Genomic DNA, 49879 nt, shown 5'->3' with positions numbered 1-49879 from the left:
TACGGCATCTCGCGCGAAGACCAGGACAAGTTCGCGGCGCTGTCGCAGAACAAGGCCGAAGCCGCGCAGAAGTCGGGCCGCTTCAACGACGAAATCATCGCGATCGACATCCCGCAAAGGAAGGGCGAGCCGCTCAAGTTCGCCACCGACGAGTTCGTGCGCCATGGCGTGACGGCCGAAGCGCTCGCGGGCCTGAAGCCGGCGTTCTCGAAGGAAGGCACGGTGACGGCCGCGAACGCGTCGGGCCTGAACGACGGCGCGGCGGCGGTGATCGTGATGTCGGCGAAGAAGGCGGAAGCGCTGGGCTTGACGCCGATCGCGCGCATCAAGGCGTACGCGAACGCGGGCGTCGATCCGAAGGTGATGGGCATGGGCCCGGTGCCGGCCTCGAGGCGTTGCCTGGAACGCGCGGGCTGGTCGCCGGCTGACCTGGACCTGATGGAAATCAACGAAGCCTTCGCGGCGCAGGCGCTGGCGGTTCACAAGCAGATGGGCTGGGATACGTCGAAGGTGAACGTCAACGGCGGCGCGATCGCGATCGGTCACCCGATCGGCGCATCCGGCTGCCGGATTCTCGTCACGCTGTTGCACGAAATGCAGAAGCGCGATGCGAAGAAGGGCTTGGCGTCGCTGTGTATCGGCGGTGGCATGGGCGTGGCGCTGGCGGTCGAGCGTCCGTAAGCGGATATCCGCAAACAAAAAGGCTTGTTGAGACAGCGGGAAGCGGCTGGCGGGATCGCCGGCTTCCCGCATAACGAAAATGGAGTGACGAATGACGAAGCGCATAGCGTATGTGACGGGCGGCATGGGTGGCATTGGCACGAGCATCAGCCAACGTCTGCATAAGGACGGCTATACGGTCGTCGTGGGCTGCGGCCCGAATTCTCCGCGCCGCGTCAAGTGGCTCGAAGAGCAGAAGGCCAACGGCTACGAGTTCATCGCGTCGGAAGGCAACGTCGGCGACTGGGAATCGACCAAGAACGCGTTCGACAAGGTCAAGGCCGAAGTCGGTGAGGTTGACATCCTGGTGAACAACGCCGGCATCACGCGCGACGTCGTGTTCCGCAAGATGACGCACGAGGACTGGACGGCCGTCATCGACACCAACCTGACGAGCCTCTTCAACGTGACGAAGCAAGTGGTCGACGGCATGGTCGAGCGCGGCTTCGGGCGGATCATCAACATTTCGTCGGTGAACGGCCAGAAAGGGCAGTTCGGCCAGACCAACTATTCGACGGCGAAGGCCGGCATCCACGGCTTCACGATGTCGCTCGCGCAGGAAGTGGCGACCAAGGGCGTGACGGTCAACACCGTCTCGCCGGGCTATATCGGCACGGACATGGTCAAGGCGATCCGTCCCGAAGTGCTGGAGAAGATCGTCGCGACGATTCCGGTGCGCCGTCTTGGCCGGCCGGATGAAATCGGCTCGATCGTGGCGTGGCTTGCATCGGAGGAGTCGGGCTTTTCGACCGGTGCGGACTTCTCGCTGAACGGCGGTCTGCATATGGGCTGACGGGCGGCGGTGGTGCGTGGCCTGGAACCGCGCGCTGCCGCTTCTTGCCGGAAACGAACCGGCAGCAACGCTCTTTTGCGTCCACGCAAGACACGTTTGCTGCCATCGCAGTAAGGTTTTGCGTTTAAAGGCGTTAAATGACCACTACTACTACAAAGAAACCCGCCGAACGACTCATCAAAAAGTATCCAAACCGTCGGCTGTACGATACGGAAACGAGCACCTACATCACGCTTTCCGACGTGAAGCAGCTCGTGCTGGATCAGGAAGATTTCAAGGTCATGGACGCGAAGTCGAACGATGACCTGACCCGCAGCATTCTCCTGCAGATCATTCTGGAAGAGGAAAGCGGTGGGCTGCCGATGTTCTCGTCGGTGATGCTTTCGCAGATCATCCGCTTCTACGGCCACGCGATGCAGGGCATGATGGGCACGTACCTGGAAAAGAACATCCAGGCGTTCATCGACATCCAGCAGAAGCTCACCGACCAGAGCAAGGGCCTCTACGACGGCAACGCGCTCAATCCGGAAGTGTGGTCGCAGTTCATGAACATGCAGGCGCCGATGATGCAGGGCATGATGACGAGCTACATCGAGCAGTCGAAGAACATGTTCGTGCAGATGCAGGAGCAGATGCAGACCCAGGCGAAATCGATGTTCAACACGTTCCCGTTTCCCACGCCGACGGTGCCGCCGTCGACGGAGAAGAAGTAGGGGCGATGGTGCTTGCCCGCTTGCGGGCAGTGCTGCGGGAGCCGCGGGGAACTGTCGCGCGCCGCAGCCGGTCGCCGGCGCGGTACGATACGGACATGGAAATTCGCCCCCTGCACACTGAGGAAGACTACAACGCAGCGCTCGCGATTGTGTCTGAACTCGTTGATGCCGATCCTGCACCTGACACGCCCGATGGCGACCGCCTTGATATTTTGTCGATACTGGTTGAACGCTACGAAAACGAACATTTTCCGATCGAGCGTCCTGACCCCGTCGAAGCCATCAAGTTTCGGATGGAGCAGGCCGGACTGACAGTCACGGACATGAAGCCGTACATTGGCAACACAAATCGTGTCTACGAGATTTTGGGCGGTCGGCGTCCGTTGAGTCTGGAAATGATTCGCCGCCTGCATAGTGGACTGAAGATCCCGGCCGAAGTGCTTATCGGCTGATCAATCGTCGAACGGAGAAACCTGGCGACAAATACGGTCATAGACCGCCAGACAGCCGCTTAAGCGGCTGTTTTCATTTCCCGGGACAGCGGGCGTCGTCGCATTTGCCATATCGACGAGGCGGGATGCAGCGAATCAACCACCTCCGCGCAGCGGCCCAAATCCAGCCACGCAGTACAATACGGGGTTACGTTACCGCGATCCGCCGGACCATCCCCTATGCCGCAGACTTCCTCCCCCATCACGCCGACGACGACCGCCCCCAAGGTCGGCTTCGTCTCCCTCGGCTGCCCGAAAGCCCTCGTCGATTCCGAGCAGATCATCACCCAACTGCGCGCCGAGGGTTATGAAATCTCCGGCACCTACGACGGCGCCGATCTCGTCGTCGTCAACACCTGCGGGTTCATCGACGAAGCCGTGCAGGAAAGCCTCGACGCCATCGGCGAAGCCCTGAGCGAGAACGGCAAGGTGATCGTGACCGGCTGCCTCGGCGCGAAAAAGAGCGCGAGCGGCTCGGGCCTGATCGAGGAAGTGCATCCGAAGGTGCTGGCCGTCACCGGCCCGCACGCCACGAACGAAGTGATGAACGCGGTGCACACGCATCTGCCGAAGCCGCACGACCCGTTCACCGACCTCGTGCCCGCCGCCGGCATCAAGCTCACGCCGCGCCACTACGCGTACCTGAAGATCTCCGAAGGCTGCAACCACCGCTGCACGTTCTGCATCATCCCGTCGATGCGCGGCGACCTCGTCTCGCGCCCGGTCGCGGACGTAATGCTCGAAGCGGAGAACCTGTTCAAGTCGGGTGTGAAGGAACTGCTCGTGATTTCGCAGGACACGAGCGCGTATGGCGTCGACGTCAAGTACCGCACGGGCTTCTGGAACGGCAAGCCGGTCAAGACCCGCATGACGGACCTCGTCGGCGCCTTGGGCGAACTCGCCGCGCAGTACGGCGCGTGGGTGCGCCTGCATTACGTGTATCCGTACCCGAGCGTCGACGAAATCATCCCGATGATGGCCGAAGGCGCGTTGAAGGGCCGCGTGCTGCCGTATCTCGACGTGCCATTCCAGCACGCGCATCCCGACGTGCTCAAGCGCATGAAGCGCCCGGCCAACGCCGAAAAGGTGCTCGAACGCGTGCAGGCATGGCGCAAGATATGCCCGGACCTGACGATCCGCAGCACGTTCATCGCGGGCTTTCCGGGCGAGACCGAAGAGCAGTTCCAGACGCTGCTCGACTTCATCCGCGTGGCCGACCTGGATCGCGTCGGGTGTTTCGCGTATTCGCCGGTCGAAGGCGCGAGCGCCAACGATCTCGACGGCGCGCTGCCCGACGAGGTGCGCGAGGAACGCCGAGCGCGCTTCATGGAACTGGCGGAAGAACTGTCGGCGGCGCGTATGAAGCGCAAGGTCGGCAAGACGCTGAAGGTGCTCGTCGACGAAGTGAACGCCGATGGCGGCATCGGGCGCACGGCGGCGGATGCGCCGGAAATCGACGGCGTGGTATATATCGCGCCGGCGACCAAAGCGTCGAAGCGCTACAAGGCGGGCGATTTCGTGTCGGTGAAGATTTCCGGCGCCGATGGCCACGATCTCTGGGGCGAAGTCTAAACATGACGGAGACACGCATGACGCAGACGCCGCAAGTCCTCGCGCTCGGCGAGGCGATGATCGAGTTCAACCAGTCGACCAAAGGCGCGCCGAACTATCTGCAAGGTTTCGGCGGCGATGTATCGAACTTCCTGATCGCGGCGTCGCGGCAGGGCGCGTCGACGGGTTTCGTGTCGGCGGTCGGCAACGATCAGTTCGGGCAATTGCTGCTCGACCTGTGGCGTACGGAGCGCGTCGATACCTCGACGGTTCGCGTCGACGACAACGCGCCCACCGGCGTCTATTTCGTCTCGCATGGCGAGAACGGACATCGCTTCGATTACCTGCGCGCCGGTTCGGCTGCGAGCCGCTATGCGCCGTCCGACTTGCCGCTCGAGGTGATCGCGGCCGCGAAGGTCGTGCACCTGTCGGGCATCAGTTTCGCGATCGGCGTGTCAGCCTGCGACGCGGCGTTCGCCGCCATCGATCATGCACGCAGCCACGGCGTGAAAGTGAGCTTCGATACCAACTTGCGCCTGAAGCTGTGGCCGCTCGCGCGAGCGCGCGCAGTGATGCTCGAGGCGATCCGCTCGACCGACATCTGCCTGCCGAGCTGGGACGACGTCACGGACCTGACGGGCCTCACCGACAAGGACGCGATCGTCGACTTCGTGCTCGCGCTCGGGCCGAAGGTGGTCGCGTTGAAGCTTGGCAAGGAGGGCTCGTATATCGCGACGCCGGAAGAACGGCGCGTGGTGCCGGGCCGCGTGGTCCAGGCCGTCGATGCGACCGGTGCGGGCGACTGCTTCGGCGGCGCGTTCATCGCGCGGATCGTCGCGGGCGACGACCCGTTCGCGGCGGCGCGCTACGCGAACGCGGCGGCAGCTCTGTCGACGCAGGGCTTCGGCGCCGTCGCGCCGATTCCCGACCGCGCGACCGTCGAGCAGGCGCTCGCCGGGTGATGACCCGATGATAAGATGATTAGCATGCCGGAATGACAGGGAGCCTGTTTCGCGCGAGTGCTGACAGGCTCCGGTACCCGTACCTTCAACACGCAGGACCATTTTGAATGGAGACGAAAAATGCAACGTGAAGTGGTGGTGGTAAGCGGCGTTCGGACCGCAATCGGAGATTTCGGCGGCGCTTTGAAAGACTTTCCCCCGACCGATCTGGCCGCACGCGTCGTGCGCGAAGCGCTGTCGCGCGCGAAAGTGTCCGGCGAGGACGTCGGTCACGTGGTGTTCGGCAACGTCGTCCATACCGAGCCGAAGGACATGTATCTCGCGCGCGTCGCGGCGATCAACGGTGGCGTGGCGCAGCACACGCCCGCGCTGACCCTGAACCGCCTGTGCGGCTCGGGATTGCAGGCGATCGTGTCGGCGGCCCAGTCGATCCTGCTCGGCGATGCCGACATCGCGGTCGCCGGCGGCGCCGAAAATATGAGCCGCGCGCCGTACATCATGCCGGCCGCGCGTTTCGGCCAGCGCATGGGCGACGCGCGCATCGTCGACATGATGCTCGGCGCGCTGAACGATCCGTTCGACACGATCCACATGGGTGTGACGGCGGAAAACGTCGCGGCCAAGTACGGCATCACGCGCGAGGCGCAGGACGCGCTCGCGCTCGAATCGCACCGCCGCGCGGCGAAGGCCATTGAAGCCGGCTATTTCAAGGAACAGATCCTGCCGATCACGCTGGCATCGAAGAAGGGCGAGACCCTCTTCGTTCGGGACGAGCACGTGCGCATGAACGCGACCCCCGAGGATTTCTCGAAGTTGAAGCCCGTGTTCGCGAAGGAAAACGGCACGGTGACGGCCGGCAACGCGTCGGGCATCAACGACGCCGCCGCGGCCCTCGTGCTGATGGAGCGCAGCGTCGCGGAGAAGCGCGGCTTGGCACCGCTCGGGCGGCTCGTCGCGTACGCGCACGCGGGCGTCGATCCGACGATCATGGGCATCGGCCCCGTGCCGGCGTCGAAGAAGGCGCTGGAACGGGCGGGGCTCACGGTCGCGGACCTCGACGTCATCGAAGCCAACGAGGCTTTCGCCGCGCAAGCGTGCGCCGTCACGAACGAACTGAAGCTCGATCCGTCGAAGGTCAATCCGAACGGCTCGGGCATTTCGCTCGGCCATCCGATCGGCGCGACGGGCGCGCTGATCACCGTGAAGGCGCTCTTCGAACTACAGCGCATCGGCGGGCGGTACGCGCTCGTGACGATGTGCATCGGCGGCGGGCAGGGCATCGCGGCGATCTTCGAGCGCATTTGAACATCGCAGTCGAAAGGGAAGGAAGCAGAGGATGATGCAGACGAATACGGCGGCAATCGGTAAAGCAGGATTCGGCGCGGTTGTGGCGCTCGCGGTGCTCGGGATGGTCTCGGTGCTCGCAGGCTGCAACTCGCCGATGCCGCCGGACCAGTCGAGCGCCGCGACCGCCGCGTCGGCGGCAAGAAGCGACCAGACGATCGGCGCGAACAAGGCGATCGCCGCGCTCGCGCTGCCGCCGGTCAAGCCGCTTGCGCCGAATCCGGAGTACGCGCGTTTTCCGCGCTACGTCGGCACGCTCGGCGGGCGGCAGGTCGACATGCGGCTTGGCGCGAAGACCGACGAGGCGTCGGGCATTCACGGCGAGTACCAGTTCGTTGGCAGTTCATCGGTGATCCTGGTCGCGGGCGATCGCGACGGCGACGCGCTCGAAATCGAGGAATCGAACGACGGCACGCATATCACCGGCAACTGGGTCGGGAAGTTCGCGGCGGACGGCAGCGTGTCGGGCGAACGCATGAACGCCGACGACTCCGATCCGCAGCCGTTCGAATTGCGGCCGGCGGTGGCGGGCGTGACGGTGCCGGCCAATCGCGTGCCGAGCGCCGCGGCGCCTTCGCTGGAACCGGCGCCGCCTGCCGCTCCTGCCGCGCCGCCGCGCAATGCCGTCGGCGGCACGAGCAACGTGATCATCGGCGAGTAGCGGCAACCACCCGGCAATCAGCGGCGCAACGCTGCATCGAAACGAGCCTGATACGCCATCGAACCCCGTTCGATGGCGTTTTTTCTCCGAGTCCAAACACAAGCAAGCACGCCATGACCGATTCCAGCAAGAAGGCCCAAGAACGCGGGATGCAGACCCGCATCGTCCATCCTGAAGACCGCCTGACGCCCGGATTCGAAGCGTTTCCGGTGCCCGTGACGCGCGCGTCAACCATCGTGTTCCCAAATTTGGCCGCGATGCGCGAACTCGTCTGGAGCGACGACTCGCAGTGGCGCTACGGCCTACACGGTACGCCGACGACCATCACGCTTGCCCAGCGCCTCGCCGCGATCGAAGGCGGCGAGCACGCGCTGTTGCAGCCGTCGGGGTTGTCGGCGATTTCAAATGTCTACTTCGGTTTCGTGAAGTCGGGCGATCACGTGCTGATTCCCGACAACGCGTATTCGCCGAATCGCGAGCACGCCGACTGGCTGGCCGCCGACTACGGCGTCGAAGTGACGTACTACGATCCGATGATCGGCGCGGGCATCGAGGGCCTCATCAAGCCGAACACGAAGCTGATCTGGGTGGAAGCGCCCGGCTCGGTGACGATGGAAGTGCAGGACGTGCCGGCGATCGCGTCGGTGGCGCGCGCGCACGGCATCGTGAGCGCGATGGACAACACCTATTCGGCGGGACTCGCGTTCAAGCCGTTCGAGCATGGCGTCGATATCTCGGTGCAGGCATTGTCGAAGTACCAGTCGGGCGGCAGCGACATCCTGATGGGCGCGACGATCACCGTCGATCGCGAGCATCACATGAAGCTGAAGCGGGCGCGGATGCGGCTGGGGATCGGCGTGTCGTCGGATGATTGTTCGCTGGTGCTGCGCAGCCTTCCGTCGATGATGCTTCGTTACGAAGCGCATGACCGCACGGCGTTCGGGTTGGCGCAATGGCTGAAGACGCGGCCGGAAGTCGCGGCGGTGCTGCATCCGGCGCTCGCCGATTGCCCCGGGCACGCGTTCTTCGAGCGCGATTTCAAGGGCGGCGCGGGTGGTCTGTTCTCGATCGTGTTCGAAAAGCGGTATAGCGCGGCGCAGGTCGATGCGTTTGTCGAAGCGCTGGAGCTTTTCGATATCGGCTGGAGTTGGGGCGGTTCGCACAGCCTTGCCATGCCGTACAGGATCGGGACGATGCGCACGGCGGTGAAGTGGCCGCATGAGGGCGTGCTGGTGCGGTTTTTTGTCGGGCTGGAAGATGAGGCGGATTTGCGAGGGGATATCGAGCGGGCTTTGGTGACGGCATTCGGATGAACCAACTCCGGGTGGTGTCCGGCGACGCGCGGGGGTGGGCACAAGAACGGCTGCGGCGATTTGGCGTCGATATCTCACCGGAACCGTGGCATGAAGTTGGACTCACTGGGCGTATTGACCAAGTGGATCAATCTGGACTAATATGGACTTAGTCCACTAGGAGCAGATATGCAAACGGTCAATATTCACGAAGCGAAGACCCAATTTTCGCGCTTGGTCGATGCAGCAGCCAGCGGCGAAGAAATCGTGATCGCCAAGGCGGGCAAACCGGCCGCGCGGCTGGTGCCGATGGAGCGGCTCAAGGTGGCACGCCGGTTTGGTGGGCTGAAGGGCAAGGTTCGCATTGCGGAAGACTTCGATGCACCGCTGCCGGATGACGTGATCGCGGCATTCGAGGGCCGTTGATGCGCCTGCTTCTCGATACGCACATCTACCTCTGGTCGGTCATGGACGACCGCAAGCTGACAAAAGCAGCACGCAAGCTGATACTGGATGCCGACGATGTTTTCGTTAGCAGCGCGAGTATTTGGGAAGCGTCGATCAAGGCCGGGCTTGGCAAGCTCGACGTGGACGTGAACCTCCTTGTGTCTGAAATTGAAGCGAGCGGTTTTTCTGAATTGCCGGTACGAGCCGTTCACGCAGCGATGGTTCGCGATCTGCCTGACATTCATCGCGATCCGTTCGACCGGCTTCTGGTCGCACAAGCACTGTCCGAACCGCTACGTTTGGTCACTTCGGACGGCCATCTGTCGAAGTACACCGATCTGGTCATCACGGTGTAGGAAAAACGCGCAACAACCCATCCAGCCCCACGAAATCAAACGCGACACTCGCCGCTTCCCGCACTACCGGCTTCGCGCGAAATGCCACCGAAACGCCCGCTTCCGCCATCATCTTGAGATCGTTGGAGCCGTCACCCATCGCGATGGCGCGTTGCGGATCGATGCCGATCTTCGCGCAGGTCTCGCGCAGCGTCCGCGCTTTCACATCGGCGTTGACGATCTCGCCGATCACCTTCCCCGTGAGCTTCCCGTCGATGATCTCGAGCGTATTCGCGTTCGTGAAATCCAGCCCGAGCCGCGCCTTCAGCTTCTCGGTGAAGAACGTGAAGCCGCCGGAGACGAGCAGCGTCTTCAACCCGGCCGCGCGCGCACCCGCGAGCATCGTCTCCGCGCCCGGCGACAGTTGCAGCCGCTCCTCGTAGACGCGTTCGAGCGCACCCGCATCCAGCCCCTTCAAAAGCGCGACGCGGCGCGTCAGGCTCTCGTTGAAGTCCTTGATCTCGCCGCGCATCGACGCTTCCGTGATCGCCGCGACGTCGGCCTTCAGTCCGCAAAAGTCCGCGATTTCGTCGATGCATTCGATCGTGATCAGCGTCGAATCCATGTCCATCGCGACGAGCCCGAAATCGGCGAGACGCGCGTCGGGCGCGACGAACGCGTGATCGAGCCGATGCGCCCCGCAATAGGCGTCGATGTCGGGGCGCTGCAACGGATCGGCGCCGATGAAGCGCACGAGTGTGACGTCGGCGCGGATCGTTTGCGACGAGCGGGCGAGGGCGGCGAGCGGCTTGAGATGCGCGTCGGCGATCGGAGAGGGGCTTTGGACGACGAGGTTCATTGAGGGCGGCGCAAAGAGGGAAGGAGCGAAACCAGCCATTGTAATGGCGCGGACCGATGGCGGAGCCGCGCGCCCGGCGGCTATCATGCGCAAAAAGAATCGAACCCGGAGACTCCGATGAATTCCGCCGTACCCGCAGCCTCAGCCGAGGCCGCCGAACTCGCCCGCACATTCGACCTGCGCCACCTCGACGCCTCGTTCTACGCGAACCCGTATCCGATCTACGACGCGCTGCGCACACACGAGCCGATCAAGCGCATGCCCGACGGCTCGCTGTTTCTCACGCGATACCGCGACATCCAGGCGGTCTATCGCGATGCGAAGGTGTTCAGCTCCGACAAGACGGTCGAGTTCGGACCGAAGTACGGCGCCGGCACGCCGCTCCATGCGCATCACACGACGAGCCTCGTCTTCAACGACGCGCCGCGCCACACGCGCGTGCGAAAGCTGATCGCGGGCGCGTTGACGGCGCGCGCGATCGCGGCGATGGAGCCGGGGCTGATCGCGCTCGTCGACGGCCTGCTCGATCGGGCCGAAGCGCGCGGGCAGTTCGATCTGATCGACGATTTCGCGTCGGCGATTCCCGTCGAGGTGATCGGCAACCTGCTCGACGTGCCGCACGACGAGCGCGGTCCGCTGCGCGACTGGTCGCTGGCGATCCTGGGCGCGCTGGAACCGTCACTGAACGCCGACCAGCAAGCCCGCGGCAACCGCGCGGTGACGGAGTTCATCGACTATCTGAAAGGGCTGGTCGCCGCGCGCCGCGCGCGGCCGGGCGATCCGCAACACGACGTGCTCACGCGCCTGATCGATGGCGAGACGGACGGCGAGCGGCTCGACGAGGCCGAACTGCTGCACAACTGCATCTTCATCCTCAACGCGGGCCACGAGACGACCACCAACCTGATCGGCAACGGCCTCGTGCTGCTCGCGGCGTGGCCCGGCGAACGCGAGCGCTTGCAGCGGGAGCCGGCGCTGCTGGAAAGCGCGATCGAGGAGTGCCTGCGCTTCGAGAGCTCGAACCAGCTCGGCAACCGGATCGCCGTCGCCGATGCGCTGATCGGCGAGACGCCCGTTCCGCGTGGCACGCCGGTCACGCTTTGCATCGGCGCGGCCAATCGCGATCCCGCGCAGTTCGAGACGCCGGAGCGTTTCGACATCGGCCGCGAGCCGAACCGGCATCTCGCGTTCGGTTTCGGCGTTCACCAGTGCGCGGGGCTGTCGCTCGCGCGGCTGGAAGCGCGCATCGCGATCGGGCGCTTCGTCGCGCGGTTTCCGGCGTATCGGATGAGCGGCGAGCCGGAGCGCGCGGCGCGGGCGCGCTTTCGCGGCTTTGTCGGGGCGCCGGTTTCCATCGAATGAAGCGGCGTGGCTACCGCATCACCCGCGCCGGTTCGGCATCCCAATACGGCGGCTCGCCGAACTGCGCGGCGAGGAAGTCGACCAAAGCGAGCGTCTTTGGCGGCACGAACACCCGGCTCGGATAGACCGCCCAGATCGCGACCGTCTCGGCGAGCGGATAATCGTCGAGCACGGTCACGAGTTCGCCGCTGTGCAAAAGCGGCGCAACACTCCACGTCGACTTCAGCCCGATGCCGAAACCGGCCGCGAGCGCATCGCGGATCACTTCGCCGTTGTCTGTCACGAGCCGCCCCGATACCCGCACGTCGATCACGCCCGTTGGCGTGACGAAGCCCCAGTCGCGCTGATCCGCGAGGATCACGCATTCGTGCTGCGCGAGATCCGCCGGATGGCGCGGCGTGCCGTGCGCTTCCAGATACGCCGGCGACGCGCACAGCACGCGCCGGTTGCTCGCGAGCTTGCGGGCGACGAGCGTCGAATCCTTCAGCGCGCCGATGCGGATCGCGAGGTCGATGCCGGCATCGACCAGATCGACAACCTGGTCCGTCAGCCGCAAGTCCACCGAAACGCCCGGATACTGCCGCAGGAACGCGGGAATCAGCGGCGAGACGTGCTGGCGTCCGAGCGACGACGGCATGGTCACGCGCAAGCGGCCGAACGGCTCGGCAAGCGCGCGGCCGACCGAGGCGCGGGCGGCCTCGGCGGAATCGAGCAATTGCCGCGCATGTTGCGCAAAGACTTCACCTTCCTGCGTGACGCTGATGCGGCGCGTCGTGCGATGCAGGAGCCGCGCGCCAAGCGTGCGTTCGAGGCCGGCGAGCCGCGCGCTTGCGGCCGCCGCCGACAACCCGAACTCGCGTCCCGCCGACGACACGTTCGCCAGCGCCGCCGCGCGCACGAACAGCGCGACATCGAGCAGATCGAGGCGATCCCGCGACAGGTCGCCGACCGGAAATTCAGAAGCCATTTGCTTGTTTTTCCGAATAATGTTTCAGTCATTATGACGGTTTTCAATGAACCCGGATCGGCATAGCATCGGGTCCATGCGTTGCGGAATCCATCGAACGTTCATTGAAGGAGCCACCATGAAAGCCGTCGCCCTGACCCGCTATCTCCCGATTTCCAACCCCGAATCGCTGATCGACATCGAACTCGACAAGCCCGCGCCGACCGGCCGCGACCTGCTGGTGAAAATCGAGGCGATCTCGGTGAACCCGGTCGACACCAAAGTCCGGGCGCCGAAGGACAAGGTCGAGGAAACACCGCGCGTACTCGGCTGGGACGCGGCGGGCGTCGTCGAGGCGGTCGGTCCGGACGCAACGCTTTTCAAGCCGGGCGATCCGGTGTACTACGCGGGCAGCGTCACGCGGCACGGCGCGAACTGCGAGTTTCATCTCGTCGACGAACGGATCGTCGGCGCGAAGCCGAAGTCGCTCGACTTCACGCACGCGGCCGCGCTCCCGCTCACGACGATCACCGCGTGGGAAGCGCTTTTCGAGCGCCTCGGCGTGTCGCCGCAAGGCGCGGACGAGGGCAAGTCGGTGCTGATCATCGGCGGCGCGGGCGGGGTCGGCTCGATCGGCATCCAGCTCGCCAAGAAGGTCGCGAAGCTGACCGTGATCGCGACCGCGTCGCGGCCTGAATCGGCGAAATGGGCGACCGAGCTCGGCGCCGATCACATCGTCAACCACTTCGACGACATCCCGAAGCAACTCAAGGCGATCGGATTCGAGAACGTCGACTACGTGCTGATCTTCAACGACACCGACAAGCACTTCCCGGCCGCCGCCGAAGTCGTCAAGCCGCAGGGCGGAATCTGCACGATCGTGGAAAACAGCCGGCCGCTCCAAGTCGAATTGCTGAAGTCGAAGAGCGCCGCGTTTCATTGGGAGTTCATGTTCACGCGCTCGATGTTCGGCACGCCCGACATGATCGAACAGCACAAGCTGCTGTCGGAGGTGGCGCGGCTGATCGACGCAGGCACGCTCACCACCACGCTCGGCCGCAACCTCGGCAAGATCGACGCGGCCAACCTGCGCGAGGCGCATCGGCTGCTGGAAGAAGGGCGCTCGATCGGCAAGCTCGTTTTGACGGGGTTCTGAAGCACGCGTCGTCATGCTGGTCCGCCGGACGGGGCACGGGTTTTCCCTAGGGCCGTCCGGCGTGCGCCGCGCTAGACTGAACCGCCTCACGCGACTCCACGCGCGCGCCTCCCGCGTCCGCCTCGGCTCGCGTGACGACCCACTTCGGAGGTGCCGGCATGAATCGTCGTCTGAACGTTTGTCGCTCTCGAGCCGGTTTCGCGGCGCTCGCATTCCTGGTTGCATCGGCGGTCCATGCGACGCCGGGCATCAAGGTTCAGGAAGAGGCCGCCAATGACGGGCCGATCAAGTACACGGTGAAGATGACGTCGAAGACGTTCGGCAACGAGCAGGAAACACGCACGATTCGCTCGGGCCAGACCGACGACTTCACCTGGCAGAGCGCGGCGCCAGGCGGCGCGCAGGCGGTGCCCGACGATTGCCCCAACGCGGCGGGGCTCGCGCGCAACGCGGAAGGGAAGGCGGTCCGGCAGGTGCAGATCCGCTTTGCCGCGGTGGTCGCGGACAACGGTTCGGCGAACGTCCAGCTCAGTTTCCAGGCGCGCGCGCCGAAGGGCACGAACAAGGTGATGGTGAGCGGCAAGGCGCTGCAATGCCCGGTCGAGAATCGCCTGAGCCAGATCGTGCGTTTCACGATGCCGACGACCGGCAGTACCAAGACCGTCACCTTGAACGACGGGACGCAGCTCACAGTCAGCGCCAGCCGGAAATAACCCGCTTGCCTTCGGACCCGCCGAGGCGGATTCGATATGGCTGCATTTGAAGTCGCTAACGCAACTAACTGTCGATTTCATCCCCATCTTTGAGTTTCGCCCGGTCGGCTCCTTCACGCAATCCAGGTCAGGCAGGACACGGGGGAGCGAATGCAACAATGACGGATCGGGTTATCCCCTTTCTGTGGGCAGCCTTGCGGATAACTAGATGGGGCGTAATGCTAGGTGCCTGATTCTTCACGGATCCGGTCGCCCTGCCTTCAGCATGTGGTGGACCGGCCGCAAGCCCTGCTGGCAGTGGTCATATGGTGCGGAGGGTTTTCCGCGCGGCGATTGCGGGACGGTGGCTTCCCGGGTAAACTAAGTCCAGTGAACTAAGTTTATTGGTGCAATCATGCAGGTCTACAACATCCATGATGCCAAGACCAATCTGTCGCGGCTCATTGAGGAAACCGTGAATGGCGGCGAGCCGTTCGTGATCGCCAAGGCTGGCAAGCCGCTGGTCAAGGTCGTGCGCATTGATGTGGAAGTTGGAAAATCACCACGGCGGATTGGCTTTATGAAGGGGCAGATCAAGGTTCCGGCTGACTTTGACACCATGGGCGCAGACGAAATCGCCGGCATGTTCGAGGGCAAGGCGACGTGAAACTGCTGCTCGACACCCATCTGCTGGTCTGGGCGGCTGCCGACGATCCTGCCTTGCCCGGCGAAGCGCGCACGGCCATCGAGGACACCGAAAACACTCTTTACTTCAGCGTCGCGAGCCTGTGGGAAATCGTGATCAAGAGCGCGCTGGGACGTGACGATTTCCAGGTCGACGCGCGCGTTTTTCGCAGAAACCTGCTCGACGCTGGCTACGAAGAACTATCCATTGAAGCGCAACACGCGTTCGAAGTTGCGGCCCTTCCGCCGCTCCACAAAGATCCGTTTGACCGGCTACTCGTCGGTCAGGCGATGTCAGAAGGCATTGTGCTGCTGACCCATGATGAGCAGATCAAGCGATACGACTTTGCTCCGGTCCGGTACGTTTAGCTCCGCTGACGAGTAAACCGGAAACAATCTCTGCAGGGGGAGTGCGCTTATCTATCTGAAATATGCTGGAACGTAGATCGAGCGATCATCGCGTTCCCGCGTATGGGCGGCCTGGTGAGCTACCGGTGTCGGACAGCGTTCACATCGAAGTGGCTCCAGTCCCTGCCCCTTGACGTAAGTGTCGGCGTGCCATTCCCGCCCGGCACTGTCCAGCGCAACACCCATCTTGATGCCCATACACATGCTCCGTCATTGATCTGATGAATAGTGTATCTCAATGACATATTCGCACGTCACACGCGTCGTCGACTTCTGGCAGGACCCAATCAGCCTAGCGGCGTTGATGCGCGCCTGCATCGGCCAAAAATCCCACCGCACGGCAATCGTTACCGGCACCTGGCGGACACGAAACCGCCGCTTTTGCCGCGCCACCGCCACAACCCCTCTGGCACGTTTTCTGCTGCCTTCCGATACGCTCCGGCCGCCGCACAGCGCCGGCCTGCGACTTCCCAAAACCCAACGCGCACCGACTCAGGTTCGAGCGAGGAATCGCGATGCCGCACATGATCTGGAAAGGCGCGATCAGCTTCGGGCTGGTCCACGTGCCCGTGCAACTCTATCCGGCGACGCAGTCGGAGAAGGTCGGCTTCAATCTGCTCGACAAGCGGTCGATGGACCCCATCGGCTACAAGCAGATCAACAAGAACACGGGCAAGGAAGTCACGCGCGACAACATCGTGCGCGGCTTCGAATACCAGAAGGGCAAGTACGTCGTGATGACCGATGCCGAGATCCGCTCGGCCAATCCCGAATCGACGCAGACAGTCGATATCCTCGCCTTCATCGAGGCGCCCGAAATCTCGTTCCTTTCGCTCGACACGCCGTACTATCTCGCGCCCGACCGCAAGGGCGAAAAGGTCTACGCCCTCTTGCGCGACGCACTGAAGGACACCGGCAAGATCGGCATCGCGAGCGTCGTCTTGCACAACAAGCAGCATCTCGCGGCGCTGATTCCGGTGGGTCCGGCGCTCGCGCTCAACACGCTGCGCTGGGCCGACGAAGTCCGCGACTTCGATGAATTCAAGTTCCCCGCCGAAGACACCAAGAAAGCGGGCGTCACGCCCAAGGAACTGGAGATGGCGAAGCGCCTCATCGAAGACATGAGCGACACGTGGGACCCGGCCAAGTATCACGACACGTTCCGCGAAGACATCATGGCGCTCGTCGAGAAGAAGGTGAAGGAGGGCAAGACGGCCGAAGTCGCGGAGGTCGAGGAGTCCGGCGAGGGCAAGTCGTCGGCGGAGATCCTGGACTTGTCGGAACTGCTCAAGCGCAGCCTGAAGAAGGGCAAGCCGGCAGCGAAGCGCGGCGCCGCTGCCGATGAAGCCGAAGACGATGCGGAAGAAGAGGCGCAGGAAGCGGCCCCGGCGCCCGCGCGTCCCGCCCGGAAAACGACGCGTCGCAAGCGGGCATGAAGCGGGCATGACGCGGATATGAACCGGGGTATGAAGCGCGCGAAGCAAAAGGGAATCGCGAAGAACACCACGTGACTCACGGAGCCGATCCCGACGATGGCCGAAAAACTCGAAACCTACCAGCGGATGCGCCGTTTCAACGAGACGCCCGAGCCGTCGGGCAAGGTCGCGGCGAAGAAGACCGCGAGCGCGAAGCGCAAGCCGTCATCGAAGCAGGCGGACCATGCGCTCTCATTCGTGATCCAGGAACATGACGCGCGGCGTCTGCACTACGACTTCCGCCTCGAACTCGACGGCACGCTGAAATCGTGGGCGGTTCCCAAGGGTCCGAGCCTCGACCCGTCGGTCAAGCGCCTGGCCGTGCATGTCGAGGATCATCCGCTCGACTACGGTTCGTTCGAAGGCGAGATTCCCGAGGGCAACTACGGCGCGGGCAGCGTGATCGTGTGGGATCGCGGGACCTGGGAGCCGCAGACGGGCAGCATCGCCGAAGCGTCGGAGGCTTATGCGGCGGGCAAGCTCAAATTCCGGCTCGACGGCGAGAAGCTGCACGGCGGCTGGACGCTCGTGCGCAGTCACATGCGCGGCTCGGGCGACAAGGAACAGTGGCTCCTCATCAAGGAACGCGACGAAGACGCGCGCAACGAAGCCGACTACGACATCCTGCTGAAGCAGCCCGGCAGCGTGCTGACCGATTCGCTCGGTGCGCGCAACCAGAAAGGCCAGTTGATCGAGCGCCCCGAACGCAAGGCAGGCGCGCGGAAAACCGCGAAGGCCCCGGCGAAGCAAGCGGACAAGAGCGCGCGTCCCGACATCGTCGCGAATCGCAATACCGAGTCGCTGCGCGAGCTGGCGCATGAACCGTCGATCGAAGGTGCGCTCAAGGCGAAGCTTCCCGCGACGTTCAAGCCGCAACTCGCCACGCTCGTCGATGCCGCGCCAACGAGCGGCGACTGGGCCTACGAAATCAAGTTCGATGGCTACCGCGTGCTGGCCCGGATCGACCGGGCGTCGTCATCGAACGCGGTGCAGGTCTGGACGCGCAACGGCAACGACTGGACCACGAAGTTCAGCAAGCAGGTGAAGGCGCTCGGGCAACTCGAGATCGACAGCGCATGGCTCGACGGCGAAGCCGTGGTGCTCGACGATCGCGGCTTGCCGGATTTCCAGGCGCTGCAAAACGCGTTCGATGCGGGACGTCCGCAGGATATCGTCGTCTACTGGTTCGACGTGCCGTTCCTGAATGGCTACGACCTGCGCCACGTGCCGCTCGTGCAGCGTCGCGCGATCCTTCAGGCGCTGCTCGAACGCGTCGGCGATCCGACGCTGCGCTTCTCCGAACACTTTGCGTTCAAGGCCGACGATCTGCTGAAAAGCGCTTGCGACATGGCGCTCGAAGGGATCATCGGGAAGCGCGTGGACAGCACGTATGTCTCGGGGCGCAGCAGCGCGTGGATCAAGCTCAAGTGCCGTCGGCGCCAGGAGTTCGTGATCGGCGGCTATTCCGAGCCGGCGGGCAGCCGAGCACATTTCGGCGCATTGCTGCTCGGCGTGTACGACGCCGACGGCAAGCTCCAGTACGCGGGGCGCGTGGGCACCGGCTTCGACCAGTCGACGCTCGCCGGCATCTGGAAGCAACTCGACAAGCGCGAGACAAGCAAGATGCCGTTCGCGCGCGAGCCGATCGAACGCAGCCGCACGCCGGTGCACTGGGTGAAACCGGAACTCGTCGCGGAGTGCAATTTCGCTGAATGGACCAAGGAGCGCATCGTGCGGCAAGCATCGTTCGTGAGCCTGCGTGACGATAAGCCGGCGCGGCAGATCGTCAAGGAAGAGCCGAAGCCGGTGGAGAGCGTCGAGGCGGAGGAAGAAGGGAAGGCTTCGAAGCCGGCGAAGAAGTCGGCAGCCAAAGCGGCGACCAAAACCGCTACCAAAACCGCCGCGAAGAAGGCGAAGGAAACAAGCACGGTCGCCGGCGTGAAGATCAGCCATCCCGAGCGCGTGATCGACAAGTCGACGGGCATCCGCAAGATCGATCTCGTGAACTACTACGAGTCGGTCGCCGACTGGATGCTGCCGCACTTGAAGGATCGGCCGGTGTCGCTCGTGCGCGCGCCCGAGGACATCGGCGGCGAACTGTTCTTCCAGAAGCACAGCGCGAAGCTCGCGATCCCGCACATCAAGCAACATCCCGGCATCGATCCCGGCCATCCGCCGCTCCTGACGATTGAATCGGTCGAAGCGCTCGTCGGCACCGCGCAGATGGGCACGGTCGAGTTGCATACCTGGAACGCGCTCGCATCGGATATCGAGAAGCCCGACCGCATGGTGTTCGATCTCGACCCGGGCGAAGGCGTCGGCTGGAACCGCATGATTGAAGCGGCACGGCTGACGAGGGAACTGCTCAAGGAACTCGGCCTCGAGGCGTTCTGCAAGACGAGCGGCGGCAAGGGCTTTCACGTCGTCGTGCCGATCGCTAAGCAGGCGCCATGGGACGAGGTGAAGGGCTTCTCGCAGGCCGTCGCGCAACACATGGCGAACACGTTGCCCAAGCTCTTCTCCGCGAAGATGGGCATGCAAAATCGCCAGGGCAAAATCTTCATCGACTATCTGCGCAACAACCGCGGCTCCAGCACGGTTGCCGCGTTCTCGCTGCGCGCGCGGCCGGGCATGGGCGCGTCGGTGACGCTCGACTGGGACGAACTCGACGAAGTGAAAAGCGGCGATCAATGGAACATCGGCAATGTGCGCGAACGGCTCGACTCGCTCGGCGCGGACCCGTGGGCCGGTTACGGCAAGAAGCGCCAGCGCCTGACCGTAGCGATGAAAAAGCGTCTGGGGATGTGACCTATTCCCTGGAACAAGACAGCACCAAGTTGCACGTGCCAGAGCAAGCGCAAGTACACCGCCAACTTTGGCCGACCGCAAATTGCATGGGGCCAGAGTAAGCGCATGGGACCACAGTTAGCGCTAAAGCGCTAACTCTGGCCGACAGGAGACTCAAATGAAGCAATCGACAACTGAACCCGCAGGCCCGACCGACCGAGGTCGCGAACTCGAAAGCGGGAACGCTCGCCAGCAAGCTCGCGACGACGCCCCGGACGCACCGCTTCCGCACGAAACGGATCAGCGTCCCGAGTCGCAGCACGAGGAAGGCACGCGCGAAGTGGGCGAGCAGGCGCATCGCGATATCGAACGCGGGCTCGTCGATACCGACCGGCGCGGCGGCGACGAGTACCAGAAGCGCACGCAACGCGACGAACACGCGAACGTGAACAGCGAGGGCGAGGGCAAGCATTGAGCGCGTGGCGAAGCGTTCCAGCGTTGCGTAGAATGATTCGCCACGAAGCGGCATTCCGCATCGCGTAACGAAGAGGCGCGCGAAGCCGACATTTCTACCGCCGCCGCGCGCTACAGGAAGCGCGGAGCCAGTAAGCGATACCGACGGGGAATCTCTCGAAAGTCCCGCGAGTCACATCGATTGGCGCGTCAAGAAAGTCACGCCGCGCACGCGCCGACCCGAAATCGAATCCAAACGGAACCATGCAATACGACCTGTTGACTCGCCTGAAGCACGAAACCGCCCCATGTCACACGCGGCTCGAGAACGCACTCGACCTGATGCGCGACGACTGGTCGCGCGAAGCGTACGTCGCGCTGCTCGAACGGTTCTTCGGCTACGTGGCCGCATGGGAGAGCGCGGCGCGTGCGCATCTGCCCGCGCATCTGCATGCTTTCTTCGATGCACGCCGCAAGGCCGCGCTTCTCGCCGCCGATCTCGATGTGCTGACGGGCGATGCCGGCCACGCCGCGACGGTGCCGCTCGCCGATGCCGACGCCCGACTTCCAGCCCTCGACTCGACCGCACGCGTGTTCGGCTCGATGTACGTGATGGAAGGCTCGACGCTCGGCGGCCGCTTCATCGCGCCGCACGTCGCGCGCCTCTTCGATCTCGCGAACGGACGCGGCAACGCGTATTTCGATGCTTACGGCCCGCGCACGGGCAGCATGTGGAACGCGTTTCGCGAGACGGCCACGGCGACCGTTCCCGCCGACCAGTACGACGACGCGGTCGCCGCTGCCATCGCGACCTTCGATGGCCTGCATGCGTGGCTTGCGGGCGTGCGGGTCGAGTCGGGAGTGACCGCATGAGTGCGGATCCGGCTGCACCAACGAGCGGTGCACGCGCGTACCCGTCTTCGCCCGATGAGGAAGCGCGCCGCCGTACGCTTGAATCGGGCGTCGCGAACCGCGATTGCGACGCCGAGCCGATCCACATTCCCGGCGGCATCCAGCCACACGGTTATCTGCTGTCGGTGTCCGACGACCTTGGCATCCTGCAGGCGAGCGATAACCTCGCGACGCTGATCGGCGAGCCCGTCGAGACGCTGCTCGGAAAGCCGTTGAGCGCGTTGCTCGGCGTGCCGGCGGCGGAGCGCGTCGCGCACGCCGTTGCCACCGCGAAACTCGATCAGGCGCCGCTTTATCTTGGCGTGGCCGGCAATCCGCTGCATGAAAGCGCAACCGCAGGCCCCGAGCAATTCGACATCACGATCCATCGCCATGACGACAACCTGATCGTCGAACTGGAAGTGGCGAGCCATCGGACCGGCGATACGTTCGCCTCGATGTACCCGCTCGCGCGCACCTTCACGCGCAGCCTGCAGGACGTCGCGACCGTCGATGAACTCGCGCGTCTCGCGGTGCATGAAGTGCGCGCGATCACCGGCTTTGGCCGCGTGATGCTGTACCGCTTCGACGAGGAAGGCCGAAGCCACGTGCTCGCCGAAGACCGCGACGAGCATTACGCGTCGTTCCTGAACCAGTTCTTTCCGGCCTCCGACATCCCGCGCCAGGCGCGCGCGCTGTATCTGCGCAACCGCATCCGCCTCGTCGCCAATGTCGACTATCAACCCGCACGCCTCGTGCCGCCGGTCAACCCCGTCACCGGCCGCCCGACCGATCTCACCTACGCGACGCTGCGCAGCTTCTCGCCGGTGCATCTCGAATACATGCGCAACATGGGCACGCATGCGTCGATGTCGGTGTCGATCGTCGTGCGCGGGCAACTGTGGGGCCTGATCTCGTGCCACGATCACGACCCGCGCCTCGTGCCGTTCGAAGTGCGCATGGCGGTCGAGCATCTCGGCAATATCTTGTCGCTGCAGATCGAGGCCAAGGAAGAGCGCGCGGAGAGCAACTATCTGCAGACCCTGCGCCGCACGATGGCGCGCCTCATCGGCACGATGGGCGAGCATGAAAACTTCGTCGTCGCTCTGGGGGCGGCGCCGGACGACATGCTGTGTTTCGCGTCGTCGGGGGGCGCGGCGATCGTCGTCGACGACAAGGTCACGCTGATCGGCGCCACGCCCGACGAGGACACCGTCCGCGCGCTCGCGCAATGGCTCGCGGGGAGCACGTCGGGCGTCTATGCCACCGACACCCTGCCGAAAGTCTGGCCGCGCGCCGCGCAGCATGCCGATACCGCGTGCGGCGTGCTGGCCGTGCCGGTCTCGCAGATCTTCCGCAACTACCTGCTGTGGTTCCGGCCCGAAGTCATGCGCACGATCGAGTGGGCGGGCGAGCCGGTCAAGCTGCGCGCGGCCGACGGCGCGAACGCGCCGCGCACCGACTTCAGCCCGTGGCTCGAAACCATACGGGACCATTCGGCGACATGGCGTGCTGTCGAGATCGAGATCGCGAACGAGTTTCGTGCGGCGATGCTCAACATCGTGCTGCGCCGCGCCGAGGAAATGGCGCAACTCGCGACCGAACTCGCGCGCGCGAACAAGGAACTCGAAGCTTTTTCGTATTCGGTCTCGCACGACCTGCGCGCGCCGCTGCGCCATATCGCGGGCTACGGCGACCTGCTGCGCGAGCAGGAAGGCGAGCGCATGTCGGACCGCAGCCAGCGCTTTCTTAACAACATGCTGCAATCGGCGCGCTTTGCCGGCACGCTCGTCGACGACCTGCTGACGTTTTCGCAGATGGGCCGCGCGGCGCTCAGGCCCGGCGCGGTCGATCTGAATCAACTGGTGAGTTCGGTCGTCGGCGAGTTCGGGCCGGAGACGGCGGGACGTGACGTCGAGTGGGTGATCGGCGCGTTGCCGAGCGTGATGGCGGACGCCACGTTCCTGCAACTCGCGCTGCGTAACCTGGTGTCGAACGCGGTGAAATACACGCGCACGCGCGAGTCGGCCAAAATCGAGATTTTCGCGGACACGACGGCGACCGAACACATCATCGGCGTGCGCGATAACGGCGTCGGCTTCGACATGAAATATGTCGGCAAGCTCTTCGGCGTGTTCCAGCGGCTGCATCGCGCCGAGGAATTCGACGGCACCGGCATCGGCCTCGCGAACGTCAGGCGCATCGTCGAGCGGCACGACGGCCGGACCTGGGCCGAAGGGCGCGTCGACGAGGGCGCCGTGTTCTATTTTTCGCTGCCACTCGTGTTCAGGACCGAAACAGGCGCGCGGCAGAAGCCGCGGGCTGCCCCAGACAATTCGTCGAAACCCGATCATGCTTAAACCCATTCTTCTCGTCGAAGACAATCCGCACGACCTCGAACTCACGCTCGTCGCGCTCGACAAGAGCCAGTTGGCGAACGAAGTGATCGTCGCGCGCGACGGTCAGGAAGCCGTCGACTACCTGACGAGCCAGGGCGCCTGGAGCGAGCGCGTGCCGGGCAATCCGGCCGTGATCCTGCTCGACCTGAAGCTGCCGAAGATCGACGGCCTCGAAGTGCTGGAGATGATCCGTGCGAGCGCGCCGCTCAAGAGCGTCCCGGTCGTGATGCTCACTTCATCGCGGGAAGAGCAGGATCTCGTGCGCAGCTACGAGCTCGGCGTGAACGCGTACGTGGTGAAACCCGTCGAGTTCTCCGAATTCGTCGAGGCGATTGCCGATCTGGGCGTATTCTGGGCTGTGCTGAACGAACCGCCGCCGGGTTCGACGCGTTTTCGGCGTCCGCCGGTCAACGAATGACGCCGATGCCGATGCAAATGCCGATGCCGTCCCGTTCACCGGTTCCCGCGGCCGCCAGCGCGTTTCTCCGTCAGGCCGTCTAGAAAAATGCAGCCCTTGCACCTGCTTCTCGTCGAAGACAACGCGCTCGATGCGGAGTTGACGCTCGCCCAACTGGAACGCGCCGACTATGCGGTCGAGGCGCAGGTCGTCTACAACGAAGCCGATTTCGTCGCGCAAATCGAGGCGCGGCGCTTCGACGTGATCCTCGCCGACTTCGTGATGCCGAGCTTCTCCGGCATCGAGGCGCTGACGATCGCGAGCGAGCGCGCGCCCGATACGCCGTTCATCTTCGTGTCGGGGCTGCTCGGCGAGGAGCACGCGGTGGAGATGCTCAAGCGCGGTGCCACCGATTACGTGCTCAAGCAACGCCTGCAACGGCTGCCCGCCGTCGTGCGCCGCGCGCTGCGGGAAAGCACGGAGCGCCAGCAGCGTATCGCGGTCGAACGCGTGCTGCGCGAAACGGAGACGCACTTTCGCCTGCTCATCGATGCGCTCAAGGACTACGCCGTCATCACGCTTGATCCGGAAGGGCGCATCCGCACCTGGAACGCGGCCTCGGAGCGCATCCTGGGGTATCCGGCGCAGGACGTGGTCGGCCAGTCGGCGAGCGTGTTCCTGAGCCCGGAAGACCGCGACGCAGGCGCGTTCGAGGACGAACTCGCAACGGCCCGGCGCGAAGGCAGCGCAAGCGACGACCGCTGGCTCTGGCGCAAGGACGGCCATTCGTTCTTCGCCTCGGGCGTGACGACCGCGATCCGCGCGGAGAATCACGAGCTGATCGGCTTCTCGAAGATCATCCGCGACGCGACCGAAGCCCACATGGCCGCCGACGCGCTGCGTCTCGCGAAGGAGCAGGCCGAGACGGCGAACCGCGCGAAGGACCATTTTCTCGCGGTGCTCTCGCACGAATTGCGCACGCCGCTCACGCCGATCCTCGCCGCGGTGCGCCTTCTGGAGATGAAGCATCAGATGCCGGAGGGCGCCCATCCGACGCTCGACCTGATCCGCCGCAACGTCGAACTGGAAGCGCGGCTGATCGACGATCTGCTCGACCTGACGAGCATCGCGCGCGGCAAGCTGAGCCTGAATTTCACGACCGTCGCGCTCGATACGCTGATGTCGAGCGCGCTCGACATGTCCGTGTCCGACCTGCGCGTGAAGGGGCTCACGCTCGACACGCGCTTCGAGGCGGGCGCATCGCTCGTGCTCGGCGACGGCGCGCGGTTGCAGCAGATCGTCTGGAACCTGATGAAGAACGCGGTCAAGTTCACGCCGGCCGACGGGCGCATCGAAGTGCGCACCTGGAACCCGGATGCGTCGACGATCGCGGTGTCGGTGACCGACAGCGGCATCGGCATCAGCGCGGAGGCGTTGCCGCGCATCTTCTCCGCGTTCGAGCAGGCCGACGATTCGATCACGCGCGCGTTCGGCGGTCTCGGGCTGGGGCTCGCGATCGCCAGCACGCTTGCGCAGAAGCACGGCGGCACGCTGACGGCGCAAAGCGAGGGCCGCGACAAGGGCGCGCGCTTCACGCTGACGCTGCCGCTCGTGAAGGCCCAGCTGGAATCCGAGAGCTCGCCGCGCGCGACGGTCCAACCGGGCGACATCGTGCGCGCGCTTGGCGTGCTGCTCGTCGAGGACAACGAGTACACGTCGTCGGCGATGGCCGAGGTGCTCGAAGTGCTGGGGCACAAGGTCTCGGTGGCAACGACGGTCGCCGATGCGCTTGCGCTCGCCCAGGGCGAATCGTTCGACCTGCTCGTGAGCGATATCGGCTTGCCGGACGGCAGCGGATTGGACATCGCGCGCGCGTGGCAGGGATTGCAGCCGGGCAAGCCCTCGGTCGCGATCACCGGATACGGCATGGACGAGGACATCCGGCGCTGCCACGACGCGGGCTTCAACGATCATCTGACCAAGCCCGTCAACTTTGCGCGGCTCGAAGCGCTGATCCATGCGCTCGCACAGAAGCCGGCCGACGAGTGAAATTTTGTCCGCGCGTGTCGATTGCGCGGCGGGTCGCTCGTCATAGTGGTGGGGCGCCTGCCATTCCGGCCGGGCGCGTCCCGATTCGTCGGATTTTTACTCCAAAGGAGCCTCTGTCATGTCAACACCCGCCGTCAAGCCCATTCCCGAAGGCATGCACTCGCTGACCCCGCATCTCGTCTGCGCGGGAGCGGCCGAGGCCATCGCGTTCTACGTGAAGGCTTTCAACGCGGTCGAAATGGTCCGTCTGCCCGCCCCGGGCGGCAAATTGATGCACGCGTCGCTGAAAATCGGCGACTCGACGCTGATGCTCGTCGATGAAATGCCGGGCTGCGGCGCGCTCGGGCCGACGTCGCTGAAGGGCTCGCCCGTCACGCTCCATCTTTACGTCGAGGACGTCGATGCGGCCTTCGCGCAGGCCGTCGCCGCCGGGGCCAAAGCGACGATGCCCGTCACCGACATGTTCTGGGGCGATCGCTACGGCCAGGTCGAGGACCCGTTCGGGCATCGCTGGTCGATTGCGACGCACAAGCGCGACGTCACGCCCGCCGAGATGCAGGAAGCGATGGCGAAGATGGGGCCGATGAGTGGTCAGTGAGTCCCGAATGAGTCGTCAATGAAGCTTGCGAAAGGAGATTCCATGCAAAAGATCGCGACGTGCCTGTGGTTCAACGGCCAGGCGGAGGAGGCCGCGAATTTCTACACCGGCGTGTTCCGCAACTCGCGCATCGTCGAGGTGCTGCGTCACGGGGACGCGGGACCGGGTCCGAAGGGAAGCGTGCTGCTGGTGTCGTTCGAACTGGACGGCGTGGAGTTTCTGGCGCTCAACGGCGGGTCGGCTTTTACGTTTTCGCCCGCGACTTCGCACTTCGTGAAGTGCGAGACTCAGGCCGAGGTCGACTCGTACTGGGAGAAACTCCTCGAAGGCGGCGCGCCGATGGAATGCGGATGGTTGACGGACCGCTTCGGGGTGTCGTGGCAGATCGTGCCGACCGCGCTTCCGAGGATGCTGCATGACACGGACCCGGTGAAATCGGCGCGGGTCATGCGGGCGATGATGACGATGGTGAAGCTCGATATCGCGGGGTTGGAGCGGGCTTATAACGGTGACTGACCGATGCGGGCGATGCAGGAATGCCACGCGTCGCCCGCGTCGGCCAATTCGCCCATGGCGTGGCTCGCTGGCGCCGGTCGAGGACTTCCTTGACGACCGGCGCAGCCGCGCTATTTCCCCCGTTCCACCAGTTTCCCCGCCATGAACCGATGCTCCGGCGAAAACAGCCGCCGATAAGTCAGCACGACCGCCCCGACCGTCCCCAGCGCCGACGCCGCCGCGATCAGGAACATGATCACGATCTGATACCGCACCGCCTGTAGCGGCGACTGCCCGGCAAGCACTTGCCCCGTCATCATCCCCGGCAAGCTGACGAGCCCGACTACCGCCATCTGGTTGAGCGTCGGAATCATGCCCGCCCGCACGGCCTGCCGCGCGGGTCCCTGCGCGGCTTCCCAACGCGTCGCGCCCAACGCGAGCGACATCTCCACCGCGCCGCGCCCGGCGGTCAGTTCCTCGGTCATCCGCTCGATCCCGAGCGACACGCCCGTCAGCGTATTGCCGAGGATCATCCCGAGAATCGGAATCGCATATTGCGGCTCGTACCAGGGATGGATGCGAATCACGACAAACAGCCCGAACGCCCCGACGACCCAGCTACTCGCCCAGATCGACGCGATGCTGTCCGCGCGCTGTCCGGCGTAAGTGCGCCGTCCGCGATTCGATGCCGAGACGCCCGCGATCAGCGTCATCACGACCATCAGCGGCAGCACCACATACCAGCGGTCGAATGCGAACACCCAGCCGAGCACGTAGCCGATCAGCAGGAGTTGGACGACCGTGCGCACCGCCGCCCACGCGAGCTTGCGTTCGAGGTCGAGCTTCAGCGCGACCGACAGCGCGCCGTTCACGACGATCAGCGCCGCCGACAGCGCGATGTCGAAGAGACTCAGGTTCTGATAACCGTTCATGGCGCGCCCTCGGTGAGCCTGCCCGCGACCATCGTCAGTTGCCTTTCGCCTACGCGCCGCGCTTGCTCCGGGTCGTGCGAGACCCAGATGCTCGCCCGCGCCTGGTTCCCGGCGAACCACGCCTCGACGAGCGCCTCGATTTCGCGCGCGGAGGTTGGATCGAGCGACGCGGTCGGCTCGTCGAGCAGCAGCACGTCGGGGGCGAGTTGCAGCACGCGGATCAACGCCGCGATCTGCGCTTCGCCGCCCGAGAGCTCGCTCGCGCGCTTGTCGAGAAAATCCTCGCCGCGACTCGCCGCCGATGCGAGCCGTGCCACGGCCGCGCGATCGAAATGCAGGTCGCGATAGACCTTCAGCCCGAACGGATAGCGCAGATTGTCCTCGACCGAGCCGTCGAGCATCGCCGGCCGTTGCGCGATATACGCGACGCGCCGCCGGTACGCCGGCACGCCAGAGCGCGGGATCGCCGCGCCGCGCCACAGGATGCGGCCGGCATCGACGGGGTCGAGCAGGGCCAGCGTGCGCAGGAACACGCTTTTGCCCGAGCCCGACGGGCCGGTGATGACGGCGCGTTCGCCTTCGTGCAGGGTGAAATCGGTGGGGAACAGAAGCGTCGCATGGCGCACCGGATCGCGGCGCTCGATGGCGCAGGCGGCCACGAGTGCAGCATGCACAACCCGCGACGACGAGGACGCTGCGAGAGAATCGGGCATCGGGATCATGAAAAGTGAGAAAGCCAGCGATCTTAAGCCGAATCAGCGTGGGCGGTGCGCCGCCTGTTGCCGGGCACGCTCCGTGCTGGCCGAAGCACAACGAGAAAAAACGTTGGAGCCGTCATGGCAGCAGGCCGCACAATCGGAAAAATAGTCGCATGGTTCTTTGCCGTCCTCGCGGTGTTGATCGCGGTGCTCGTGATCGTTTTCCTGACCTTCGACTGGAACCGCGCGCGCCCGTGGGTCGACGACAAGGTGTCGCAAGCCATCGGCCGGCAGTTTCACATCACCGGCGACCTCAAGCTCGGCTGGCAGCGGCCGCCGGCGGAAACCGGCTGGAAGCGCTGGGTGCCGTGGCCGCGCTTTTCCGCGCAAAAGATCACGGTGGCGAATCCCGAGTGGGCGAAACAGCCGTTCTTCGCCACGCTCGACGAGATCGATTTCCAGGTCGCGCTCCTGCCGCTCCTCGCCCACGACATCGTGATTCCGAGCATCAACCTGGTCAATCCGTCGGTCGATCTGGAGCGGCTCAAGGACAATCGCAACAACTGGACGCTCAAGTTCAAGCAATCGGCCGAACCGTCAACCTGGAACCTGAAGCTGCACGACATCGCGTTCGCGAAGGGCAATATCGCCTTTTCCGATGAAATCACGAAGGCCGACATGCAGGCCGTCGTCGATACGCTCGGCCAGGCCGTGCCGATCGGCGAGGTGATGAAGCAGCAGGAAGAGGCGTCGCGCAAATCGTCGGCGGAGATGGTCGGCAAGGGCGGGGCGAGCAAGCTCGGCAAGCAGGCGGAAGCGGAAGCGGCGTCGGAGGCATCGGCGGCTTCGGCTGCGTCCGCCGCAGCCGCGGCGAGCGGTGCGCCCGCGAATCCCGCGAGCACGTCGGCGAATACCAGCATCACGACCAAGAACGGCCCGAAGCCGCCGGTGCCGCCCTACGGCATCGGCTGGACGGTGAAGGGCACCTACAACAAGACCGCCGTCTCGGGCGAGGGGAAGGTCGGCAGCGTGCTCGCCGTGCAGGACGCAGAGCGCCCGTTCCCGGTACAGGCCGACGTGAAGATCGGCGACACGCATATCGCGCTCGTCGGCACGGTGACCGATCCGGCGCATCTCGCCGCGCTCGACCTGCGCCTCTGGCTGCAAGGCGTGAGCATGGCGCATCTTTATCCGCTCACCGGCGTGACGCTGCCGGAGACGCCGCCCTACGCGACCGAAGGCCGGCTCGTCGGCCAGTTCAGGGAAGACGGAAGCGTCTTCAAGTATGAGAATTTCACCGGCCGCGTGGGCGGCAGCGACCTCAACGGCTCGCTCGTGTACGCGGGCCGCAAGCCCCGGCCGCTGCTGTCGGGCGAACTGGTGTCGCATCTGCTGCAGTTCTCCGACCTGGCACCGGTCATCGGCGCCGACTCCAACGCGAGCAAGGCGAAGCGCGGCGAGGAAAACCGCCAGCCGTCGAGCAAGGCGCTGCCGACCGAGGAATTCAAGACCGACCGCTGGAAAGCGATCGATACCGACGTGAAGTTCACCGGCCGCCGCCTCATCAAGGACCCGGACCTGCCGATCACCGACCTCTATACGCACGTCATCATGAAGGACGGGGTGCTGTCCCTCGAACCGCTCAAATTCGGCGTCGCGGGCGGCACGCTGGCGTCGAACATCAATCTCGACGGCAGCGCAGTGCCGCTCAAGGGCCGCGTATCGACGCAGGCGCGGCACCTGAAGCTCAAGCAGTTGTTCCCGAACGTCAAGACGATGCAGACGGCGCTCGGCGAAGTGAACGGCGACGCCGCACTCTCGGCGACCGGCAATTCGCCGGCGGCGCTCGCGGCGACCTCGAACGGCGAAGTCAAGGCGCTCATCACCGATGGCACGGTGAGCCGCCTGTATATGGAGGCGGCGGGCCTGAACGTGGCGAACGTGGTGTACGAGAAGCTGTTCGGCAAGCGCGACGTGAAGATCAACTGCGCGGCGGCCGACTTCGTGGCGACCAACGGCGTGCTGGAATCGCGCGTGTTCGCCCTCGATACCGACGACGCCGTGATCAACATGGACGGCCACATCGACCTGAAGACCGAGGAGATGGACCTCAACATCCATCCGCATACCAAGGGCTTCCGGGTGTTTTCGCTGCGCTCGCCGCTCTACGTGAAGGGGACGTTCAAGGACCCGCACGTCGGCGTGAGCGCGGGCGCGCTCGCGGTACGCGGCGCGGCGGCGGTCGGACTCGGGCTGATCAATCCGTTCGCCGCGCTGATCCCGCTGATCGCGCCGAGCAACAACAAGCCGCTCCCGTGCGCGCAGATGCTCGCGGACGTTCGCAGCGCGCCGAACGCGCCGCCGGCGGGCCAGCAGCAGAAAGCGAAGGCGGCGCCGTCGTACATGCCGTCGGACGCGGCGGCAGCTTCCGCACCGAAAGCCAGGGCGCCGGCGAGTTCATCGCCCGCGAGCGCGGCGCAGTATCGGGGGAGTTGAGCACGCGGGGTTTGCTGCCCTTCTGATCGTGGCATGGCTGGCGGCCCGCGACGCGAAAGCGTCGCCGGCCGCTCTTTTTCGTGCGCCCGTATCCGATGATGGAACGGAACGCTTCGCAGGCTCGTGTGCGACACTCGTCAGAGCACACATTTCCACGTTCCATTTTCAGCGCCACGTATAGTGGCCGCAGTGCTTTATAGCCTACGCATTCCTAACAGTTGCCGGGCGAACGGCCAGTCGGGCGCGAATCGCGGACACCGGTTTCATGTGACCGCGCAGCCTTTCATCGACCAACCTCCAAGCCATCATCGACCATGGGAAACCTCACCCGCTTCGTGTTGAACCGTCTTATCGCCGAACATCGCGTGACGCACCTGATCGAGACGGGCTATGGCCAGGGCACGTCTTGCAACGCGGCGCTCGACGCCGGATTCAAGCAGGCGTTGTCGTGCGAGATCTACGAGCCGCTGTTCGCGAAGGCGCAGCAAAGCGAGCGCGTGCAGGTCATGCACACCGACAGCCTCAGCTTTCTGCAATCGCCGTCCGTGGCCCATGCGCTGGACGACTCCCGCTGTCTGGTCTTTCTCGACGCGCACTATCCCGGCGCCGACCACGGCGGCGAAAGCTACTCGGACACCGGCCGCCCCGCCGACGAGCGTCTGCCGCTCCTGGCCGAACTCCAACTATTGCGCGGAAAAATCGACGGCGCATTGGTGATCGTCGACGACATCCGGATTTATCGACGCGATTTCGAGGTGGCGTTCGGGCCGTTGCCCGACGCGGTCGAGAATGCGTTTCACAAGGAAGCCGAATTCGTCGCATTGCTCGAAAGCTATCGCGCCACGCACAGCGTTCACTGGCACGCGGAGGACACGGGCTATGCGGTGCTCTGGCCGTTGGCGTGGGGCGCGTGCGACCTGACGAAATGGGTCCGTCCCGGCGACAGGACCAGCGCCGACATGCTGCATCTGGGCGTGCCCGGTACGACGTGCATGTCGATCAATCGACGCATGCACGACGCGCGCTTCAGCAATCGCTGGCTGGTCGGCAACGGCCTGGATATCGGCGGCGGGCCGGACAGCATCGGCCTGTATCGCGCCCTGTTTCCGCGCATGGGCAGCGTGACGGTCTACGATTGGGCGCAGGGCGACGCGCAGTTCCTCGCGAACGTGGACGACGCGCAATTCGACTTCGTCTACTCGGCGCATTGCCTCGAGCATGTGATCGAGCCGCGTGCTGCGATCCAGCAATGGCTGCGCGTGCTCAAGCCCGGCGGACATCTCGTCGTCACGGTCCCCGACGAGGACATGTACGAGCAGGGTGTCTGGCCGTCGACGTTCAACGGCGACCACAAGCACACGTTCACGATGTTCAAGCAGCGGAGCTGGTCGCCGGTCTCGGTCAACGTGCTGGAAATGCTGCAAGGGTTCGATGACGAAGTCAGCATCGAAAAGGTCGAGCGCCTGACTCAAGGCTTTCTGCCAGAACTTCCGCGCTTCGACCAGACGCGCACCGCGTTCGCCGAATGCGGTATCGAATTCGTTGTGAGGAAGCTCTGAGATGTCGCGCGGATGCGTGTGAAACGCGGCTCGCGACTCACACGAGGTCGGCGGTTCAAAGTCGTTGTCGATCAACGGCTTGCCACGACTACCGCGCGCTTATGAACAAGGCTGTCCACAAAAACTGTGGATAACAAGCGTGTGCTCGCGCGCTCGCTGGCGTGTCTGCGACGCTGACTCAAAGCGCATCGCAGACGTTTTAGCCATGCGAATCAACGGCGTAGGCGAGTAGCCCCGGGCTTGTCCACAGCCCTTTCAACATTCGCCGGGGATAAGTCATCCCCGTCTTCGATACGAGTGACGCGCTTTGAAGCGGCCACGATATCCGCTTTCGCGTCAGACACTTGGGCTCGTTGTCAGACGCTTGTCAACAGGGTGTTCCCCAAAGACTGGGGACAACCCGGGCGCGCGATCAGAAGCGGAAAGTCGCGGCGAGCGATGGGCCGATCGCATCGATCTGGAACAGCCCCGTTGTCTGCCACTCGCAGTCGAGGAAGCCACTGCCCCTAAGGTGGTCGAGGTGTCGTGGCGACCAAAACTCCAACGAGTTGTCGGCGCGTTCGACGGGCTGTTCCCGGATCGCTTGCGCGCGTGTCTATTCGTGTCTCGATCCGGCCGCGTTCGCCTGTTGCGTCAAGCCTGCGGGCGAGCCCATCGCCTGAAACAGCGACGCCGTATCCGAGAGGCGCGCGCTCGAATAGCGAATCGCGCTCAACTGCGCATTGCGGTACTGCTGCTCGCTCGCGCGAGCCGCGCGCGGCGGGATCGCGCCGAGCCGCACGCGTGCCGTGGCATCGTCGAATGCGCCTTGCGACGCGCGGCTCGCGGTCTCGGCCGAGGCGAGCGCCTGGCTGTCCTGCTCCAGCGATGCCAGCGTATTCGCGACGTTCTGGAACGCCGCGAGCACCGTCTGCTTGTAGCTGAGCACGGCGGCGTCGTAGGTCTTCTGCGCCGCGCGCCGCTCGGCGAGCAGGGCGCCGCCATGAAAGATCGGCTGCGAGAGCGATGCGCCGATGCTCCACAAAGCGCCCGCGCCCGAGAGCGCGGTCGGCCAGCTGAAGCCGCCTTTGCCCATCGACGCTGACAGCGACAGGCTCGGGAACAACTGCGCCGTCGCCACGCCGACTTGCGCGGCGGCGGCCTTGACGACGGCGTCGGCGGCCTGGATGTCGGGGCGCGTCGCGAGCAGTGCCGACGGCACCACCACCGGCACGTCCTGCGGCACGGCGAGGCTCGCGAGGTCGATGTCTTCGGGCGCCTGGTCCGGCGTGCGGCCGAGCAGCACCGCGAGTGCGTGGCGCGTCGCGAGCCACTGCGCGCGCAAGCCCGGTAACGATGCCGCGAGCGACGCCGCGCTCTGCTCCGCATTCAACGCATCCGAGCGCGACGCCGAGCCAAGTTCATAGCGACGGCGGGCGTCGCGCGCATCGTCGTTGGCGAGCGACACGAGGCGCTCGGTCGTATCGATCTCGGCGCGCAGCGCGGCCGCGCCGATCGCGCCGGTCACGATGTTCGCCGCCAGCGCGCGGCGCGCGGCATCGAGCTGAAAGGCCTGTTGATCGACTTGCGCGGCCAGTGACGCATTCGCGTAACGCGCCGCGCCGAACAGGTCGAACGTGTATTGCGCCTGGATCTGGCCGACGAACAGGTTGTAGAGCGCGGTCGGCGGGCCGAATTCGGGTATGCCGAGACCGAGCTGGCGCGAGGCCTGCGCACCCGCGTCGATCGACGGCAAGAGCGACGAGCCGATTTGCGCCTTCAACTGCTCGCGTGCGGCCGCGAGACTCTTGTCGGCGGCGGCGAGGTTCGGGCTGTTGCGCAAGCCTTCGTCGACGAGCGCGTTCAGCGCATCCGACCGGTAGAGCTTCCACCACTCGGGCACCGGTTTCGCAGCGGCGACGAAACGCTGCGACACGCCCTCGGCCGCGACGGTTTGCGCCGGCTGCGCGAGCGCGCCATAGTGCTCGGGTTGCGGCATCGCGGGCGGCGTGCCGCTCGGGCCGAACGAGCAGGCGGCGAGCGCGAGCATGAGTGTGAGAGAAGCCGCCGTCGCGCACCGAAGAACCGTGCCGTTACGGTTGCGCAACCGCGCCACTTTCCAGTCATTCATCATGGTTCGACTCCTTCCGGCGCATCCTCGCCGCGACCCGCGCGCTCGTCGTGCCTGACGCGAAACGACGCCGCATACAGCGCCGGCAGATAGAACAGCGTGAGCACGGTCGCGCTCGTGATGCCGCCCATCAGCGCGGTCGCCATCGGGCCGAAGAAGTCGCTGCGCAACAGCGGGATCAGCGCGAGCACAGCGGCTGCCGCCGTCAGCGTGATCGGCCTGAAGCGCCGCACCGTGGCGCCGACGATCGCGTCGAAACGCTTGTGGCCGGCGGCGATGTCCTGCTCGATCTGATCGACGAGGATCACCGAGTTGCGCATGATGATGCCGGACATCGCGATCACGCCGAGCATCGCGACGAAGCCGAACGGCTTGCCGAACGCGAGCAGCGCCGCGACCACGCCGATCAGCCCGAGCGGCGCGGTGAGCACGACCATCATCACCCGTGCGAAGCTCTGCAACTGGATCATCAGGAGCGTCAGGACGACGATCACCATGATCGGCATCTGCGCGTTGATCGAGGTTTGTCCTTTCGCGTTTTCCTCGACCGGCCCGCCGACCTCGATCCGATAGCCCACCGGCAGCGATGCACGCAGCGATTCGAGCTTCCTGTCGATCGCATTGGTCACGTCGATGCCCTGCGTGCCCGCCTTCACATCGGACTGCACGGTGATGGTCGGCTGCCGGTCGCGTTCCCAGATCACGCCGTATTCGAGATCGCTGACGACGCGCCCGAGCGTGCCGAGCGGCACCGGGCCATTGGGCGTGGGCATAGCGAGTGTCGCGAGCCGCGACGGATCGACGCGTTCCGCAAGCGGCGCGCGCAAATCGACGCCGATCAGCTTGTCGTGCTCGCGATACTGCGTGACGGTGTAGCCCGACAGCGACATCGCGAGAAAGCTCGACACGTCCTGCGAACTCACGCCGAGTTCACGCGCCTTCTTCTGGTCGACTTCGAAGCGCACCGAGCGCTCGGACGGCTCGTCCCAGTCGAACTGGACGTTGGTCGTGCGCCCGTCGGCGCGCATGTCGGCGGCCACTTGCTCGGCGATCTTGCGCACGGTCGCGATGTCGTCGCCGGAGACGCGCAACTGCACCGGATAACCGACCGGCGGCCCGTTCTCCAGTTGCGACAGACGGGTGCGGATCGCGGGGAATTTTTCGCGCAAAGTGGGTTCGAGCCACTGCGACAGCTTCTCGCGATCTTTCACCGTCTTCGCCGTGATGACGAACTGCGCGAAGTTCGGCTGCGGTAGCTGCTGGTCGAGCGGCAGATAAAAGCGCGGCGCGCCCGTGCCGACGAAGCTCACCACGTGATCGATTTCCGGGCGCCCCTGCAGCGTCTTTTCGAGGCGTTTTGCTTCGCGCAACGTCGCATCGAACGAGGCGCCTTCCTGCAGCCGCAGATCGACGAGCAATTCCGGCCGGTTCGAACTCGGGAAGAACTGCTGCGGCACGAGCGTGAAGCCCGCCAGGGCGATCACGAACAGCGCGACCGTCACGCCGAGCACGACGAAACGCCGCTCGACGCACCACGTCACCCAGCCGCGCAGGCGTCCATAGAATTTCGTGTCGTAGATGTCATGCTCATGGTCGTCGGGGAGATGCGCCTCGTGCGCCTCGCGCTTTCTTTCCGGCAGCAGCTTGTAGCCGACGAGCGGGATCAGCACGACGGCCGCGAGCCACGACACGATCAGCGCGATCGCCGACACTTCGAAGATCGAGCGCGTGTACTCGCCGGTGCTCGACTTCGCGAGCGCGATCGGCAGGAAGCCGGCGACCGTCACGAGCGTGCCGGTGAGCATCGGGAACGCGGTGCTCGTGTACGCGTAGGCCGCGGCGCGCGTGCGATTCCAGCCCTGTTCGAGTTTCACGGCCATCATCTCGACGGCGATGATCGCGTCGTCGACCAGCAGCCCGAGCGCGAGGATCAGCGTGCCGAGCGAGATCTTGTGCAGGCCGATGTCGAAGAAGTACATGAAGAACGCGGTGACCGCGAGCACGACCGGAATCGAGATCACGACGACCATCCCCGTGCGCACGCCGAGCGACACGAGGCTCACGACCAGCACGATCACGACCGCTTCGGCGACGGCTTCCAGGAAATCGTCGACGGAATTCGATACCGCGTGCGGCATGCTCGACACTTCCGCGAGCTTGAGCCCTGCGGGAAGATGGGCGCGCAGGTCGGCGGCCTTGGCGTCGAGCGCTTTGCCGAGGCGGACGACGTCCTGTCCCGGCTGCATCGTGATGCCGATGCCGAGCACCGGCTGCCCGCCCGAGCGCATCTGTGTCTCAGGCGGATCGACATAGCCGCGCTTGATCGTCGCGATGTCGCCGAGGCGAAACGAGCGGCCGTTCACGCGGATCAGCGTGTCGGCGAGCGCGTCGATGTCGGCGAACTGGCCGCTCGGGCGCACGAACACACGGTCGTCGGGCGTGTTCAGCGTGCCGGCGGGCGCGACGGCGTTCTGGCCGTTGACCGCCTGCGCGATCTGCTGCGGCGAGATGTTCAGGCGCGTGAGTTGTGTGTTCGCGATCTCGATGTAGACGCGCTCCTCCTGGTCGCCGAAATAATCGACCTTCGCGACGCCCGGCACGCGCAGCAGCACCGCGCGCAGTTGATCGGCGTAGTCGTGCAGTTGCACCGGCGAAAAGCCGTCGCCTTCGAGCGTGTAGATGTTCGTATAGACGTCGCCGAACTCGTCGTTGAAGAACGGACCCTGCACGCCTTGCGGCAGCGTCGCCGCGATATCGCCGACCTTCTTGCGCACCTGGTACCACTCCTCGGGCACATCCTTCGGCGGCGCGCCGTCCTTCATCGTGAAGAAGAGCAGCGACTCGCCGGGGCGCGAATAGCTGCGCAGGAAATCGGTCGACGGCGTTTCCTGGAGCTTCCGCGCGATGCGGTCGGTGACCTGTTCCTGCACCTGCCGCGCGGTGGCGCCCGGCCAGAACGTGCGGATGACCATCACGCGAAACGTGAACGGCGGGTCTTCCGACTGCGCGAGCCGCGTGTACGAAATGATGCCGAAGATCGTCGACATCGCGATCAGGAAGACCACCAGCGCGCGATGCCGCAGCGCCCACGCCGACAGGTTGAAGCGGCCTTCCTCGTGGCGATGGTCGTTGTCTTGCCCGGGTTCCGGCGCGCTCATGACGCGAAGTCCTCGGGATGCAAGGGTGCCACGACGCGCACTTTCTCCCCGGCCGACACCGTATGCACGCCTTGCCACACGACGCGCTCGCCCGCGTTCAGGCCGCGCGTGACGGTCACCGTGCGCTCGCCATAACGCGCTACGTCGACGCGGCGCAACTCCAGCGCGTTGTCGGACTTCACGACCCACACGGCGGGCTGCTGGTTGTCGTGGAATAGCGCGGTGGCGGGCAGCGTGAACGACGCGGCGTTGTGCACCGGCGCCGCTTGCGCGAACGTGACGTCCGCGGTCATCCCAAGGCGCACGTCAGGCGTCGGCGCTTCGATGGTCAGCTTCGCGCGATACGTGCGGCTCTGCGGGTCGGCGGCCGGCGACAGTTCGCGCACGCGCGCCGCGAACGCTTTGCCCGGCAGCGCCGCGAGCGTGACGTTGGCCCGCTCACCGACCGAGAGCGCCGCCAGCGCGCTTTCGGGCACGTCGCAGACCACGTCGATGTCGCCGTTCCACGCGAGGTTGTAGACGGCCTGGCCTGCCGTGACGTTCTGGCCGGTGTCGGCCTGCTCGGCGGTGATGACGCCCGCGTGATCGGCGGCGAGCGTGGTGTACTTCAATTGATCGGCGGAAAGGGCGGCTTGCTGCTGCGCCTGATTGCGCTGCGCGAGCGCCGACGCATACGCGTTCTGCGTCTGCTCCAGTTGCGCCGGCGCGATCAGGTTCTCCGCCGCCTGCGCGCGGTCGCGATCGAGCTGCTGCTTCGCGTAGTCGAGCTGATGCTGCGCCGCGTCGAGTTGCGCGGCGGCGCTTGCTGAGTTCTTCGATGCATCGGCGGGATCGAGCCTCGCCACGATCTGGCCGGCCTTCACGGCGTCACCCAGACGCACGCGCCGCTCGATGATCTTCCCGCCGACCCGGAACGACAGCGGCGTCGAATAACGCGGCTCGATCTGGCCGGGCAGGGTGGCGCGCGGCGGCTGTCCGTCGGACTGGATTGCCACGGCGACGACCGGGCGCAGCGCGGGCGGCGGCGCTTCCTTCTTGCCGCAGGCGGCGAGCGCCGTCACGACGAGCAGGCTCAAAGCCAGGCGAAAGCACATCGACGCAGACGCGCCGGAAGAGAAACGGATCACGGAAGACCTCGACACCGGGACGAGAAAAGCGGCTTGAATCGACGTTCCGAAGATGCACGCGGACGCAATTTCAAGATACAGGGGGCGCGGGAAGGAAGAGGGCGAGCAGTCTGAACACCAATAGCGACAAGCTTTCCAGGATCACGCCAGCAGATACACGGTGAATTCTAATACAGACTTGTATCCGAATGCAAAGGTGCATTTCGATGAATCCGGAGGGCGCCTTCGGTGCTAAACTCCGCGCATGAAACCCACACGCCTTACTCGCGAACAAAGCCGGGACCAGACGCGGCAGCGTCTGCTCGACGCCGCGCAGACGATTTTCATGAAGAAGGGATTCGGCGCGGCGAGCGTCGAGGACCTTGCGGCTGCGGCGGGCTATACGCGCGGCGCGTTCTATTCGAATTTCGGAAGTAAATCGGAGTTGTTGCTACAACTGCTCAAGCGCGATCACGAGACCACGATGGGCCGGATGCGTTCGATTTTCGAGGATGGCGAAGCCTCGCGTGCCGACATGGAGGCGCGGGTGCTGGAGTACTACAGCCAGGTGCATTTTGAGAACAAGTGCTTCTTGCTGTGGGTCGAGGCGAAGCTGCACGCGAGCCGCGATGCGAAATTCCGCGTGCGCTTCAATGCGTTGATGAGGGAGTTGCGGCAGACGACGACCGATTACATCCGCGCGTTTTCAGAACGGGTCGGGACACCGTTGCCGATGCCGGCGGAGCAGTTGGCGCTCGGGTTGATTGCGCTGTGCGACGGAGTGCAGTTCTTTTATTCGTCGGATCCGCAGTCAGTGCCGGGGGAGTTCGCCGAGGCGGTGCTGGCGGGTTTTTTTGCGCGCGTGGTGTTTGGGGCTGCGCGAGGAGATTAAACCGTTAGCGGCACAAACACATCAAACGGCTGAATACCTCACCGCGAGCGGCAGCGAAATCAAACCCCTGGCCCGCCGTTCGCCCCGAGCAATTGCTCAACGGAATCCGCATCGGCGTAATCCTGCTCCGGCAACGCATCGAACACGGTAATGACGTCGTTGCTCACACCGGCGTCTCGCGCGGCATCGACGATCGCATCCTTGTTCGCCGGATACTTGATCGCACGCAGCACCTGTGCGATTTCATCGTCGATCGGCTCGTCGTTCAAAGAGTGGCTGGCGTGCGTGTCGGTCATTCGAATGGTCCGGGTAGATAACGAAGCTAAGCAAAACGCGTCACGTCTGCACCTGCGTAGGCTGGCTCGCCATGCCATGGCTCGGCGCCCGCGACTTCGGCAATTTCACGTGTCGCCAGCGCGCATGGTCGAGGTCCTGAGCGATTATGTCCGGCGCCGGCGGCGACACCGGCGCGGCGTTTGCCCGCAGCGCGGCACGCATCGCGCTCGCGCCGACCGTCGAGCCGTCGGTGTCGCTCGTGTGCAGCGGCGCCGCATAGCACGACACGGAAACCAGAGCCATCGACAATATCGTTGAGGTCTTCATCGCTCAACCCCTCCTGACGTAAGCCACGGAAAAGCAACGAGCAAAGGCCATGCCAATTGCGTCTCGCGTGCCTCTGAAAATGCCAGCAGACCTGACTGCCCACAACGCGCGAGCGCCCCGCAACGGGAGCGCCGTGAACACACTTCGAGTGACTTCTGAAGTGCGCCCATACCGATGCCCGGCTTCGCCGCCAGGCATCCACGCGCTGCAAAATTGCACAGTAGCGCAAGTTCAGCGCGTCGTCGGGTTCAAACGGAAGTATGCGTCCAGTAGTGACGTCTTGTACACGACGCCGAGCAGGAGCGGCTGCGCCCGGCGCTCGATCACCGGCAGGCGCTCGCCCTGGAACGCGAGGAAGTGCTGCAGCGCCTCGCCAAGCGACATGTCGGGCGTGAGCACGTCGAAGTGCGGCTGAAGATAATCGGCGGCGGTCTTGGTCTCGGTGTCGCGCTCGTCCAGCAGGTCGGACGTGATGTCCTTTAGCGCGACCACGCCCTGGAAGTGCTCGCCGTCGTCGACGACATACAGATACTTCACAGGATATTCGAGGAACACGCGCGTCATCTCCTTCACGTTCGCCGTGAGCGGCACCACGGTGTCGGCGGGCTTGACCAGCTCGCGCATCTGCGTGGCGGCAAGCCGCGTGCGCTCCTTTTCCTCGCGCGTGCGGCGCAGCGTCACTTCATACATCGAGGTCTGCTCCGACGTGCGCGCGATGAAATACGCGACCACGCACGAGAGCATCAACGGCAGCACGACCTGATACGACAACGTCATCTCGAAGATCATCAGGATCGCCATCAGCGGTGCGTGCGTGGCGGCGGCGAGGAACGCGCCCATGCCGACCATCGCGTAGGCGAACGGCGCCGAGGTCGAATGCGGCCAGATCGTGTGCACTGCGATGCCGAACAGGCACCCGAGCACCGCGCCGACGAAGAGCGTCGGCGTGAAGATCCCGCCGACTGCGCCGGAGCCCGCCGTCGCGGCGGTGGCGATGATCTTGAAGACGAGCACGGTGAGAAGCGCGGTCCACGTCCACGGTTCGTGCAGCAGCGAGTTCACGACTTCGTAGCCATTGCCCCAGACTTCGGGCCACCAGATCGAGATCACGCCGACGATCAGTCCGCCGAGCGCGAGCCGCACCGGCAAGGGCAGCGGCAGCAGCGCGAAGCGCTTTTTCGATGCCGCAAGCAGCCGCAGGAAATGCGGGGCGAGCGCGCCGCACAGGAGTCCGAGCACCACGAACAGCAGCACTTCGACGCCGGTGATGGTCGGGAACACCGGCATCTCGTACGGCGGCCGGTAGCCGGCGAACTCGCGCATCGTAATGTTCGCGACCACCGACGACACGACGATCGGCCCGAAGCTTTCCATCGCGATCGAGCCGAGCACGATCTCGGTGACGAAGAACGCGCCGGCGATCGGCGCGTTGTAGGCCGACGTGATCCCGGCCGCCGCCCCGCATGCGACGAGCAGGCGCAGGCGCGGCGGATCGAAGTGGACGAAGCGCCCGATCAGCGATGCCGAGAGCGCCGCAAGCTGCACCATCGAGCCTTCGCGCCCGATCGAGCCGCCGCTCGCGATCGTGAAGAGCGACGAAAGGCTGCGCCAGAGGCTCTGCCAGACGGGCACGACGCCGTCGCCGATGGTGACGGCTTCCATGTAGTCGGCGTGAGCCTGCTTCGATGCGCGGCGCCGTGCGATCAAGAGACACACGCCCGCGATCAGTCCGCCCGCCGCCGGTACGACGACGCGCACCGGCCAGGGCAAGTGCTTCGCCATCTGCACGAAGTTGCCGGCCTCAACGCCGAACATTCGCTGCAACTCATCGATGCCTTCCCGGAACGCGGCGGTCGCGAAGGCGCCGGCGATGCCCACGATCACGGCCCACACGAGCATCGTGTGGTCATCGGAGAGGCGAAAGAGCGTTTGCGCGCGCGTGCGCAGTTTGAGCAGGAATGAAAGCACGTGAGCGGGGCGTTCGGGATGGGTTGAGCAAAGGGCGCCGCAAGGATAGCACTCGACCGGTGCGTGTTAGAAGCGTCGGGAGAAGCGTCGTCGTAAGCACCGGGCGACGGCGAAAAAAAGCCCGGACTCACCAGCGAGGCCGGGCTTCATGAGCGGATCGCGCGCATTACCACTTCGGCGCGAACGGCGGATTCGCGTGGCGGCGGCCTTCGTCGAGGGCGTCGATGCGGGCGATATCGCCGGCGTCGAGATTGAGCTTCTGTGCGTCCCAGTTGACCTGCTGGTGCTCCGCGTTCGTCGACGCCGACAGCACCACGATCCCGCGCGACAGCAACCATGCGAACGTCACCTGCGCGGGCGTCGCACCGTGCTTCTTCGCGATGTCGACGAGTGTCTCGTCCTTGTGGGCGCGGCCTTCGGCGAGCGGCATGTACGCGGTCACCTTGACGCCGAGCTTTTGCGTCGCCTCGACGAGCGCGCGATTCGCGAGAAACGGGCTGACTTCGAACTGGTTCGTCACGATCTCGCTGCCGCCCGGCGCCTGCAGCGCTTCCTCGAGCAGCGGCGCGGTGAAATTGGACACGCCGTAGTGCCGGAGCAGCCCGAGCTTGCGCGCTTCCTGGAACGCGGCGAGCGTCTCGGCGATCGGCACGACACTGTCGGGCGACGGCCAGTGGACCAGCACGAGATCGATCGCGCCGACGCCGAGCTTGCGGTGACTTTCTTCGAGGCTCGCGATCAGGGCGTCGCGGGAGAGCCGGTTCCACCAGACCTTCGTCGTGATCCAGACGTCCTCGCGCGGGATGCCGGAATCGCGCAGGCCCTGGCCGACTTCGGCTTCGTTGTCGTAGTACTGCGCGGTATCGATATGACGATAGCCGAGTTGCAGCGCGCTCTTCACAGACTGCGCGGTTTTTCCGGCGGCGACGCGAAACGTGCCGAGACCGAATGGGGGAATCGTGTCGATCATGCTGGCTCCTTGGGATGTCGTTGGGACGATGGTGACGTTACTTTGCGTCCTGATCGAGTTCGGGATAATGCCTGAAGATGCCTGATTCGTTGAACGGGATGCGCCGCTCGGAATCAAGGTAGCTCGCGATGTTCGGACGTTCGAGCACCGCGTCACGCAACGCGGCGACGCGCGGATAGTGCTGGCCGAATTTGCGCATCGCGCGCGGAAACGCGTAGGAGAGACCTTCGACGATCTGGAACATCGACAAGTCGACGTAGGTCGTGGTCTTGCCGGCCATCTGCGTGTCGCCGTCGGGATTTTGCTTCAGCACGCGCTCGAAGTAGCCGAAGAACTTCGGGATGCGCTGCTCGATGAAGTTCCTGGTGCGCACCTTGGCCGCTTCCTTCTGGTCTTCGTAGTAGAGGTCGGTGGCGAGCGGGTGATGCGTGTCATGCACTTCGGCGACCAGGTCCGCGATCGTCAGTTGCAGGCCATGCACGACGTAGCGCTGCGCTTCGTTCTTCGGCGCGAGGCCGAGCTTCGGCCCGAGGTAGAGCAGGATGTTCGCGACGTGCGGCACGATCAGGTCGCCATCCTTCAGGAACGGCGGGGCGAACGGGATGTGCGGCTCGGTCTTGCTGCCCATCAGCTTCAGCATCGCGTCGGTGCCCTGGCCGTTTTTCTTCGTGCCGCGCGCGACATCGACGTATTCCGCGCCCGCATCTTCCAGCGCAAGCCGGACGAATTCTCCACGGCCTTGCAGGCCGTCCCAGTAATACAGTTCGTAGGGCATGGCGTCTCCTCGTGGATTGGCTTGCTCGGGTGTTCGCTCGGGGCACACGGTACACGACACCGGGCACCAGCGTGAACCTCGAGCATCGTCCATGCCACACAAAAGCGAAAACCCCGCACGCGGCGGGGCTTTCGCAACCGGGTCCTGCTTCAGCCAAACATCCGCTCGACGCCCAGCGTGATCGCCAGTCCGCCGCCGATCAGCCAGACATACAGGATCGCGCCCGTGGCGAGTGCCCGCGGACCAGCCTGACGAATCTGCGCGATGCGCGTTTCCATGCCGAGGGCGGTCATCGCCATCGTAAGCGCGAAGGTGTCGAGCATGTTGAGCGTGCTGGTCGCGGCTTCCGGCAGGATGTGCAGCGAGTTGACGATCACCAGCGCGAGGAAGCCGAGCGCGAACCAGGGCACCGCGAGCTTGCCGCCTTGCTTGCCTTGCGCACCCTGAGCCGCACGCGAGCGGTTCAGCCACAGGCCCAGGCCGAGCAGCACCGGCACCAGCAGCATCACGCGGGTCATCTTGACGATCGTCGCGATATGCGTGGCTTCCGGGCTCAAGTTGCTCGCCGCGCCCACCACCTGCGCCACTTCGTGAATCGTGCCGCCGAAGAAGAGTCCCGTGCCGAGCGTGTCGAGCGGCAGCCAGCCGGCGTGCAGCGCGATCGGGTAGAGGAACATCGAAAGCGTGCCGAACAGCACCACGCTGCCGACCGCCATCGCGCTTTGATGCGGCTTCGACTGCAGCGTCGACTCGAACGCGAGCACGGCGGCCGCGCCACAGATCGCGCTGCCGGCGGCGGTGAGGAGGGCGGTGTCGCGGTCGAGCTTCATCAGCTTCATGCCAACCCAGGTGCCGATCGCGAGCGTGCTCACGACGATCAAGACCGATGCCGTGACGCCAGCCAGCCCGACCTGCGCGATCTCCTGCAGGCTCACGCGCAAGCCGAAGAACGCAACCGCGATGCGCAGCAGCTTGCGCGCCGAGAAGTTGACGCCGGCCGCCCAGCTATCGGGCATGCCGTGGCGCAGCGCGTTGCCATAGAGCGCCCCCGCGACGATCCCGACGATCAGCGGGCTGATGCCGAGGCCGGCGATGGCCGGAATCGCCGAAAGACGCGTGACGGCGGCAGCGAAGAGCGCGACGAACAGAATGCCGTTCAACTGGCCGCGCGTCGACGGCTTGCTGGCGACGAAATCCTGGGCTGTCGGGAGTGTGGACATGGCGGATGGGCTTAATTTTGGGATGTGCTTATCCTAGACTCGATATATCGATGTGAAAAATCGTCATTTAGGATGCCAAGTATCGGAATAGCCGATATTATTGGCACCATGACCCCAGACCAGCTTATAACGTTCGCTACCGTCGCCGAGCACGGGAATATCAGCCGCGCGGCGGTTGCGCTACATCTGTCGCAACCGGCGGTGTCGGGACAGCTTCGCCAGTTGCAGGACGAGTTCGGCGAGCCGCTTTACCAGCGCGACGGACGCGGCGTCCGGCTGACGGCGGCCGGCGAGCAACTGGTCCATTACGCGGCGCGGATCCGCGAGACTTACCAGCAGGCGCACGCCTTCCGCGACGCGCTGCGCGGCCTCGAACGCGGCCTGCTGCGCATCGGCGCGAGCACCACGCCCGCAAGCTACCTGCTGCCGTACCTGATCGCCGCGTTCCACCGGCAGTTTCCCGAGGTCGACATCACGACCATCAATGGCAATACGTCCGACATCGTCGCCGCGCTGCCGGCGCTCGACATCGCGATGATCGAGGGGCAGGTCGGCGAGGATTTACCCCCCGGTACGGGCGTCACGCCGTGGCGCGAGGACGAGATCGTCGCGATCGTGCCGGCTTCCCATCCGCTCGCGCCCGAGCGCGGCGAAGCCTCGCTCGAAGCGATCTCCGCGCATCCGCTCGTGCTGCGCGAAGGCGGCTCGGGCGTGCGGCAGATCGTCGAGCGCGCGTTTGCCCGCGCGGGCGCGCCGCTGCGCGTCGCGCTGGAGATCGCGGGCGTCGAGGGCGTGAAGGAGGCGGTGCGGGCGGGGATGGGCATCGGCTTCGTGTCCGCGATGTCGATGCGGCACGAAGACAGCGCGCTGCGGCGTCTGAGAATCGTGCCCGAACCGCTGACGCGGCGTTTTTCGATCCTGATGCCGCATTCGGCCGCGCCGTCGCGCGCCGCAGGGCGGTTTCTCGACCTGTGCCTGAACGAATCGAATTCGGGCTAGGGAATTCCACTATGGCGCGCTTCCGACCACCGGGCGCACCATTCGATTTGACAAGGACGCCACGGCGTCTTTTTTGAAAACCACGAATGGAACCGGTTCCATTTACACGATCAGGCGAGATTTCAGGTGAACGAGCGCAAATTCGAATCGCGGGCTGAAGTGGTGATCGTCTCCAGCGCGTTTGGGGCGGAGGCAATTCGCCGCGACGGCCACGCGTACTGGGCGGCGGCGGCTTCCCGTGCAGGCGCGAACGGATTCGAAGTGCGTCGCGAATTGTTCGCGGACGAATCCGACGCGGCGGCCGGCGCGCTGCGCGAACTCGGCGAGCAGATTCGCGCGCTCGGACTGTGGGCCGTGTTCTCGACGCCCGCGACGCTCTTCGCCGCCGACGGCGCCCTCGATCGCGACGCGCTCACGCAGGCCATCGACGAAGGCGCGGCGCTTGGCGCGCGCATCGTCAAGCTGCAACTGGGCGGAACGCCGGACGGCACGGCGACCGACGCCGCCACGCTCGACCGCGCGCTGACGGCGATCTCGACGTCCCGCGCGCAGGTGGTCGTCGAAAACGGGCAGTTGAGGGCGGGCGGCACGATCGATGCGTTCGCCGCATTGTTCGACGCGTTGCCGTTGGATTCGGACGCGCTCACGATGACCTTCGACACCGGCAACTGGCTGTGGGCCGGCGAAAACCCGCTCGACGCCGCGCAGCGCCTGGCGCGCCACGTCCGCTACGTGCACTGCAAGGCGGTGCAGGGCGAGGGCGCGCGGCGTTTCGCCGTTGCGCCCGCGGCGGACGACGCCAACTTCGCCGCGCTGCTCGCGCTGCTGCCGCGCGACGTCCCGCGCGGCATCGAATTCCCGTTCGACCCGGCGGCGCTCGAAGCCGACGCGGCGGCCAGGGTCGCGTGGCTCGCGACAGCCTGAAACGAGCTGGAAACGAGTCCGAAGCGACTATTCCTCAAGAGAAGAGACAGATCATGCAAGCACAATCCCAAGCGCTCGATGTCGTGACCTACGGTGAAGCCATGACGATGTTCGTGGCCGCCGAGACCGGCGATCTCGCGAAAGTCGGCCAGTTCACGAAGCGCGTGGCCGGTGCCGACCTGAACGTCGCGATCGGCCTGTCGCGGCTCGGTTTCAAGGTGGGCTGGATGAGCCGCGTCGGCCGCGATTCGTTCGGGCGCTACGTGCTCGACGTGCTGGCGGCCGAAGGCATCGACGCCAGCCGCGTCACGCTCGACGATCGCTATCCGACCGGTTTCCAGTTGAAATCGAAGAACGACGACGGCAGCGATCCCGCGGTCGAATATTTTCGGAAGGGGTCGGCGGCGAGCCATCTGTCGCTCGACGATTACGCCGCCGACTACGTGACCGGCGCCCGCCACCTGCACCTGACGGGCGTCGCGCCCGCGATTTCGGCGACCTCGTGCGAACTCGCGTTCCACATGGCCCGCGAGATGCGTGCTGCCGGCAAGACCATTTCCTTCGATCCGAACCTGCGCCCGACGCTCTGGCCGTCGCGCGAGGCGATGGCCGAGTCGCTCAACGCGCTTGCCGCGCTCGCCGACTGGGTGTTGCCGGGCGTGAGCGAAGGTCTCGCGCTGACGGGCTACGACAAGCCGGAGGACATCGCCCGCTTCTACCTCGATCAGGGCGCGAAGGGCGTGATCGTCAAGCTCGGCGCGCACGGCGCGTACTTCCGCACGGCGGACGACGAAGGCATCGTGCCGGCGATTCCGGTCGCGAAGGTCGTCGACACGGTCGGCGCCGGGGATGGCTTCGCGGTCGGCGTGGTGAGCGCGCTGCTCGAAGGCCGCGACTTGCGGCACGCACTGGAACGCGGAAACCGCATCGGCGCGCTCGCGATCCAGGTGATCGGCGACAGCGAAGGCCTGCCGACGCGCGCCCAGTTGACCGCTCTGGAAGCACCCGAGAACTTGTCGGGCGAGACGGCAAAAGCCACGCTGAACATCGCCTGACCCAGCCGAATATCCGCGCACATCTGCGAAATATTCGCGACTACCGAGATTACCGGAGACAAACATGCAAACCCCGACCTCACCCAAGCTAGCCGTTCGCCGCTGGTGGGCGATCATGCCGATCGTCTTCATCACCTACAGCCTTGCGTATCTCGACCGCGCGAACTACGGTTTCGCCGCCGCTGCCGGCATCAACCACGACCTTGGGATCAGCAAGGGCCTGTCGTCGCTGATCGGCGCGCTGTTTTTCCTCGGCTATTTCTTCTTCCAGATTCCCGGCGCGATCTACGCCGAGCGGCGCAGCGTGAAGAAGCTCGTGTTCGTCAGCCTGGTTCTCTGGGGCGGGTGCGCGGCGCTCACGGGCATGGTGAGCAACATTCCCTCGCTGATGGTGATCCGCTTCGTGCTCGGGGTCGTCGAGGCGGCCGTGATGCCCGCGATGCTCGTCTTCATCGCGAACTGGTTCACGAAGTCCGAGCGTTCGCGGGCGAACACCTTCCTGATTCTCGGCAATCCGGTGACGGTGCTGTGGATGTCGGTGGTGTCCGGGTATCTGGTGAATTCCTTCGGCTGGCGGCACATGTTCATTGCCGAAGGCGTGCCGGCGATCGTGTGGGCGGTGATCTGGTGGTTCATCGTGCAGGACAAGCCGGCGGAGGCGAAGTGGCTCACCGCGCAGGAAAAGAGCGATCTCGACGCCACCTTGCGCGCCGAGCAGGCCGCGATCAAGCCGGTGAAGAACTATGGCGAAGCGTTCCGCTCGCCGGCGGTGATCAAGTTGTGCGCGCAGTATTTCTGCTGGAGCATTGGCGTGTATGGTTTCGTGCTGTGGCTGCCGTCGATTCTGAAGAATGCGTCGAGTTTCGGCATGGTGGAGACGGGGTGGCTATCGGCCGTGCCGTATCTTGCCGCGACCATTGCGATGATCGCGGCGTCGTGGGCGTCGGACAAGCTGGATCGCCGGAAGCTTTTTGTGTGGCCGTTCCTGCTGATTGGCGCGGTGGCGTTTGCGGGATCGTATTTGCTCGGGTCGACGAATTTCTGGGCTTCGTACGCATTGCTCGTGATTGCCGGTGCCGCGATGTACGCGCCGTACGGGCCGTTTTTTGCGATCGTGCCGGAGTTGTTGCCGAAGAATGTCGCCGGCGGGGCGATGGCGCTGATCAACAGCATGGGCGCGCTGGGGTCGTTCGTCGGGTCGTATGTCGTGGGGTATCTGAATGGGGCGACCGGGTCGCCGGGGGCCTCGTATGTGTTCATGAGCGTGGCGCTCGTGGCTGCCGTGGTGCTTACACTTGCCGTGAAGCCGCAGCAGGGTGCGGCGCAGAGCGGGGGGAAGCTTGCTGCGCGGTAGGATTGGGGGCTGGCGCTTGGGGTTGGGGGTGGGGTGTGGTTTACGCCGTTTGATGCGCTTGTGCTCCTATGGAACTTGTTTTGTTTTTGGTTTATTTGCT

General features: G+C 65.0%; 45 protein-coding genes. 32 read left to right on the top strand and 13 right to left on the bottom strand.

All coding sequences use genetic code 11. The features are described from left to right. The 11 genes from AWB68_RS22690 to AWB68_RS22640 form a co-directional block, all read left to right on the top strand. On the top strand, positions 1-681 hold a 681-nt coding region (locus AWB68_RS22690), incomplete at its 5' end, for an acetyl-CoA C-acyltransferase (protein ID WP_125483005.1). A 91-nt stretch (positions 682-772) separates the two neighbouring features. Next, a complete protein-coding gene (locus AWB68_RS22685; protein ID WP_087646588.1) occupies positions 773-1513 on the top strand; it encodes a 3-ketoacyl-ACP reductase in 741 nt (246 codons plus the stop codon). Positions 1514-1650: 137 nt separating this feature from the next. Beyond that, entirely contained in the window at positions 1651-2226 is a 576-nt protein-coding gene (gene phaR / locus AWB68_RS22680; RefSeq protein ID WP_087646587.1) for a polyhydroxyalkanoate synthesis repressor PhaR, read from the top strand. A gap of 95 nt (positions 2227-2321) precedes the next feature. After that, positions 2322-2678, top strand: coding sequence for a helix-turn-helix domain-containing protein (locus AWB68_RS22675; RefSeq protein ID WP_087646593.1), 357 nt, complete (start codon positions 2322-2324; stop codon positions 2676-2678). A gap of 219 nt (positions 2679-2897) precedes the next feature. After that, positions 2898-4289, top strand: a complete 1392-nt coding sequence (gene rimO, locus AWB68_RS22670; RefSeq protein ID WP_087646586.1) for a 30S ribosomal protein S12 methylthiotransferase RimO — start codon at positions 2898-2900, stop codon at positions 4287-4289. 17 nt (positions 4290-4306) lie between these two features. Continuing rightward, entirely contained in the window at positions 4307-5230 is a 924-nt protein-coding gene (locus tag AWB68_RS22665; protein WP_087646585.1) for a sugar kinase, read from the top strand. A gap of 120 nt (positions 5231-5350) precedes the next feature. Continuing rightward, entirely contained in the window at positions 5351-6535 is a 1185-nt protein-coding gene (bktB, locus tag AWB68_RS22660) for a beta-ketothiolase BktB (RefSeq protein ID WP_087646584.1), read from the top strand. 34 nt (positions 6536-6569) lie between these two features. Next, positions 6570-7235 carry a hypothetical protein gene (locus tag AWB68_RS22655; protein ID WP_087646592.1) on the top strand — a complete coding sequence of 222 codons (666 nt, stop codon included), beginning with the start codon at positions 6570-6572 and terminating at the stop codon, positions 7233-7235. A 113-nt stretch (positions 7236-7348) separates the two neighbouring features. After that, positions 7349-8548, top strand: a complete 1200-nt coding sequence (locus AWB68_RS22650) for a cystathionine beta-lyase (protein ID WP_087646583.1) — start codon at positions 7349-7351, stop codon at positions 8546-8548. A gap of 168 nt (positions 8549-8716) precedes the next feature. After that, on the top strand, positions 8717-8953 hold the full coding sequence (locus tag AWB68_RS22645; protein ID WP_087646582.1) for a type II toxin-antitoxin system Phd/YefM family antitoxin: 237 nt from the start codon (positions 8717-8719) through the stop codon (positions 8951-8953). Beyond that, entirely contained in the window at positions 8953-9330 is a 378-nt protein-coding gene (locus AWB68_RS22640) for a type II toxin-antitoxin system VapC family toxin (protein WP_087646581.1), read from the top strand. Before AWB68_RS22645 ends, AWB68_RS22640 begins: the two co-directional genes overlap by 1 nt. Here AWB68_RS22640 and serB read toward each other — a convergent pair. Beyond that, entirely contained in the window at positions 9320-10168 is an 849-nt protein-coding gene (gene serB, locus AWB68_RS22635; RefSeq protein WP_087646580.1) for a phosphoserine phosphatase SerB, read from the bottom strand. The two genes, AWB68_RS22640 and serB, sit on opposite strands and share 11 nt — an antisense overlap. Positions 10169-10285: 117 nt before the next feature. Between serB and AWB68_RS22630 the strand changes: the two genes are divergently transcribed. Next, positions 10286-11530 carry a cytochrome P450 gene (locus AWB68_RS22630; protein WP_087646579.1) on the top strand — a complete coding sequence of 415 codons (1245 nt, stop codon included), beginning with the start codon at positions 10286-10288 and terminating at the stop codon, positions 11528-11530. Positions 11531-11540: 10 nt separating this feature from the next. Here the strand turns inward: AWB68_RS22630 and AWB68_RS22625 are convergent, their stop codons facing one another. Continuing rightward, positions 11541-12497 carry a LysR family transcriptional regulator gene (locus tag AWB68_RS22625; RefSeq protein ID WP_087646578.1) on the bottom strand — a complete coding sequence of 319 codons (957 nt, stop codon included), beginning with the start codon at positions 12495-12497 and terminating at the stop codon, positions 11541-11543. Between the two features lie 118 nt (positions 12498-12615). Between AWB68_RS22625 and AWB68_RS22620 the strand changes: the two genes are divergently transcribed. From AWB68_RS22620 to AWB68_RS22560, 13 genes are all read left to right on the top strand, one after another. Next, a complete protein-coding gene (locus AWB68_RS22620; protein WP_087646577.1) occupies positions 12616-13632 on the top strand; it encodes a zinc-binding alcohol dehydrogenase family protein in 1017 nt (338 codons plus the stop codon). 158 nt (positions 13633-13790) lie between these two features. After that, a complete protein-coding gene (locus AWB68_RS22615; protein ID WP_087646576.1) occupies positions 13791-14345 on the top strand; it encodes a DUF6013 family protein in 555 nt (184 codons plus the stop codon). Between the two features lie 394 nt (positions 14346-14739). Further along, positions 14740-14991: a type II toxin-antitoxin system Phd/YefM family antitoxin gene (locus tag AWB68_RS22610; RefSeq protein ID WP_087646575.1), complete on the top strand. Its 252-nt coding sequence runs from the start codon at positions 14740-14742 to the stop codon at positions 14989-14991. Further along, positions 14988-15377 carry a type II toxin-antitoxin system VapC family toxin gene (locus AWB68_RS22605; protein ID WP_087646574.1) on the top strand — a complete coding sequence of 130 codons (390 nt, stop codon included), beginning with the start codon at positions 14988-14990 and terminating at the stop codon, positions 15375-15377. Before AWB68_RS22610 ends, AWB68_RS22605 begins: the two co-directional genes overlap by 4 nt. 554 nt (positions 15378-15931) lie before the next feature. Beyond that, positions 15932-16852, top strand: a complete 921-nt coding sequence (gene ku, locus AWB68_RS22600; protein ID WP_087646573.1) for a non-homologous end joining protein Ku — start codon at positions 15932-15934, stop codon at positions 16850-16852. Positions 16853-16948: 96 nt separating this feature from the next. Then, positions 16949-19699: a DNA ligase D gene (gene ligD / locus AWB68_RS22595; protein WP_087646572.1), complete on the top strand. Its 2751-nt coding sequence runs from the start codon at positions 16949-16951 to the stop codon at positions 19697-19699. 157 nt (positions 19700-19856) lie between these two features. Next, positions 19857-20153, top strand: a complete 297-nt coding sequence (locus AWB68_RS22590) for a hypothetical protein (protein WP_087646571.1) — start codon at positions 19857-19859, stop codon at positions 20151-20153. A 242-nt stretch (positions 20154-20395) separates the two neighbouring features. Continuing rightward, positions 20396-21004, top strand: coding sequence for a biliverdin-producing heme oxygenase (locus AWB68_RS22585; RefSeq protein WP_087646570.1), 609 nt, complete (start codon positions 20396-20398; stop codon positions 21002-21004). Continuing rightward, positions 21001-23382, top strand: coding sequence for an ATP-binding protein (locus tag AWB68_RS22580; protein ID WP_087646569.1), 2382 nt, complete (start codon positions 21001-21003; stop codon positions 23380-23382). The genes AWB68_RS22585 and AWB68_RS22580 overlap by 4 nt, the downstream gene beginning before the upstream one ends. Further along, positions 23375-23839 carry a response regulator gene (locus AWB68_RS22575; RefSeq protein ID WP_087646568.1) on the top strand — a complete coding sequence of 155 codons (465 nt, stop codon included), beginning with the start codon at positions 23375-23377 and terminating at the stop codon, positions 23837-23839. The genes AWB68_RS22580 and AWB68_RS22575 overlap by 8 nt, the downstream gene beginning before the upstream one ends. Positions 23840-23926: 87 nt before the next feature. Beyond that, positions 23927-25867, top strand: a complete 1941-nt coding sequence (locus tag AWB68_RS22570) for a hybrid sensor histidine kinase/response regulator (RefSeq protein ID WP_087646567.1) — start codon at positions 23927-23929, stop codon at positions 25865-25867. A gap of 118 nt (positions 25868-25985) precedes the next feature. Then, a complete protein-coding gene (locus AWB68_RS22565) occupies positions 25986-26465 on the top strand; it encodes a VOC family protein (RefSeq protein ID WP_087646566.1) in 480 nt (159 codons plus the stop codon). 42 nt (positions 26466-26507) lie between these two features. Then, complete coding sequence (locus AWB68_RS22560; protein ID WP_087646591.1) at positions 26508-26981, top strand: VOC family protein; 474 nt, start codon at positions 26508-26510, stop codon at positions 26979-26981. A 110-nt stretch (positions 26982-27091) separates the two neighbouring features. On the opposite strand, the gene AWB68_RS22555 is transcribed toward AWB68_RS22560, so the two are convergent. Both AWB68_RS22555 and AWB68_RS22550 read right to left on the bottom strand, forming a co-directional pair. Continuing rightward, on the bottom strand, positions 27092-27892 hold the full coding sequence (locus tag AWB68_RS22555; RefSeq protein WP_087646565.1) for an ABC transporter permease: 801 nt from the start codon (positions 27890-27892) through the stop codon (positions 27092-27094). Beyond that, positions 27889-28605, bottom strand: a complete 717-nt coding sequence (locus tag AWB68_RS22550; protein WP_087646564.1) for an ABC transporter ATP-binding protein — start codon at positions 28603-28605, stop codon at positions 27889-27891. The genes AWB68_RS22555 and AWB68_RS22550 overlap by 4 nt, the downstream gene beginning before the upstream one ends. A 123-nt stretch (positions 28606-28728) precedes the next feature. Here AWB68_RS22550 and AWB68_RS22545 point away from each other — a divergent pair, with 123 nt between their 5' ends. Together AWB68_RS22545 and AWB68_RS22540 are read left to right on the top strand one after the other, a co-directional pair. Further along, positions 28729-31086 (top strand): AsmA family protein, encoded by a 2358-nt coding sequence (locus AWB68_RS22545; protein ID WP_087646563.1) that lies wholly within the window; start codon positions 28729-28731, stop codon positions 31084-31086. Positions 31087-31400: 314 nt separating this feature from the next. Further along, the gene (locus AWB68_RS22540; RefSeq protein ID WP_087646562.1) at positions 31401-32645 is read left to right on the top strand and encodes a methyltransferase domain-containing protein; all 1245 of its coding nucleotides are present in this window, start codon (positions 31401-31403) and stop codon (positions 32643-32645) included. 595 nt (positions 32646-33240) lie between these two features. On the opposite strand, the gene AWB68_RS22535 is transcribed toward AWB68_RS22540, so the two are convergent. The 3 genes from AWB68_RS22535 to AWB68_RS22525 all read right to left on the bottom strand — a co-directional run bounded on the left by AWB68_RS22535 (position 33241) and on the right by AWB68_RS22525 (position 39007). Continuing rightward, a complete protein-coding gene (locus AWB68_RS22535; RefSeq protein ID WP_235028452.1) occupies positions 33241-34674 on the bottom strand; it encodes an efflux transporter outer membrane subunit in 1434 nt (477 codons plus the stop codon). 80 nt (positions 34675-34754) lie between these two features. After that, positions 34755-37913 (bottom strand): efflux RND transporter permease subunit, encoded by a 3159-nt coding sequence (locus AWB68_RS22530; protein ID WP_087646561.1) that lies wholly within the window; start codon positions 37911-37913, stop codon positions 34755-34757. Next, on the bottom strand, positions 37910-39007 hold the full coding sequence (locus tag AWB68_RS22525; RefSeq protein ID WP_087646589.1) for an efflux RND transporter periplasmic adaptor subunit: 1098 nt from the start codon (positions 39005-39007) through the stop codon (positions 37910-37912). Before AWB68_RS22525 ends, AWB68_RS22530 begins: the two co-directional genes overlap by 4 nt. Before the next feature lie 277 nt (positions 39008-39284). Between AWB68_RS22525 and AWB68_RS22520 the strand changes: the two genes are divergently transcribed. Further along, positions 39285-39911, top strand: a complete 627-nt coding sequence (locus AWB68_RS22520; RefSeq protein ID WP_087646560.1) for a TetR/AcrR family transcriptional regulator — start codon at positions 39285-39287, stop codon at positions 39909-39911. A gap of 59 nt (positions 39912-39970) precedes the next feature. Here AWB68_RS22520 and AWB68_RS22515 read toward each other — a convergent pair whose 3' ends face one another. The 6 genes from AWB68_RS22515 to AWB68_RS22490 form a co-directional block, all read right to left on the bottom strand. Next, positions 39971-40207, bottom strand: a complete 237-nt coding sequence (locus tag AWB68_RS22515) for a DUF2795 domain-containing protein (RefSeq protein ID WP_087646559.1) — start codon at positions 40205-40207, stop codon at positions 39971-39973. Positions 40208-40247: 40 nt separating this feature from the next. Further along, entirely contained in the window at positions 40248-40490 is a 243-nt protein-coding gene (locus AWB68_RS22510; RefSeq protein ID WP_374729598.1) for a hypothetical protein, read from the bottom strand. A gap of 255 nt (positions 40491-40745) precedes the next feature. Then, positions 40746-42482 carry a ClcB-like voltage-gated chloride channel protein gene (locus AWB68_RS22505; RefSeq protein WP_087646557.1) on the bottom strand — a complete coding sequence of 579 codons (1737 nt, stop codon included), beginning with the start codon at positions 42480-42482 and terminating at the stop codon, positions 40746-40748. Between the two features lie 166 nt (positions 42483-42648). Beyond that, on the bottom strand, positions 42649-43452 hold the full coding sequence (locus AWB68_RS22500) for an aldo/keto reductase (protein ID WP_087646556.1): 804 nt from the start codon (positions 43450-43452) through the stop codon (positions 42649-42651). 37 nt (positions 43453-43489) lie between these two features. Further along, the gene (locus AWB68_RS22495) at positions 43490-44227 is read right to left on the bottom strand and encodes a glutathione S-transferase (protein ID WP_087646555.1); all 738 of its coding nucleotides are present in this window, start codon (positions 44225-44227) and stop codon (positions 43490-43492) included. A 149-nt stretch (positions 44228-44376) separates the two neighbouring features. After that, complete coding sequence (locus tag AWB68_RS22490; RefSeq protein ID WP_087646554.1) at positions 44377-45447, bottom strand: YeiH family protein; 1071 nt, start codon at positions 45445-45447, stop codon at positions 44377-44379. A 108-nt stretch (positions 45448-45555) separates the two neighbouring features. Here AWB68_RS22490 and AWB68_RS22485 point away from each other — a divergent pair, with 108 nt between their 5' ends. The 4 genes from AWB68_RS22485 (at position 45556) to AWB68_RS22470 (ending at position 49779) form a co-directional block, all read left to right on the top strand. Then, positions 45556-46446: a LysR family transcriptional regulator gene (locus AWB68_RS22485; RefSeq protein ID WP_087646553.1), complete on the top strand. Its 891-nt coding sequence runs from the start codon at positions 45556-45558 to the stop codon at positions 46444-46446. A 126-nt stretch (positions 46447-46572) separates the two neighbouring features. Further along, entirely contained in the window at positions 46573-47370 is a 798-nt protein-coding gene (locus AWB68_RS22480; RefSeq protein ID WP_087646552.1) for a sugar phosphate isomerase/epimerase family protein, read from the top strand. A gap of 53 nt (positions 47371-47423) precedes the next feature. Continuing rightward, complete coding sequence (locus AWB68_RS22475) at positions 47424-48425, top strand: sugar kinase (protein WP_087646551.1); 1002 nt, start codon at positions 47424-47426, stop codon at positions 48423-48425. 64 nt (positions 48426-48489) lie between these two features. Then, entirely contained in the window at positions 48490-49779 is a 1290-nt protein-coding gene (locus AWB68_RS22470) for an MFS transporter (protein WP_087646550.1), read from the top strand. The last annotated feature ends 100 nt before the right edge of the window (positions 49780-49879 follow it).

This window comes from Caballeronia choica (assembly GCF_001544535.1).
GTDB lineage: Bacteria > Pseudomonadota > Gammaproteobacteria > Burkholderiales > Burkholderiaceae > Caballeronia > Caballeronia choica.
This window is presented reverse-complemented; position numbering and strand designations above follow the sequence as displayed.

Excerpts from the sequence above, each read along its gene's own strand:
- AWB68_RS22685 (WP_087646588.1), top strand. The coding sequence starts at position 773 with ATGACGAAGCGCATAGCGTATGTGACGGGCGGCATGGGTGGCATTGGC.
- phaR (WP_087646587.1), top strand. The coding sequence starts at position 1,651 with ATGACCACTACTACTACAAAGAAACCCGCCGAACGACTCATCAAAAAG.
- AWB68_RS22675 (WP_087646593.1), top strand. The coding sequence starts at position 2,322 with ATGGAAATTCGCCCCCTGCACACTGAGGAAGACTACAACGCAGCGCTC.
- rimO (WP_087646586.1), top strand. The coding sequence starts at position 2,898 with ATGCCGCAGACTTCCTCCCCCATCACGCCGACGACGACCGCCCCCAAG.
- AWB68_RS22665 (WP_087646585.1), top strand. The coding sequence starts at position 4,307 with ATGACGCAGACGCCGCAAGTCCTCGCGCTCGGCGAGGCGATGATCGAG.
- bktB (WP_087646584.1), top strand. The coding sequence starts at position 5,351 with ATGCAACGTGAAGTGGTGGTGGTAAGCGGCGTTCGGACCGCAATCGGA.
- AWB68_RS22655 (WP_087646592.1), top strand. The coding sequence starts at position 6,570 with ATGCAGACGAATACGGCGGCAATCGGTAAAGCAGGATTCGGCGCGGTT.
- AWB68_RS22650 (WP_087646583.1), top strand. The coding sequence starts at position 7,349 with ATGACCGATTCCAGCAAGAAGGCCCAAGAACGCGGGATGCAGACCCGC.
- AWB68_RS22645 (WP_087646582.1), top strand. The coding sequence starts at position 8,717 with ATGCAAACGGTCAATATTCACGAAGCGAAGACCCAATTTTCGCGCTTG.
- AWB68_RS22640 (WP_087646581.1), top strand. The coding sequence starts at position 8,953 with ATGCGCCTGCTTCTCGATACGCACATCTACCTCTGGTCGGTCATGGAC.
- serB (WP_087646580.1), bottom strand. The coding sequence starts at position 10,168 with ATGAACCTCGTCGTCCAAAGCCCCTCTCCGATCGCCGACGCGCATCTC.
- AWB68_RS22630 (WP_087646579.1), top strand. The coding sequence starts at position 10,286 with ATGAATTCCGCCGTACCCGCAGCCTCAGCCGAGGCCGCCGAACTCGCC.
- AWB68_RS22625 (WP_087646578.1), bottom strand. The coding sequence starts at position 12,497 with ATGGCTTCTGAATTTCCGGTCGGCGACCTGTCGCGGGATCGCCTCGAT.
- AWB68_RS22620 (WP_087646577.1), top strand. The coding sequence starts at position 12,616 with ATGAAAGCCGTCGCCCTGACCCGCTATCTCCCGATTTCCAACCCCGAA.
- AWB68_RS22615 (WP_087646576.1), top strand. The coding sequence starts at position 13,791 with ATGAATCGTCGTCTGAACGTTTGTCGCTCTCGAGCCGGTTTCGCGGCG.
- AWB68_RS22610 (WP_087646575.1), top strand. The coding sequence starts at position 14,740 with ATGCAGGTCTACAACATCCATGATGCCAAGACCAATCTGTCGCGGCTC.
- ku (WP_087646573.1), top strand. The coding sequence starts at position 15,932 with ATGCCGCACATGATCTGGAAAGGCGCGATCAGCTTCGGGCTGGTCCAC.
- ligD (WP_087646572.1), top strand. The coding sequence starts at position 16,949 with ATGGCCGAAAAACTCGAAACCTACCAGCGGATGCGCCGTTTCAACGAG.
- AWB68_RS22590 (WP_087646571.1), top strand. The coding sequence starts at position 19,857 with ATGAAGCAATCGACAACTGAACCCGCAGGCCCGACCGACCGAGGTCGC.
- AWB68_RS22585 (WP_087646570.1), top strand. The coding sequence starts at position 20,396 with ATGCAATACGACCTGTTGACTCGCCTGAAGCACGAAACCGCCCCATGT.
- AWB68_RS22580 (WP_087646569.1), top strand. The coding sequence starts at position 21,001 with ATGAGTGCGGATCCGGCTGCACCAACGAGCGGTGCACGCGCGTACCCG.
- AWB68_RS22575 (WP_087646568.1), top strand. The coding sequence starts at position 23,375 with ATGCTTAAACCCATTCTTCTCGTCGAAGACAATCCGCACGACCTCGAA.
- AWB68_RS22570 (WP_087646567.1), top strand. The coding sequence starts at position 23,927 with ATGCAGCCCTTGCACCTGCTTCTCGTCGAAGACAACGCGCTCGATGCG.
- AWB68_RS22565 (WP_087646566.1), top strand. The coding sequence starts at position 25,986 with ATGTCAACACCCGCCGTCAAGCCCATTCCCGAAGGCATGCACTCGCTG.
- AWB68_RS22560 (WP_087646591.1), top strand. The coding sequence starts at position 26,508 with ATGCAAAAGATCGCGACGTGCCTGTGGTTCAACGGCCAGGCGGAGGAG.
- AWB68_RS22555 (WP_087646565.1), bottom strand. The coding sequence starts at position 27,892 with ATGAACGGTTATCAGAACCTGAGTCTCTTCGACATCGCGCTGTCGGCG.
- AWB68_RS22550 (WP_087646564.1), bottom strand. The coding sequence starts at position 28,605 with ATGCCCGATTCTCTCGCAGCGTCCTCGTCGTCGCGGGTTGTGCATGCT.
- AWB68_RS22545 (WP_087646563.1), top strand. The coding sequence starts at position 28,729 with ATGGCAGCAGGCCGCACAATCGGAAAAATAGTCGCATGGTTCTTTGCC.
- AWB68_RS22540 (WP_087646562.1), top strand. The coding sequence starts at position 31,401 with ATGGGAAACCTCACCCGCTTCGTGTTGAACCGTCTTATCGCCGAACAT.
- AWB68_RS22535 (WP_235028452.1), bottom strand. The coding sequence starts at position 34,674 with ATGCTCGCGCTCGCCGCCTGCTCGTTCGGCCCGAGCGGCACGCCGCCC.
- AWB68_RS22530 (WP_087646561.1), bottom strand. The coding sequence starts at position 37,913 with ATGAGCGCGCCGGAACCCGGGCAAGACAACGACCATCGCCACGAGGAA.
- AWB68_RS22525 (WP_087646589.1), bottom strand. The coding sequence starts at position 39,007 with ATGTGCTTTCGCCTGGCTTTGAGCCTGCTCGTCGTGACGGCGCTCGCC.
- AWB68_RS22520 (WP_087646560.1), top strand. The coding sequence starts at position 39,285 with ATGAAACCCACACGCCTTACTCGCGAACAAAGCCGGGACCAGACGCGG.
- AWB68_RS22515 (WP_087646559.1), bottom strand. The coding sequence starts at position 40,207 with ATGACCGACACGCACGCCAGCCACTCTTTGAACGACGAGCCGATCGAC.
- AWB68_RS22510 (WP_374729598.1), bottom strand. The coding sequence starts at position 40,490 with ATGGCTCTGGTTTCCGTGTCGTGCTATGCGGCGCCGCTGCACACGAGC.
- AWB68_RS22500 (WP_087646556.1), bottom strand. The coding sequence starts at position 43,452 with ATGATCGACACGATTCCCCCATTCGGTCTCGGCACGTTTCGCGTCGCC.
- AWB68_RS22495 (WP_087646555.1), bottom strand. The coding sequence starts at position 44,227 with ATGCCCTACGAACTGTATTACTGGGACGGCCTGCAAGGCCGTGGAGAA.
- AWB68_RS22490 (WP_087646554.1), bottom strand. The coding sequence starts at position 45,447 with ATGTCCACACTCCCGACAGCCCAGGATTTCGTCGCCAGCAAGCCGTCG.
- AWB68_RS22485 (WP_087646553.1), top strand. The coding sequence starts at position 45,556 with ATGACCCCAGACCAGCTTATAACGTTCGCTACCGTCGCCGAGCACGGG.
- AWB68_RS22475 (WP_087646551.1), top strand. The coding sequence starts at position 47,424 with ATGCAAGCACAATCCCAAGCGCTCGATGTCGTGACCTACGGTGAAGCC.
- AWB68_RS22470 (WP_087646550.1), top strand. The coding sequence starts at position 48,490 with ATGCAAACCCCGACCTCACCCAAGCTAGCCGTTCGCCGCTGGTGGGCG.